This window comes from Mycobacterium sp. E2989 (genome assembly GCF_001667595.1).
Classification (GTDB): domain Bacteria; phylum Actinomycetota; class Actinomycetes; order Mycobacteriales; family Mycobacteriaceae; genus Mycobacterium.
Genome location: NZ_LZJX01000002.1, coordinates 1 through 42,524 on the forward strand (window position 1 = coordinate 1; position 42,524 = coordinate 42,524).

General features: G+C 70.1%; 48 protein-coding genes and 1 pseudogene. 12 read left to right on the forward strand and 37 right to left on the reverse strand.

All coding sequences use genetic code 11. From position 1 onward, the window contains the following. Positions 1-53: 53 nt before the first annotated feature. The 6 genes from A5680_RS00645 to pyrH all read right to left on the reverse strand — a co-directional run bounded on the left by A5680_RS00645 (position 54) and on the right by pyrH (position 5,008). Positions 54-941, reverse strand: a complete 888-nt coding sequence (locus A5680_RS00645; RefSeq protein ID WP_067815082.1) for a cytochrome c biogenesis CcdA family protein — start codon at positions 939-941, stop codon at positions 54-56. Then, complete coding sequence (locus A5680_RS00650) at positions 941-1,447, reverse strand: protein disulfide oxidoreductase (RefSeq protein ID WP_067815085.1); 507 nt, start codon at positions 1,445-1,447, stop codon at positions 941-943. The genes A5680_RS00645 and A5680_RS00650 overlap by 1 nt, the downstream gene beginning before the upstream one ends. Before the next feature lie 56 nt (positions 1,448-1,503). Continuing rightward, the gene (gene rlmN, locus A5680_RS00655; protein WP_055403223.1) at positions 1,504-2,616 is read right to left on the reverse strand and encodes a 23S rRNA (adenine(2503)-C(2))-methyltransferase RlmN; all 1,113 of its coding nucleotides are present in this window, start codon (positions 2,614-2,616) and stop codon (positions 1,504-1,506) included. A gap of 42 nt (positions 2,617-2,658) precedes the next feature. Next, the gene (locus A5680_RS00660; RefSeq protein WP_082970226.1) at positions 2,659-3,582 is read right to left on the reverse strand and encodes a phosphatidate cytidylyltransferase; all 924 of its coding nucleotides are present in this window, start codon (positions 3,580-3,582) and stop codon (positions 2,659-2,661) included. 31 nt (positions 3,583-3,613) lie between these two features. Then, on the reverse strand, positions 3,614-4,171 hold the full coding sequence (frr, locus tag A5680_RS00665; protein WP_055403225.1) for a ribosome recycling factor: 558 nt from the start codon (positions 4,169-4,171) through the stop codon (positions 3,614-3,616). A 66-nt stretch (positions 4,172-4,237) separates the two neighbouring features. Continuing rightward, on the reverse strand, positions 4,238-5,008 hold the full coding sequence (pyrH, locus tag A5680_RS00670) for a UMP kinase (protein ID WP_055403226.1): 771 nt from the start codon (positions 5,006-5,008) through the stop codon (positions 4,238-4,240). Positions 5,009-5,345: 337 nt separating this feature from the next. Between pyrH and A5680_RS00675 the strand changes: the two genes are divergently transcribed. Both A5680_RS00675 and A5680_RS00680 read left to right on the forward strand, forming a co-directional pair. Next, complete coding sequence (locus tag A5680_RS00675; protein WP_055403227.1) at positions 5,346-5,582, forward strand: CsbD family protein; 237 nt, start codon at positions 5,346-5,348, stop codon at positions 5,580-5,582. A gap of 132 nt (positions 5,583-5,714) precedes the next feature. Then, positions 5,715-6,461 (forward strand): response regulator transcription factor, encoded by a 747-nt coding sequence (locus A5680_RS00680; protein ID WP_067815090.1) that lies wholly within the window; start codon positions 5,715-5,717, stop codon positions 6,459-6,461. Between the two features lie 22 nt (positions 6,462-6,483). On the opposite strand, the gene A5680_RS00685 is transcribed toward A5680_RS00680, so the two are convergent. Together A5680_RS00685 and A5680_RS00690 are read right to left on the reverse strand one after the other, a co-directional pair. Further along, positions 6,484-7,419: a lysophospholipid acyltransferase family protein gene (locus A5680_RS00685; protein WP_055403229.1), complete on the reverse strand. Its 936-nt coding sequence runs from the start codon at positions 7,417-7,419 to the stop codon at positions 6,484-6,486. Positions 7,420-7,524: 105 nt separating this feature from the next. Next, positions 7,525-8,085: an MPT63 family protein gene (locus tag A5680_RS00690; RefSeq protein ID WP_055403230.1), complete on the reverse strand. Its 561-nt coding sequence runs from the start codon at positions 8,083-8,085 to the stop codon at positions 7,525-7,527. Between the two features lie 309 nt (positions 8,086-8,394). Between A5680_RS00690 and A5680_RS25955 the strand changes: the two genes are divergently transcribed. Together A5680_RS25955 and A5680_RS00695 are read left to right on the forward strand one after the other, a co-directional pair. Then, the gene (locus A5680_RS25955) at positions 8,395-8,565 is read left to right on the forward strand and encodes a hypothetical protein (protein WP_197281239.1); all 171 of its coding nucleotides are present in this window, start codon (positions 8,395-8,397) and stop codon (positions 8,563-8,565) included. Positions 8,566-8,616: 51 nt separating this feature from the next. Continuing rightward, a complete protein-coding gene (locus tag A5680_RS00695) occupies positions 8,617-9,456 on the forward strand; it encodes an SDR family oxidoreductase (protein ID WP_067815093.1) in 840 nt (279 codons plus the stop codon). A gap of 12 nt (positions 9,457-9,468) precedes the next feature. On the opposite strand, the gene A5680_RS00700 is transcribed toward A5680_RS00695, so the two are convergent. Continuing rightward, positions 9,469-9,792, reverse strand: coding sequence for a DUF2795 domain-containing protein (locus A5680_RS00700; protein WP_067815096.1), 324 nt, complete (start codon positions 9,790-9,792; stop codon positions 9,469-9,471). Positions 9,793-9,846: 54 nt separating this feature from the next. Beyond that, positions 9,847-10,260 (reverse strand): ChaB family protein, encoded by a 414-nt coding sequence (locus A5680_RS00705; RefSeq protein ID WP_067815099.1) that lies wholly within the window; start codon positions 10,258-10,260, stop codon positions 9,847-9,849. Between the two features lie 93 nt (positions 10,261-10,353). On the opposite strand from A5680_RS00705, the gene A5680_RS00710 reads away from it, so the two are divergent. Beyond that, complete coding sequence (locus A5680_RS00710) at positions 10,354-10,776, forward strand: MarR family winged helix-turn-helix transcriptional regulator (protein WP_055403234.1); 423 nt, start codon at positions 10,354-10,356, stop codon at positions 10,774-10,776. Here the strand turns inward: A5680_RS00710 and A5680_RS00715 are convergent, their stop codons facing one another. From A5680_RS00715 to rpsB, 3 genes are read right to left on the reverse strand one after another with little or no spacing between them, the layout of a single operon-like run. After that, a complete protein-coding gene (locus A5680_RS00715; RefSeq protein WP_055403235.1) occupies positions 10,777-12,174 on the reverse strand; it encodes an amidase in 1,398 nt (465 codons plus the stop codon). A 31-nt stretch (positions 12,175-12,205) separates the two neighbouring features. Further along, positions 12,206-13,021 (reverse strand): translation elongation factor Ts, encoded by an 816-nt coding sequence (gene tsf / locus A5680_RS00720; protein ID WP_067815102.1) that lies wholly within the window; start codon positions 13,019-13,021, stop codon positions 12,206-12,208. Positions 13,022-13,033: 12 nt separating this feature from the next. Next, positions 13,034-13,870: a 30S ribosomal protein S2 gene (gene rpsB, locus A5680_RS00725; RefSeq protein WP_055403237.1), complete on the reverse strand. Its 837-nt coding sequence runs from the start codon at positions 13,868-13,870 to the stop codon at positions 13,034-13,036. Between the two features lie 262 nt (positions 13,871-14,132). On the opposite strand from rpsB, the gene A5680_RS00730 reads away from it, so the two are divergent. Next, positions 14,133-14,627, forward strand: a complete 495-nt coding sequence (locus A5680_RS00730) for a M23 family metallopeptidase (protein ID WP_067815105.1) — start codon at positions 14,133-14,135, stop codon at positions 14,625-14,627. 15 nt (positions 14,628-14,642) lie between these two features. On the opposite strand, the gene A5680_RS00735 is transcribed toward A5680_RS00730, so the two are convergent. The 4 genes from A5680_RS00735 to dprA are packed head-to-tail and all read right to left on the reverse strand — an operon-like array spanning position 14,643 to position 18,828. Next, positions 14,643-15,539 carry a tyrosine recombinase XerC gene (locus A5680_RS00735; protein ID WP_067815108.1) on the reverse strand — a complete coding sequence of 299 codons (897 nt, stop codon included), beginning with the start codon at positions 15,537-15,539 and terminating at the stop codon, positions 14,643-14,645. A gap of 33 nt (positions 15,540-15,572) precedes the next feature. Continuing rightward, entirely contained in the window at positions 15,573-16,736 is a 1,164-nt protein-coding gene (locus A5680_RS00740; protein ID WP_067815111.1) for a lactate 2-monooxygenase, read from the reverse strand. A 42-nt stretch (positions 16,737-16,778) separates the two neighbouring features. Continuing rightward, positions 16,779-17,630 (reverse strand): siderophore-interacting protein, encoded by an 852-nt coding sequence (locus A5680_RS00745; RefSeq protein WP_055403241.1) that lies wholly within the window; start codon positions 17,628-17,630, stop codon positions 16,779-16,781. 31 nt (positions 17,631-17,661) lie between these two features. After that, positions 17,662-18,828: a DNA-processing protein DprA gene (dprA, locus tag A5680_RS00750; protein ID WP_156674969.1), complete on the reverse strand. Its 1,167-nt coding sequence runs from the start codon at positions 18,826-18,828 to the stop codon at positions 17,662-17,664. A gap of 113 nt (positions 18,829-18,941) precedes the next feature. Between dprA and A5680_RS00755 the strand changes: the two genes are divergently transcribed. After that, positions 18,942-19,217 carry a DUF4190 domain-containing protein gene (locus A5680_RS00755; protein WP_067815117.1) on the forward strand — a complete coding sequence of 92 codons (276 nt, stop codon included), beginning with the start codon at positions 18,942-18,944 and terminating at the stop codon, positions 19,215-19,217. Positions 19,218-19,231: 14 nt separating this feature from the next. Here A5680_RS00755 and A5680_RS00760 read toward each other — a convergent pair whose 3' ends face one another. From A5680_RS00760 to A5680_RS00775, 4 genes are all read right to left on the reverse strand, one after another. Then, the gene (locus A5680_RS00760; RefSeq protein ID WP_067815119.1) at positions 19,232-20,743 is read right to left on the reverse strand and encodes a YifB family Mg chelatase-like AAA ATPase; all 1,512 of its coding nucleotides are present in this window, start codon (positions 20,741-20,743) and stop codon (positions 19,232-19,234) included. After that, positions 20,743-21,120, reverse strand: a complete 378-nt coding sequence (locus A5680_RS00765; protein WP_055403245.1) for a YraN family protein — start codon at positions 21,118-21,120, stop codon at positions 20,743-20,745. The genes A5680_RS00760 and A5680_RS00765 overlap by 1 nt, the downstream gene beginning before the upstream one ends. 103 nt (positions 21,121-21,223) lie before the next feature. Beyond that, complete coding sequence (gene fdhD, locus A5680_RS00770) at positions 21,224-22,042, reverse strand: formate dehydrogenase accessory sulfurtransferase FdhD (protein ID WP_067815122.1); 819 nt, start codon at positions 22,040-22,042, stop codon at positions 21,224-21,226. Positions 22,043-22,109: 67 nt separating this feature from the next. Further along, complete coding sequence (locus tag A5680_RS00775; protein WP_067815125.1) at positions 22,110-23,090, reverse strand: NAD-dependent epimerase/dehydratase family protein; 981 nt, start codon at positions 23,088-23,090, stop codon at positions 22,110-22,112. A gap of 226 nt (positions 23,091-23,316) precedes the next feature. Between A5680_RS00775 and A5680_RS00780 the strand changes: the two genes are divergently transcribed. After that, positions 23,317-24,084, forward strand: a complete 768-nt coding sequence (locus A5680_RS00780; protein ID WP_067815128.1) for a GAF and ANTAR domain-containing protein — start codon at positions 23,317-23,319, stop codon at positions 24,082-24,084. 6 nt (positions 24,085-24,090) lie between these two features. Here the strand turns inward: A5680_RS00780 and A5680_RS00785 are convergent, their stop codons facing one another. The 4 genes and pseudogenes from A5680_RS00785 to rplS all read right to left on the reverse strand — a co-directional run bounded on the left by A5680_RS00785 (position 24,091) and on the right by rplS (position 26,478). Further along, the gene (locus A5680_RS00785; protein ID WP_007171389.1) at positions 24,091-24,396 is read right to left on the reverse strand and encodes a DUF2469 domain-containing protein; all 306 of its coding nucleotides are present in this window, start codon (positions 24,394-24,396) and stop codon (positions 24,091-24,093) included. A gap of 36 nt (positions 24,397-24,432) precedes the next feature. Beyond that, positions 24,433-25,195 (reverse strand): annotated as a pseudogene (locus A5680_RS00790) (ribonuclease HII); the annotation flags it as partial. Between the two features lie 2 nt (positions 25,196-25,197). After that, complete coding sequence (gene lepB, locus A5680_RS00795; protein WP_067815131.1) at positions 25,198-26,067, reverse strand: signal peptidase I; 870 nt, start codon at positions 26,065-26,067, stop codon at positions 25,198-25,200. A gap of 69 nt (positions 26,068-26,136) precedes the next feature. Then, entirely contained in the window at positions 26,137-26,478 is a 342-nt protein-coding gene (gene rplS, locus A5680_RS00800; protein WP_055403251.1) for a 50S ribosomal protein L19, read from the reverse strand. Between the two features lie 345 nt (positions 26,479-26,823). On the opposite strand from rplS, the gene A5680_RS00805 reads away from it, so the two are divergent. Further along, entirely contained in the window at positions 26,824-27,792 is a 969-nt protein-coding gene (locus A5680_RS00805) for a hypothetical protein (protein ID WP_067815134.1), read from the forward strand. On the opposite strand, the gene trmD is transcribed toward A5680_RS00805, so the two are convergent. The 6 genes from trmD to A5680_RS00835 all read right to left on the reverse strand — a co-directional run bounded on the left by trmD (position 27,789) and on the right by A5680_RS00835 (position 30,706). After that, on the reverse strand, positions 27,789-28,484 hold the full coding sequence (gene trmD / locus A5680_RS00810) for a tRNA (guanosine(37)-N1)-methyltransferase TrmD (RefSeq protein WP_067815138.1): 696 nt from the start codon (positions 28,482-28,484) through the stop codon (positions 27,789-27,791). The two genes, A5680_RS00805 and trmD, sit on opposite strands and share 4 nt — an antisense overlap. Further along, positions 28,481-29,002: a ribosome maturation factor RimM gene (rimM, locus tag A5680_RS00815; protein ID WP_067815142.1), complete on the reverse strand. Its 522-nt coding sequence runs from the start codon at positions 29,000-29,002 to the stop codon at positions 28,481-28,483. The genes trmD and rimM overlap by 4 nt, the downstream gene beginning before the upstream one ends. 16 nt (positions 29,003-29,018) lie before the next feature. Further along, entirely contained in the window at positions 29,019-29,261 is a 243-nt protein-coding gene (locus A5680_RS00820; protein WP_003878715.1) for an RNA-binding protein, read from the reverse strand. 4 nt (positions 29,262-29,265) lie between these two features. Next, complete coding sequence (gene rpsP, locus A5680_RS00825; RefSeq protein WP_055403255.1) at positions 29,266-29,793, reverse strand: 30S ribosomal protein S16; 528 nt, start codon at positions 29,791-29,793, stop codon at positions 29,266-29,268. Positions 29,794-29,957: 164 nt separating this feature from the next. Continuing rightward, positions 29,958-30,239, reverse strand: a complete 282-nt coding sequence (locus tag A5680_RS00830) for a hypothetical protein (protein ID WP_067815145.1) — start codon at positions 30,237-30,239, stop codon at positions 29,958-29,960. Between the two features lie 47 nt (positions 30,240-30,286). Continuing rightward, complete coding sequence (locus A5680_RS00835) at positions 30,287-30,706, reverse strand: nuclear transport factor 2 family protein (RefSeq protein ID WP_067815148.1); 420 nt, start codon at positions 30,704-30,706, stop codon at positions 30,287-30,289. Positions 30,707-30,764: 58 nt separating this feature from the next. Here A5680_RS00835 and A5680_RS00840 point away from each other — a divergent pair, with 58 nt between their 5' ends. Next, positions 30,765-31,637, forward strand: a complete 873-nt coding sequence (locus tag A5680_RS00840; RefSeq protein ID WP_055403258.1) for a D-alanyl-D-alanine carboxypeptidase family protein — start codon at positions 30,765-30,767, stop codon at positions 31,635-31,637. Here A5680_RS00840 and A5680_RS00845 read toward each other — a convergent pair. The 4 genes from A5680_RS00845 to ffh are packed head-to-tail and all read right to left on the reverse strand — an operon-like array spanning position 31,632 to position 36,788. Continuing rightward, positions 31,632-32,234, reverse strand: coding sequence for a TetR/AcrR family transcriptional regulator (locus A5680_RS00845; protein WP_055403259.1), 603 nt, complete (start codon positions 32,232-32,234; stop codon positions 31,632-31,634). The genes A5680_RS00840 and A5680_RS00845 overlap by 6 nt on opposite strands. Before the next feature lies 1 nt (position 32,235). Next, positions 32,236-34,065, reverse strand: a complete 1,830-nt coding sequence (locus A5680_RS00850) for an amidohydrolase family protein (protein WP_067815150.1) — start codon at positions 34,063-34,065, stop codon at positions 32,236-32,238. A 53-nt stretch (positions 34,066-34,118) separates the two neighbouring features. Then, a complete protein-coding gene (locus tag A5680_RS00855; protein ID WP_156674970.1) occupies positions 34,119-35,210 on the reverse strand; it encodes an amidohydrolase family protein in 1,092 nt (363 codons plus the stop codon). A gap of 12 nt (positions 35,211-35,222) precedes the next feature. Next, positions 35,223-36,788, reverse strand: a complete 1,566-nt coding sequence (gene ffh, locus A5680_RS00860) for a signal recognition particle protein (protein WP_055403261.1) — start codon at positions 36,786-36,788, stop codon at positions 35,223-35,225. A 131-nt stretch (positions 36,789-36,919) separates the two neighbouring features. On the opposite strand from ffh, the gene A5680_RS00865 reads away from it, so the two are divergent. Together A5680_RS00865 and A5680_RS00870 are read left to right on the forward strand one after the other, a co-directional pair. After that, the gene (locus tag A5680_RS00865) at positions 36,920-37,717 is read left to right on the forward strand and encodes an alpha/beta hydrolase (protein WP_067815156.1); all 798 of its coding nucleotides are present in this window, start codon (positions 36,920-36,922) and stop codon (positions 37,715-37,717) included. Positions 37,718-37,818: 101 nt separating this feature from the next. Further along, positions 37,819-39,549: a DEAD/DEAH box helicase gene (locus A5680_RS00870; protein ID WP_067815159.1), complete on the forward strand. Its 1,731-nt coding sequence runs from the start codon at positions 37,819-37,821 to the stop codon at positions 39,547-39,549. Position 39,550: 1 nt separating this feature from the next. On the opposite strand, the gene A5680_RS00875 is transcribed toward A5680_RS00870, so the two are convergent. Both A5680_RS00875 and glnB read right to left on the reverse strand, forming a co-directional pair. Further along, positions 39,551-42,004 carry a [protein-PII] uridylyltransferase gene (locus tag A5680_RS00875; protein ID WP_067815162.1) on the reverse strand — a complete coding sequence of 818 codons (2,454 nt, stop codon included), beginning with the start codon at positions 42,002-42,004 and terminating at the stop codon, positions 39,551-39,553. A gap of 45 nt (positions 42,005-42,049) precedes the next feature. After that, a complete protein-coding gene (gene glnB, locus A5680_RS00880) occupies positions 42,050-42,388 on the reverse strand; it encodes a nitrogen regulatory protein P-II (RefSeq protein WP_055404843.1) in 339 nt (112 codons plus the stop codon). Positions 42,389-42,524 lie beyond the last annotated feature (136 nt).

Genomic DNA, 42,524 nt, shown 5'->3' on the forward strand with positions numbered 1-42,524 from the left:
TGCTGGGCGCGAACGCCGACCCGCGGGATGCGGTGATCACCGCGGCCGGGCGCCTACAGGGGACGCTGGCCGGCTGGATCAGGTAGGGCCGCCGCCCCGGCGCGCGTCCGGCGGTACCAGGTGCCGCCGATGACGACGATCGTCAGCGCGCCCGCGGCCAGCGCCCATGGCCACATCCCGTGTTGGTACACCCAGCCGGCCAGCGTCCCCTGTAGGCGCCCGGCCGCGGTGATCACCGCATCCCGCGGGTCGGCGTTCGCGCCCAGCAGCCGCACCTCGTAGGCGCCGTAATAGGCGACGTACAGACCGACCAGCATCAGGACGGCACCACCGATCCGGTCGACGAACGGCAGGACGCGCCGCAGGCGGTCGGCCATCGCCGAGCTCGCGGTCGCCGCGGCGACGGCCAGGACGCCGACGACCAGGGTCAGCCCCCCGACGTAGGCGAGGTAGATCGCCACCGCCGTGACGATCGACCCGCCCCGCAGGCCCGCCGCGGTGACCGCCAGAAACGGGCCGACGGTGCACGACAGCGAGGCGATCGCGTAGCTGACGCCGTAGGAGTACATGGAGCTCAGCTGGACCGTGGGCGCCCAGCGCGGGCCCACCGGCCGCGGGGTGAGCGCCGCCAGCCCGCGGCCCGACAGCAGCCACCCGCCCAGCGCCACAAGCGCGACGCCGACGATGACCGTGGCGTACGGCACGTATCGCTGGACCGCGCCGGCGGCCGATACGGTCAGCGCGCCGAACAGGCCGAACACCGTCAGGAAGCCAAGCGCCATGACCGCGGTGGCCGCCAGGGCCCGCCCGGCCGCCGCCACCCCCGCTCGCGGCCCGCGCACCACCAGCAGGAGGTAGGCGGGCAGCATGGCAAACCCGCACGGGTTCAGGGCCGCCACCAGCCCGGCCGCGAAGGCCAGGCCGACGAGACCCCGATCCATCAGGACCTCAGCGCGGCGACCCGGTCAGACAACTCCTGCTGCGGCATCGCCGAGGTCGGGTTGTTCACGAACGTCGAGCTGCCGTCCGCGCGGTAGAACACGTAGGCGGGCTGCCAGGGGACGTTGTACCGGGCCCAGATCGCGCCGTCGGTGTCGTTGAGGTTGGTGAAGTTCAGGTTGTACTTGGCGACGAAGTTCTGCATCGCCGCGACGTCCGAGTGGGCCGCGACGCCCACGAACGTGACGCCGGGATTGGCCGCGGCCACCTGGCTCACGCCCGGCGCCTCGGCGTTGCAGAACGGGCACCACGGCGTCCAGAACCACAGCACCGCGGGTTTGCCCTGCAGGCTGGCGCCGTTGAACGGCGCACCGCTCAGGGTCGTGCCGGTGAATTGCAGACGGTCGTCGGCGGCGGAGCGCGGCGCGTCGCCGAGCCCGAATATCAAGGCGGCGGCGAAAAGGGCCGCGGCCACAAGCCGGAGCGGGGTCAGGAACCGAACAATCATGGCGTCACCTCGTTTGCTGGTCTATGCCTGTTAGACGTGGTGGACGCCGTCCCGGTTCAGCCTTCGGCGGCCAGCTGTCCGCCTTCGGCGGCCAGCTGTCCGCAGGCGGCACTGATCTCGCGCCCGCGGGTGTCCCGCACCGTGCACGAGACGCCCTGCGCCCGCACCCGCCGCACGAACTCCCGCTCCACCGGCTTGGGGCTGGCGTCCCACGCACTGCCCGGAGTCGGGTTGAGCGGAATCAGGTTCACGTGCACCAGCGGGCCGAGCGCCCGGTGCAGCCGTTTGCCCAGCGCATCGGCCCGCCACGGCTGGTCGTTGACGTCGCGGATCAACGCGTACTCCACCGAAACCCGGCGGCCCGTGACGTCGGCGTAGTAGCGGGCGGCGTCGAGCGCCTCGGCGATCTTCCACCGGTTGTTGACCGGCACGAGGGTGTCGCGCAGTTCGTCGTCGGGCGCGTGCAACGACAGCGCCAGCGTCACCCCGAGCCGTTCGTCGGCGAGTTTGCGGATTGCCGGCGCCAGGCCGACCGTCGAGACGGTGACCGAGCGGGCCGAGATGCCGAAGCCGTGCGGCGGCGGTTCGGTGATGCCCCGCACCGCGGCCAGCACCCGGGCGTAGTTGGCCAGCGGCTCCCCCATGCCCATGAACACGACGTTGGACAGCCGATCGCCGAAGTCGTCGCGCAGGGCGACCGCCGCGGACCGGACCTGCTCCAGGATCTCCGCGGTGGACAGGTTGCGGGTCAGGCCGCCCTGCCCGGTCGCGCAGAACGGGCAGGCCATGCCGCAGCCGGCCTGTGACGAGATGCACACGGTGTTGCGCTGCGGGTAGCGCATCAGCACCGACTCGAACGTCGTCCCATCGGTGCCGCGCCACAACGTCTTTCGGGTTTGTCCGGCGTCGCACGTCACCTCGGCGGCCGACGTCAGCAGGTGCGGGAACATCGCCTCGGCGATCCGGTCCCGCACGGCCGCCGGCAGGTCGGTCATCTCGCGCGGATCGGCGATCAGCCGGCCGTAGTACTGCTGCGCGAGCTGCTTGGCGCGGAAGGCGGGCAGGCCCAGCTCCGCGACGGCGGACGCGCGGCCGGCCGCGTCGAGGTCGGCCAGGTGCCGCGGCGGCCTGCTGGGGCGGGGTTCGGTGAAGACCAGTTGTTGGACCATGACCCGTCCAGTATCGGCCACCTCAGGGGCTGGCCGGAAAACCTAGGAAAGCAGCGTCAGGATGATCCACGCGGCGACCGCCGACGGGAGCACGCCGTCGAGCCGGTCCATCAGGCCGCCGTGGCCGGGCAGCAGCCGGCCCATGTCCTTGATGCCCAGGTCGCGCTTGATCTGCGACTCGACCAGATCGCCCAGCGTGCAGGTGAGGACCAGCACGACACCCAGCAGCGCGCCGATCCAGGGCGGTTTGCCCGCCAGGAGAGTCGCGGTCAGGATCGCCGCGGTGATGCCGAAGAAGAGCGAACCGGCGAACCCCTCCCAGGATTTCTTCGGGCTGATCGCCGGAACCATCGGGTGCTTGCCGAGCAGCACGCCCACCGCGTAGCCGCCCACGTCGGAGGCGACGACGGTGACCATCAGGCAGAAGACCCGGCCCGCGCCGTCCTGCGGGTAGACCAGCAGGACGCCGAACGAGGCGAACAGCGGCACCCAGGCGGCCAGGAACACGGTCGCGGAGGCGTCGCGCAGGTAGTTGGCCGACGGCGACCCGGCGAACGGCTCGGGCCGTTTGCGGTTGTCCTGCATGAACAGCCGCCAGACGTTGCAGACCACCACGGTGGCGCCGAAGCCGCCCAGGGCGCCGGCGGCGTGGTAGGGCCACGTCAGCCAGACGGTGGCCTGACCGCCGATCAGCAGCGGGATCAGCGGGATGACGTAGCCGGCCTCGCGTAGCCGCCGCACCACCTCGTGGGTCGCGACCGGAATGGCGATCGCGACGATGGCCACCCAGAAGCGCGGCGCGAACACCAGCGTCACGATGAGGACGCCGCCGATGCCCGCGCCCACGGCGATGGCGGCGCGCAGGTCGCGTCCCGCCCGGGACGTCTTCTTGGCCGGCGGCGACGTGGTTTCCTCGGCCTCACGCGCCGGCTCGTCGGGCGGGCTGGCTGCGCCGGTGGTTGCCACGGACCTGGGTGAACTCAGCTACTGGGGGCCGCTAGACCTCCAGCAGCTCGCCTTCTTTGTGCTTGACCAGGTCTTCGATCTGGGTGACGTACTGGTGCGTGGTCTTGTCGAGGTCCTTCTCCGCCCGACCGACCTCGTCCTCGCCCGCCTCGCCGTCCTTGCGGATGCGGTGCAGCTCCTCCATTGCCTTGCGGCGGATGTTGCGCACCGAAACCTTGGCGTCCTCGCCCTTGCCCTTGGCCTGCTTGACCAGCTCGCGGCGGCGTTCCTCGGTGAGCTGCGGCACGGCCACCCGGATCAGGGTGCCGTCGTTGGTGGGGTTGACGCCCAGATCGGAGTTGCGGATCGCCGTTTCGATGGCGCCCAGCTGGCTGGCCTCGTAGGGCTTGATGACGACGAGCCGCGCCTCGGGCACGTTGATGCTGGCCAGCTGCGTGATCGGGGTGGTGGCGCCGTAGTAGTCGATGGCGATCCGGGAGAACATGCCCGGGTTGGCGCGGCCGGTCCGAATGGTTGACAAGTCGTCACGGGCCACCGCTACGGCCTTCTCCATTTTCTCTTCAGCGTCGAAGAGAGCCTCGTCAATCATTTGCGCCGCTCCTCCTCATCACTGCGTTCTGCATCGTCGCCAGCGCGCATTTCTTCGCTCTTCCCCTCAGGTGGTGACCAGTGTCCCGATTTTCTCACCGGCGACCGCGCGGGCGATATTGCCATTGGTCAGCAGGTTGAACACCAGGATCGGCATGCCATTGTCCATGCACAGACTGAACGCCGTGGCATCGGCCACTCGCAGCCCCCGGTCGATCACCTCGCGGTGACTGATCGCGGCGATCAGCTCGGCCTGCGGATTCACCCGCGGGTCCGCCGAGAACACCCCGTCCACCGCCTTGGCCATCAAGACCACCTCCGCGCCGATCTCCAGCGCCCGCTGCGCGGCCGTGGTGTCGGTGGAGAAGTACGGCAGCCCCATGCCGGCCCCGAAGATCACCACCCTGCCCTTCTCCAGGTGGCGAACCGCCCGCAGCGGTAGGTAGGGCTCGGCGACCTGCCCCATGGTGATCGCGGTCTGCACGCGCGTGACGATGCCTTCCTTTTCCAGAAAGTCCTGCAGCGCCAGGCTGTTCATCACGGTGCCGAGCATGCCCATGTAGTCCGAACGGGTGCGTTCCATGCCGCGCTGCTGCAGCTGCGCGCCCCGGAAGAAGTTGCCGCCACCGATGACGACCGCGACCTGAACACCGTCGCGGACCACCTCGGCGATCTGGCGGGCCACCCGTGCCACGACGTCGGGATCCAGCCCGACCTGGCCGCCGCCGAACATTTCGCCGCCCAGCTTCAGCAGGACCCTGGAGTACTTGGGCCGCGTGCGCGACTGCCCGGCAACTGATCCATTCTCCGGCGCCGTGGGCTCCCTGGACTCCGTCATCAGGCTCCTCGCATGAGAGTGCCATCCCGGCGTGAGCTCATCCGGAACGGCATTTCACATCCTGCCTCATCGCAGCACAACGCGGTGCCGGTGGGGTGCGTTATGCGCAGAGTTGGCGATGCTGGCGGCTTTTCGCGGCTATCGGCCCAGCTGACACCGGCGGCGGAAGCCCGTCGGACCACGGATGTTTGAGCGACGGCCGACTGGGGGAATCCGCAGCATCGCGGTGGGAATTGTCGGTCTTGAGAAACAAGGGCCGGCCTCGCCGCGGGACCGGACCGGCCGCGTGGCGGTCGGCGGATCGCTCAAAAGTACGCCTACAAGGAGGAACGGATCCATGGCGGACAACAACTCGGGACCTGCTGAAGCCGTCAAGGGCGTCGTCGAGGACGTCAAGGGCAAGGCGAAGGAGGCCGTTGGCGCGGTGGCGGGTCGTGACGACCTCACCCGCGAGGGCCAGGCCCAGCAGGACAAGGCTGAGGCACAGCGCGACGCGGCGAAGAAGGAAGCCGAGGCCGAGGCGGCGCGAGGCGGCGCCGAGGCGGCTGAGCAGCGCCAGAAGGCCAATCAGTAGCTTGCTGGGAGGATGGGCTCGGTCTGTGCACACGGACCGGGCCCATCGACCTTTTTGGGGGGCTTGCATAGTTTCCCGACGAGCGGGTATTCAGCGCTGCGCTGGCAGAACCACAAGTTTCGGAGATGTCGTTTGGACGTGCTGTTGCTGACCGACGCGGACGACTTCGATCGCGTTCTGCCGCACCTGAATTCGTTCGCGCGGACCATGCGGCGCGCACCGCTCACCGATGACGGACACGGGTCGGCCAACTGCGGGGACGTGGCGATAGTCGACGCTCGTGGCGACGCCGCGGCGGCCCAGACCGCGTGCCGTCGCCTGACGACGGACGCACCCGCCACCGCGGTGGTGGCCCTGGTGGCACCGGCCGGCGAGGTGGCCGTCGCCGGGGACTGGACCGTCGACGATGTCGTGCCACCCGGCGCCGACGCGGACGAGCTGCAGGAGCGGCTGGGGCGCGCGATCGCCCACCGGCGCAGCGCCGTGGACGGCAGCCTGAGATACGGGCCCTTGCTGTTGCACCCGACGAGTTTCACCGGGTCGCTTCAGGGCAAGGACCTGGGTCTGACGCTGACCGAGTTCAAGCTGCTGAGTTTCCTGGTGCAGCACGCCGGCCGGCCGTTCACCCGCACCCGCCTGATGCACGAGGCGTGGGGCTATGACTGCAACGGCCGGGTCCGTTCCGTCGACGTCCACGTCCGGCGCCTGCGCGCCAAGCTCGGTGCCGAGCATCAGTCGATGATCGGCACCGTCCGGGGCGTCGGTTACCAGGCGGCGACTCCCCCGCATCCGGAATGGATCGTCAGCGAGGCGGCGACGACGCCCACGGGGGCGACGACTCAGCCCGCGCCCGACCCGGGGTTGACGCCGGCGAGTTGATCGTCTTGTGGCAGTACACCTTTCAGCCGAACAGTGGGAAGGCGCGCTTGCGTGCGAGCGCGTCCATTCCATCCTGAATGGCGTCCTGGACCTCGTTGTACTTGCGGTCGATGTAGGACTCGTCATCCGCGCGCGCCGGATCGTGGTCGAGCTCCACGGGAGGCATGAACCGGGTCCTGATCTTGGCCGGTAGCGGCAGCTGCGGCAGCGCCGCCGGGGCGATCCCCCACGGCAGGGAAACCGCCAAGGGGAACACCTTGAGGCGAAGCAGGCGGTCCAGCTGTAGGGCTTTCGACAGCTTGTCGCCGCGGATCAGCACCGGCATGGCGTCGCCGCCGCCGACCGTGGCGATCGGCACGATCGGCACGCCGGCCCGAATGGCCATCTTCACAAAGCCTTTTCGGCCCGCCAGGTTGGCCTGGTCACGCTCGGTCCACGGGCGCAGCGAGTCCACCTCCCCGCCGGGCCACAGCGCCACGTCCCGCCCTTCGGCCAAGGCGGTGGCGATCGCGTCGGGGGCGGCCGGCAGCACACCCATCGAGCGGAAGTACCGGCCGATCACCGGGATCGCCATCAACGCGTCGTGAGCGGTGCCGTGCAGCGGGCGTTCCTGCCCGAACCGCCGCCACCATTGCAGGCCGACGGTCCATGCATCCCATACGAAGGGAGCGCCGGAGTGGATCCCGATCAGCAGCGCCGGCGGTTCCGGGATGTTCTCCCAGCCGTCGATTTCCATGCGAAACCAATAGTCCACCAGCACATTCCACAGATACTTCTGCCGCTGCAGGGTCTTCTCGTCCTGCCCGCTGAGGTCCCACCTGCCCGCGCGCTCGGCGACCCAGCCGCTCACCCCACCCCGCTGATCGCTGCGCTTCTCCTCCATGGTCGAACGCGCTCGCTCCGCGTTCCGTTGCGCCTGCTTGCGAACGTCGGCCGGCCTGTGATCGGGGTTACTCATGGCTGCCGGGTACCCGATTCGCGCCCACACGATGCAACACCCGGGCCCTTAAAAGCGGACCTCCCCGCGTCGCACGCGACGCGGGGAGCTTTTCCGCAAGCCGGATTAGGTGTGTGTCGGGCTGGGCGGAGCACCGGGCGCGGGGCTCGGGCTAGGGCTCGGGGCCCCCGGCGCAGCGGCGCTCGGCACGTTCGACGTCCACATCAGGATGTCCTGCAGTCCGTCGTTGTAGACGACGCCGTTCGGGGGCGCGCCGGTCACGTCGAAGTACAACGTCCCGGTGGACTCGCTGCCCTGCGGGATAGGTGCGGGGTTGAGGCCGTTCGGCGCCCCCACCTTGTCGATCACGCGGTAGTTCTGGCCGTTGGGGCCGCGCGCGATGAAGTCGTTGACCATCGGGGTCACCAGCCCGCCGTCCGACCGGGCGGTGACGTCAGCCTGGTAGAGCGTTCCCTTGGGCGTGTACCCGGGGATGGCGACGTTGCTGGGCTGCAGGTTGCTCACCGTGTAGTTGGTGACCAGCGGCCCGTCGACGAGTTGCTCGCTGGTGCCGAAACCCTGGATGTTGGGCGGTGCGGCGGACGCCGTCGCCGCGGCGAAAACGCTTGCCACCGCGATACCCCCGGCAGCGGCAGCGGTCTTGACGGCCGTCTTGCTGACCTTCATTGCTCATTCCTTTCGTGTCGAACAATCGCCCCCCGTAAGGGCAATACGCACTAGGCGCCACATATCCATTAGCTGTCCGCTTTAAACATGTGCGTTCGCGTAAATTCGCAATTCCCGGGCCGTTAGCTGCCGGAACGCGGTTATTTTGTTGGACAGCATCTTTCGCATCAGTTATTCACATCCGTATCGCTATTCACGTCGCAGCATCGGCGCGCCGCCGGCCACCGCGGCCCCCGGGACGAGCGATTAGCCCCAGCCCTGGCGGGTAGTCGGAGCCAGGCGAAGGCGACGAGGACGAAAGGGGCCGTCATGGAACGCGGCAGCTCGAAGCACAGTCCGCGCGAGGACGAGGAACTCAAGCACGAATTGGAGGGCACGCTGCGCGGTAACAGGTCGAGCCGCGCCGAAGAATGGCGTGACCCCGAACCGCCGGCCGACGACGATCCCGACGTTCCCACTGCGGGTCCAAGCCAACGGTAAACCGCGCGCGTTTGCCGGCAATATTTCTCGATCACGAATAAGGGGCAACCGATGGGCTTTGCGCCTCAGCAACAAACCGCCCCGGGAGTGCAGGCGAAGATGACGCCGGTTCCCGATTGCGGCGAAAACACTTACCAGGGCTCGGGAAAACTCACGGGCAAGCGGGCGATCATCACCGGCGGGGACAGCGGCATCGGCCGCGCGGTCGCGATCGCGTTCGCGCGCGAGGGTGCCGACGTGCTGATCTCCTATCTCAACGAGGACGACGACGCCCGCGACGTCGCCCGCTACGTGGAGGATGCGGGGCGCAAGTGCGTGCTGGTGCGCGGGGACCTGTCGGATGCGGCGCACTGTCGCGCCGTGGTCGATCGCGCCGTGCAGGAACTCGGCGGCATCGACATCCTGGTCAACAACGCCGCCTACCAGATGATGCACAAGAGCCTCGACGAAATCACCGACGAGGAATGGGATTACACGTTTCGGCTCAACGTCGGCGCTTACTTCTACCTCGCTAAGGCGGCCGTGCCGCACATGGGCGCAGGGTCGTCGATCATCGGCAGTTCGTCGGTCAACTCGGATACGCCCAACCCCACGCTTGCGCCGTACGCGGCGACCAAGGCCGCGATCGCGAACTTCTCGGCCAGCCTGGCTCAGCTGTTGGGCGAAAAGGGAATTCGGGTGAACAGCGTGGCCCCCGGTCCGATATGGACGCCCCTGATCCCCTCGACCATGCCGCCGGACAGCGTCGAATCGTTCGGTGACAACACCCCGCTGGGGCGTGCCGGCCAACCCGCCGAGCTCGCACCCGTCTATGTGCTGCTGGCCTGCGACGACGCCAGCTACATTTCCGGCGCGCGGGTGGCCGTGACCGGAGGGCGGCCAATTCTCTAGCGCGACAGGATATTAGGAGCCGCGGTTCTCGCCGAGTTCCTCGACGATGGGGCTCTGGACTCCGATGTCCTTCGCGCTCTCGGCCAGGCCCGGCTTGGTGTGGGTGCGACGCGCCGCGGCCCTGCCCTGGGTGTCGCGATCGTCGGCGATGGTGACCGACGCGGCCACCTGGGCGGCGTTGTTGTACGTCTCGGGCGGAATGCCCCGCAGCGCGCGGATCGTGTCGTCGTCGCAGCCGTTGCGGCCGGCGGCGTCAAGCAGGTCCTGCTTGCCGGCCGGGAAGTCCACATCGTTGAGGCACTGGCGCAACTGACTTCGGGTGGTGGACGCAACCATGGCAGTCGGGATGCCCGGTGGCCCTTGGTCTAAACGAGTCGCAGGACACGTTTCTCAGCGGCCGCGCACCCTGCGGTTATGCTTCTTGATCGCGTCGACCAGCTCCGCCTTGCTCATCGTCGACCGGCCCCTGATCTCGAGCCGCCGGGCCAGGTCGAGCAGATGCTTCTTGCTGGCGTTCGCGTCCACGCCCTCGGCGGTCTCGCCCGAGGCGCGTGGGCCACCGCTCTTGGCGCGCTCGTCGGACGGGCCCTTCTTCGCCTTGGGCTCCCAATGGTCGCCGACCTTTTCGAAGCTGTGCTTGAGGGCCGAATAGGCCACCCGGTGGGCGCGCTCTTCGCTGCCGTATTCGTCGGCGTCCGCGTCATGCGTCTTGGCGAACGTGCGTTGCGCTTTGGCGTTGGAACGCCGCAAAGTGCTCGGCAATTCGTCTTTCTTCGGCTTGCCGCCTTTCGTCGTCTTGGGCATAAGAACTTGGGTTACCCGTCTGCCGGGCCGGCAATCAGGACTTTGTGCGCCGAAGTTCCCAGTGATCGCGCGAAGTATGTCAATATGGTTGACATGGTTCAGGCCGAAGACGCCCCGCTCGGTTACCTGCTGTACCGGGTGGCGAGTTTGCTGCGACCCGAGGTTTCCGCCGTGTTGGGCCCGCTCGGGCTGACCCTGCCCGAATTCGTCTGCATGCGAATGCTTTCCATAGCTCCGGGCATGTCCAGCGCCGAATTGTCCCGGCAGGCGAGCGTCACGCCGCAGGCGATGAACACGGTGTTGCGCAAGCTGGAAGACATTGGCGCCGTGGAGCGTCCGACATCGGTGTCCAGCGGTCGCGCGCTGCCCGCCACGCTGACCGGCCAGGGCCGCGCGTTGCTGAAGCGGGCGGAGGGCGCGGTGCGCACCGCCGACGCCCGCATCCTGGCCAAGCTGACCGAACCTCAGCAGCGCGAATTCAAGCGGATGCTCGACAAGCTCGGCTCCGACGGCTGATCACGCCGCCTGGATGCGCGCCCAGGGCCGTGCCTGCTCGAGTTCGTAGGCCAGCTCGAGCAGCAGCGCCTCCTGGCCGAGGTCGGCGGAGAGCATCATGCCCACCGGCATGCCGTCTTCTGACTGCTCCAGCGGAACCGAGAGCGCCGGTTCGCCGGTGACGTTCTGCAGCGGCGTGAACGCGACCCAGTCGGTCAGCCGGTCCATCACCTGGCGGTAGTCGGTGGGGGCGAGATACCCGATCCTCGGCGTCTCTTCGGCGAGCGTCGGGGTCAGCACCGCATCGTAGGTGCCGAACAGCCGCGCGGTGCGCCGGCGAATCCGGCGCAGCCGCATGATCGCCGGCGGGAGCCGGTGCAGGTTTCGGGCGGTGTGCCGTTCCAGGCCGAGCGTGAGGCTGTCCAACCGGGTGCGGTCGAAGGTCTTGCCGAACAGGTGCCGCCCGCTGCGCACCTGGGCCAGCGCCAAAAATCCCCAGTACAGGACGAAATCGTCGACGAAGCTGGCCGGCACCGGGGGCTCGTCCAGGTGCTCGACGCGGTGGCCCAACTCCTCGAGCAGCCCGGCCGATTTCAGCGTCAGCTCCCGCACCTGAGGGCTGCATTCGCGCTGGACCGAGCGGGTCACCACCGCGATCCGCAACCGCTGCCTGCCCGGGCCGGTGACGTCGCCGATCGGCGCCAGTTTCGGGTTGCGCCAAATGCGTTCGGCCTCCCGGTAGAACGCCGCGGTGTCGCGCACCGAACGGGTCAGGACACCGTTGGCGACGATGCCCACCGGCATCCGGCGCAGGTGCGGGTCCAGCGGCAGCCGCCCGCGCGACGGCTTCAGGCCCACGAGGCCGTTGCAGGCCGCGGGAATGCGGATCGATCCGCCCCCGTCGTTGGCGTGGGCGATCGGCACCACGCCCGCGGCGACGAAGGCCCCCGAGCCCGATGACGACGCGCCGGCGCTGTAATCGGTGTTCCACGGGTTGCGGACCGGCCCCAGGCGGGGGTGCTCGGCCGACGCGCTGAAACCGAATTCCGACAGCTGCGTCTTGCCGACGGGCGCCAGCCCGGTGGCCAGGAACAGGCGGGTGAACTCGCCGTCGGAGGTGGCGTTCCACGGCGTCCACGCGTCGGTGCCGTGCATCGTCGGCTGGCCGGCGATGTCGACGTTGTCCTTGAGGAACGTCGGCACGCCGTCAAAGAAACCCTGCGCCGGCGCCGCCGTTCGGGCCTGCTGAAAGGCGGCGTAGGCCAGGCCGTTGAGCAACGGGTCGACGGCCTCGGTGCGGGCGATGGCGGCCTCGACCACCTCCGCCCTGCTGACCCAGCCGGCCTGTATCGCGTGGGCGAGGCCGACCGCGTCCAGATCACCGAGGGCGTCGTCGCCGAACGCGTGCACATGTCGCATGGATCGACGCTAACCCGCGAAGGCGCGGGGCTTAGGCCTGGCCCACCTCGAAGCGCACGAACCGCGTGACGCTCACCCCGGCCTCGTCGAGCAGCGCCTTGACCGTCTTCTTGCTGTCGGACACCGACGGCTGCTCCAGCAGCACCGCGTCCTTGAAGAAACCGTTCAGCCGGCCCTCGATGATCTTGGGCAGCGCCTGCTCGGGCTTGCCCTCGGCCTTGGCCGTCTCCTCGGCGATGCGGCGCTCGCTGGCCACCACGTCCTCGGGAACGTCCGCACGCGACAGGTAGCGCGCCTTGAGCGCGGCGATCTGCAGCGCGACGGAATGCGCGGCCTCCGCGTCGGAACCGGTGTATTCCACCAGCACACCGACGGCCGGCGGCAGGTCGGCCGCACGCTTGTGCAGGTAAGCCTCGACGGTGCCGTCGAAGAACGCGACGCGGCGCAGCTCGAGCTTCTCGCCGATCTTCGCCGACAGGTCGGCGATGGCCTGCTCGACCGTCTTGCCACCGGTCGTGGCGGCCTTGAGCGCGTCGACGTCGGTGGCCTTGGAGTCGGCGGCCGCGGCGACGATGTCGTCGGCGAGCGTCTGGAACTCGGCGTTCTTGGCGACGAAGTCGGTCTCGGAGTTCAGCTCGATGAGCGCGCCGCCCTTGGTCGCGACCAGACCCTCGGCCGTGGCGCGCTCGGCGCGCTTGCCGACGTCCTTGGCGCCCTTGATGCGCAACGCCTCGACGGCCTTGTCGAAGTCGCCGTCACTCTCGGCCAGCGCGTTCTTGCAGTCGAGCATGCCGGCGCCGGTGAGCTCCCGAAGCTTCTTGACGTCGGCGGCGGTGAAGTTGGCCAATGGTCAGCCTTCCTATGAAGGGTCTGTTGTCGATTCGGGTGCGCCCGCGTCGGTGGGGGCGCTGGCGGCAGCGGAGGCCAGCAGTTCCTGCTCCCATTCGGGCAGCGGCTCGGCGGCCAGCGAATCCGAAGCCTCGGGTTTGCCGTCGCCGCGGCCGACCCCGGCGCGGGCCTGCAACCCCTCGGCGACCGCGGAGGCGATCACCTTGGTCAGCAGCGCGGCCGAGCGGATCGCGTCGTCGTTGCCCGGGATCGGGTAGTCGACCTCGTCGGGGTCGCAGTTGGTGTCCAGGATCGCGATGACCGGGATACCAAGCTTGCGGGCCTCGCCGACGGCGATGTGCTCCTTGTTGGTGTCGACGACCCAGATGGCCGAGGGCACCTTGGCCATGTCGCGGATACCGCCCAGGCTGCGCTCCAGCTTGTTCTTCTCCCGGGTCAGCATCAGGATTTCCTTCTTGGTGCGACCCTCGAAGCCGCCGGTCTGCTCCATCGCCTCGAGCTCTTTGAGGCGCTGCAACCGCTTGTGCACGGTCGAGAAGTTGGTGAGCATGCCGCCCAGCCAGCGCTGGTTCACGTACGGCATGCCGACGCGGGTCGCCTCGGCGGCGACCGATTCCTGCGCCTGCTTCTTGGTGCCGACGAACAGCACCGACCCCCCGTGGGCGACGGTCTCCTTGACGAACTCGTACGCCTTGTCGATGAAGGTCAGCGTCTGCTGCAGGTCGATGATGTAGATGCCGTTGCGGTCGGTGAAGATGAACCGCTTCATCTTGGGGTTCCAGCGCCGGGTCTGGTGCCCGAAGTGGGTGCCGCTGTCCAGCAGCTGTTTCATGGTCACGACGGCCATGGTGATGCCATTCCTTTGTTTCGGTTGTCGCCCGGCGTCGGGTGAAGCCGGGCCCTGGCGCCTGCTGCGATGCCGAACCCCGTCAGGGGACCGCTCGGCATGCGGTGCGAACTCCTAGTGGTACGGGAGACGCGGTGCAGACGCGCGAAGTCAGCCCGCGAACGAGCTGCGACCAGCAGTTTACACCGACTCAGCAGGTGGTTTTGCACAGCACCGGGCGGGCTGAGTGGTGCGGGGGCCCGCCCGGCGATGAACTGAGCCGATGCGACGGGTTCTCTGGCCGCTGCTGTGTCTGGCGGTGCTCAGCGCGGCGCCGGCAATTGCGGACGGTCCTCGGCTGGATTGGCCGCTGCGGCCTGCCCCGCCCGTCGCCCGCGGATTCGACGCCCCGGCACCGGACTGGAAGCCCGGGCACCGCGGGGTCGACCTGCCCGGCGCGCCTGGTCAGCGCGTGTACGCCGCGGGCGACGCCACCGTGGTGTTCGCCGGGCAGCTGGCCGGCCGGCCGGTGGTGTCGCTGGCGCACCCGGGCGGGTTGCGGACCAGCTACGAGCCGGTCCGGGCGGCGGTGTCGGTGGGTCAGTCGGTGACCGCGGCGACCGTGATCGGCACGCTGGACGCCGGGCACGCGGGCTGCCCGGCCGCGGCCTGCCTGCACTGGGGCGCGATGTGGGGTCCGGCGTCCGGCGCCCACTACGTCGATCCGGTGGGCCTGGTGAAGTCGACGCCGATCCGGCTCAAGCCGTTGCGGGGCTGAGGTCGCCGCCCGCGCTCAAGCCCGCGGGTGCGCCTGATCGTGCACCGCCCGCAGCCGGGAGACGGCGACATGGGTGTAGAGCTGCGTGGTCGCCAGGCTGGAATGGCCTAGCAACTCCTGGACCACCCGCAGGTCGGCCCCGCCTTCGAGCAGGTGCGTCGCCGCGCTGTGCCGCAGGCCGTGCGGCCCCATGTCGGGTGCGCCGTCCACCGCCGCGACGGTCTGGTGGACGACGGTGCGGGCCTGGCGCACGTCGAGCCGCCGGCCCCGCGCGCCCAGCAGCAGGGCCCGCCCCGAGGTGGCCGTCGCCAGGGCGGGCCGGCCCTCGTCCAGCCAGGCGCGCAGCGCCTCGGCGGCCGGCGTCCCGAACGGCACCGTGCGCTGCTTGTTGCCCTTGCCCAGCACCCGGACCAGCCGGTGGTGGGCGTCCACGTCGTCGATGTCCAGGCCGCACAGCTCGCTCACCCGGATCCCGGTGGCGTACAACATCTCGACGATCAGCCGGTCCCGCAACGCCATCGGATCCCCTTGTTGGGCACCAGATTTCGCGGCGGCCATCGCATCGAGCGCCTGGTCTTGGCGCAGCACCGCCGGCAGGGTGCGGTGCGCCTTCGGCACCTGCAGCCGGGCCGCGGGATCGCCCGTCAGCAGGCCGCGCCGCACCGCCCACGCGGTGAAGGCCTTGACCGCCGAGGTGCGACGGGCCAGCGTCGTGCGGGCCGCGCCGGCCGTGGCCGCGGCCGACAACCACGACCGCAACAGAAGCAGGCTCAGCCCGTCGAACCCGGCGCCGCGGTCCTCGAGGAAAGCGAACAGCGAGCGCAGGTCGCCGAGGTAGGCCCGGCGCGTGTGCGCCGACCGGCCGCATTGCAGCTCCAGGTACTGGTCGAACTCCTCGAGGACGGCCTCCACAGCTGAAACGTTGGCAGGCGCCGCCAATTTCGCTCAGTCGACGCGCCGCAGCGTGTCCGGGGTGAGATCTTTCAGCTCGGGATATCCGTCGACGGCCATGATCAGGTCGGCTTCGGCCAGCATCATCCGCAGCACGTGCACGATGCCGTCGACCCCGCCGAGCGCCAGCCCGTACGCGTAGGGCCGGCCGATGCCCACCGCGGTCGCGCCCAGCGCGAGCGCCTTGATGATGTCGGCTCCGCTGCGCACGCCGGAGTCGAACAACACCGGAAGGCCGTCGGCCGCCTCGACCACGCCCGGCAGGCAGTCGAGCGCGGGCAGGCCGCCGTTGGCCTGCCGGCCGCCGTGGTTGGAGCAGTAGATGCCGTCGACGCCGCCGTCCCTGGCGCGCCGGGCGTCGTCGGGGTGGCAGATGCCTTTGACGAGCAGCGGCAGATCGGTGAGCGAACGCAGCCAGGGCAGGTCGTTCCACGTGAGCGCGTTGCCGAAGAGCTGCACCCAGCGCAGCACGGCGCCCTGCGGGTCCTCCTCGGGCGGGCGTGACAGGCCCGCGCGGAAGACCGGGTCGCTGGTGTAGTTGGCCAGGCAGTGCCCGCGCAGCTGGGGAAAGTTGGAGGTGCTCAGGTCGCGGGGGCGCCAGCCCGTCACCCAGGTGTCGAGGGTGACGACGATGCCCTTGAATCCGGCCGCTTCGGCGCGCTGCACCAGGCTGGCGGCCATCTCGCGGTCGTTGGGCGTGTACAGCTGGAAGAAACCCGGGGTGTCGCCCAGGGCGGCGGCGACGTCTTCCATCGGGTCGACGGTCAGCGTGGAGGCGACCATCGGGACGCCGGTGGCCGCGGCCGCCCGCGCGGTGGCCAGGTCGCCGTGGCCGTCTTGGGCGCAGATGCCGATGACGCCGATGGGCGCCATGAACACCGGAGCCGGCAGCGTCAGGCCGAACAGCTCGACGGACAGGTCGCGTTCGGCGGCGCCGACGAACATGCGCGGGATCAGCCCCCACCGGTCGAAGGCCTCGCAATTGGCCCGCTGGGTGCGCTCGTTGCCGGCGCCACCCGCCACGTAGGACCAGACCGACGGCGGCAGCGCCGTTGCGGCCTTGGCCTCCAGCTCCGCGAAGGCCATCGGGAACTGGGGCACCACTCCGCCCAGCCCGCGCAGGTAGATCTCGTTCTGGTAGTCCCCGAAATGCGCCATGGAAGTAGAGGATGCCAGCCTGCGGTCGGGCCGACGAACCCGCTACGAGGTCCCGGCCTCCGCCTCGGCCAGTTCCTTCTTCCATTGCCGGAAGGTCTCTTCGGTGCGCCCGCGGCGCCAGTAACCGGAGATGGACGACGCCCACCTCGCGTCCACGCCGCGCTCCTTGCGGATGTAGGGCCGCAGGTTGTGCATCACGCTTTGCGCCTCGCCGTGGATGAAGACGTGCACCTGCCCGGGCAGCCACGGCGTGGTGGTGACGGCCTCGATCAGCGGGGCGTGGTCACCGGCGCGGTCCTCGGGGACCAGGTCGGCTCGCCCGCCGCGATACACCCAGTGCACCTCGACGCCCTCCGGCGCGGTCAACCCGATCTCGTCTTCCTGGCCCGCCACCTCGATGAACGCCTTGCCAACCGCGTTGGCGGGCAACGCTTCCAAAGCCGCGGCAATGGCGGGCAGCGCCGATTCGTCACCGGCGAGCAGGTGCCAATCGGCGGCCGGGTCGGGGGTGTAGGCCCCGCCGGGGCCCATCAGGAAGATCCGCTGGCCGGGCTCGGCCGACGCGGCCCATTGGCCGGCGATGCCGTGCTCGCCGTGCACGACGATGTTCAGGGTGATCTCGCGGGCCGCCGGGTCGACGTGGCGGACCGTCATGGTCCGCACCGACGGCCGCTTCTCGGGGGGCAGGCCGGCGAAGCTGTCCAGGGTCAACGGCTGGGGCAAGGCCTCGACGTCGACGTCGTCGGCGACGAACGCCAACTTGACGTAGGAGTCGGTGAACTTGCTGGGCACGAAGGCGTCGAAGTCCTTGCTGCCCAGCACGACCGCGACCATGTGCGGTGTGAGTTCCTTGGTATCGACAACCTCGAAGCGTTGCAGAGGTCGACCCGCCACTTGTCCTCCTGTTCCCTGCGACCCCCGTCGACTATACGAGTCGCGCCGTCGCCGCAGCTTGGCCGCCGGTGGCCCGGACAAGTCGCCACCTGCCCTCCTGGCGGCGCACCAACCCCGCCAACTCGAGAATCGCCAGCGGCCCGAGCACCCGCTCGGGCGCCAGCCCCGAGGCGACCGCGAGCTGCTCGACCGTGGCGGCGCCGCGGCCCGGCAGCGCCTCGTAGACCCGGCGCTCGGCGTCGCCGAGCCCGTCGAGCGCCGTCGCCGGGCGCGGTTCCTCGGCCGCCAGTTCGCCGATGCGGCCGATGAGCTCGACGATGTGGTCGGCCCGGGTGACCAGTTCGGCGCCGTCACGCAGCAGCGCGTGGCATCCGGCCGACGCCGATGAGGTCACGGGCCCGGGCACGGCGGCCACCACCCTGCCCAGCGCGCGCGCCCAGGCGGCGGTGTTGGCCGCGCCGCTGCGCAGGCCCGCTTCCACCACCACCGCGGCCCCGGCCACGGCGGCCACCAGGCGATTGCGGGTCAGGAATCGGTGCCGCGCCGGCCGCACACCGGGCGGATACTCGGTGAAGACCAGCCCGTGTTGGCCGATGCGATGCAGCAGGGCCGAGTGGCCACTGGGATACGGAATGTCGAGCCCGCCGGCGAGAACGGCCACGGTGATTCCGTCGGCGGCCAGCGCCGCCCGGTGCGCGGCGCCGTCGATGCCGTAGGCGCCGCCGGAGACGACGGCCACGTCGCGTTGCACCAGCCCGACCGCCAGGTCGTCGGCCACCCGCTCGCCGTAAGCCGTCGCGGCCCGGGTTCCCACCACCGCGGCCGCGCGGTGCACGGCCTCGTCGAGCCGGACCGGGCCCTGCGCCCACAACACCAGCGGCGCCCCACCGCGGCCGCGCGCCGGGCCGTTGGCGAACGCGGCGAACGCGAGCACCGGCCACTCGTCGTCGCCGGGCGTGATCAACCGCCCCCCGCGCCCGGCGATCAGGTCCAGATCGGCTGCTGCGCAGTCGATTTCGCGTCTGGCCTCGGTGTGCCGCGCCAGGTCGTCGTCCACGTGCCCGCGGCGGACGCGGTCGGCCGCCTCCACCGGGCCCACGCGTCGCACCAGGGTGGCGAGCTCGGCGCAGGGCGGCTCCGCCACCCGGGACAGGTACGCCCAGGCGCGCAGCGCAGGGTCGTCGACCGCCGTCAGCATCGCCATGCTCCAGGTCCCAAGAATCCACCAAGAATCCGTTGAGCCCCATACGCGAATGTGTTGTCGTGGCCCCCCATTCGCCATCGCGCAGCCGGCGACGAAAGGAGCGAACGATGATCATCTGCCCGCCGACGCGGCTCGCCGCGCCCGCCCGGCCGGTGAACCCGTGGGCGATCACCGCGTTCGCCCTGAGCCTGATCAGCTGGTGCGGCCTGCCGATCCCGATCCTGAGCGGCGTCCTCGCGTGCGTCGCGCTGCGCGACCTGGAACGGCGCGGCGAGGCCGGCCGCGCGATGGCGCAGTTCGCGCGGGCCTTCGCCATCCTGGTGACCGTCGCGATCGCGGTCCGGGGCGGCCACAACGACTGGCTGACGAAGGCGTACTGGTGACCGGCGGCCGGCGCTCATCGGTGGGCTCCCGGCTGCCGAAAGCTGAGCGCGGCCGCGACCTCCTCGGGCCCGGGCGCCACCCCGCCCGCCAGGTCGGCCAAAGTCCACGCGACCCGCAGGGTGCGGTCCAGGCCCCGGATGCTGAGCAGGCCACGATCCAGCGCCTGTTGCAGCGGGGTCATCGCGGCGGTGCCGGGACGGAACTTGCGGCGCAGCAACGCCCCGCTGACCTCAGCGTTGGTGCGAAACCCGTGCGGTAGCCACCGCTCGGCCGCGGCCGCGCGGGCCTGCGCCACCCGATGGCGGACCTGCGCCGTCGACTCGGCTGGGCCACCCGAGAACGCGCCCGCGCGCACCCCGTGCATTTCCACCCGCAGGTCCACCCGGTCCATCAGGGGCCCGGACAGCTTGCCCAGGTAGCGGCGCTTGACCGCCGCCGCACACATGCAGTCCTGCGGGTCGGCGGGCGCGCACGGGCACAGATTGGCGGCCATCACCAGCTGGAACCGGGCCGGATAACACGCCACCCCGTCGCGCCGGGCGAGGCGAATCTCCCCGTCCTCCAACGGCGTTCGCAACGCTTCCAGCACGTGGACGCTGATCTCGGCGCACTCGTCGAGGAAGAGCACCCCGCGGTGCGCTCGGCTGACCGCGCCCGGGCGCGCCATGCCCGAACCGCCGCCGACGAGCGCGGCCACGCTGGAGGTGTGATGCGGCGCCACGAAAGGCGGCGTGGTGATCAACGGCGTGTCCCCCGACAGCAGCCCGGCCACCGAATGGATGGCGGTGACCTCCAGCGACTCGCTCTCCGACAGTGGCGGCAGCAGGCCCGGAAGCCGTTGCGCGAGCATGGTTTTGCCGATGCCCGGCGGCCCGGTGAGCATGAGGTGGTGCGACCCGGCCGCGGCCACTTCCACCGCGAACCGCGCCTGGGTCTGACCGACCACGTCGGCCAGATCCGCCGAGGGCTCCGGCTCCGTGGCCCTCGTGGTGATCCTGTCGTCCAAGGCGGCGGACCCGCCGAGCCACCGCTGCAGTTGCCGCAGCGTGCGCACCCCCCAGACGTCGATGCCGTCGACCAGGCTGGCCTCGGCCAGGTTCTCCGCGGGGACGACGACGGCCGGCCAGCCGTCGCGCTTGGCCGCCAGCACCGCGGGCAGCACGCCGCGCACCGGGCGCACCCGACCGTCCAGCGACAGCTCGCCCAGCAGCACCGTCTTCTCCAGGCGGTCCCACGGGGTTTTCCGTTGCGCCGACAGGACGGCGGCGGCCAGGGCGATGTCGTAGACCGACCCCATCTTGGGCAGCGTCGCCGGGGACAGCGCGAGCGTGAGCCGCGACATGGGCCAGTCGTTGCCGCAGTTGCTCACCGCCGCCCGCACCCGGTCGCGGGACTCCTGCAGCGCCGCGTCGGGCAGACCCACCAGATGCACGCCCGGCAGCCCGTTGCTGATGTCGGCTTCGATCTCCACGATCTGTCCGTCCACCCCGCGCACGGCGACCGAGAACGCCCGACCCAGCGCCATCAGCCGATCCCCTGCAGGTGCGTGATCTCGGGGGTGCGCCGCCGCCCGACCCGCACCCGGATCACGTCGATGCGCAGCGCCGCCCAGCGCGTGTCCTGGCCGGCCAGCCACAGCGCGGCCAAGCGGCGCAGCCGGCGAACCTTGCGCTCGGTGACCGCGCACGCCAGCCCGCCATAGCCGTCACCGGTGCGGGTCTTCACCTCGACGAACACCGCCGTGCGGGCGGTCTCGTCACACGCGATGATGTCGAGTTCGCCGTAGCGGCAGCGCCAATTGCGGTGCAGAATGCGCAGTCCCATCCGGGTCAGGTGGTCGACGGCGAGCGCCTCGCCCATCGCCCCCAGCTGCGCCCGGGTCATGGGTGTTTCGGTGGTCATGCGGCCACGGTGCGCGATTGGTCCGACAAGGCGGGCCTTGGTGACTCGCGCCACGACCGGTCATCCCCAGTGCCGCGTCCATGCACAACGCGGCCGAAGGCGATCAGCCGATGCGATCCGCCCTGGTGTAGACGTTCATCGAGTCCTCCCGCAGGAACGCCACCAGGGTGATCCCCGACTCCTCGGCCAGCGAGACCGCCAGGGACGACGGCGCGGACACGGCGGCCAGCACCGGAATCCCGGCCAGCACCGCTTTCTGCGTCAACTCGAAGGAGGCCCGCCCACTGACCAGCAACACCGAACCCGCCAGCGGCACCCGCCGATGTTCCAGCGCCCAGCCGATGACCTTGTCGACCGCGTTGTGCCTGCCGACGTCCTCGCGGACCGCCCACATCGTGCCGTCGACGCCGAACAGCGCCGCGGCGTGCAGCCCGCCGGTGCTGTCGAAAACCTTTTGGGCCGAACGCAATTGGGTGGGCATCGCCTCCAGCGTGCTCGCCGCGACGGTCGCGGCGTCGGCCCCCGGCGCGAAGCGGCCGATCAGCCGGACCGCGTCGAGTGACGCCTTGCCGCAGACCCCGCAGGACGAGGTGGTGTAGAAGTTGCGCGTCACGTCGAGCGCCGGCGGCGCCACCCCGTCGGCCAGCGTCACGTCGAGCACGTTATAGGTGTTCGTGCCGTCGACGGCACCGCCGCAATAACGGATGGTCTGCACGTCGTCGCGGCCCCCGATCACCCCCTCGGTGAGCAGAAAGCCCTGCGCCAGTTCGAAATCCGCACCAGGGGTGCGCATGGTGACGGTGACCGCCGCGCCATTGACCCGAATCTCCAGCGGCTCCTCGACGACGAGGGTCTCCGGCCGGGTGGTCGCTTTCCCGGCGGTGAGATGCTTCACCCGCCGGCGCGCAGTTACGTGCCGCACTAGCCGATTTCACCGTCGCCCGGCAGCCGGAGCCTCACGCAGCCAACGTACCGCGGTTGTCGGGCCGTCACACCGCCGACGCCAGCGCGGTCAGGGTCTCGGCCGAGGAGTGCACCGGCCTCCAGCCGAGCTGGGTGCGCGCTTTGGTGGTGTCCATGACCATCGACGTGCGCGCGGTGTGCAGCCACTCCAGCATGGACGGGACGAGCGGGACCCGGGACAGCGCGGCAGAAGCGGCCGCGGCCGCAACCGCCGGGACCCGCACCGGGCGGCCCCCCAAAGCGCGCACCACGTCGGCCACCGTCACGACGCCGTCCCCGGCGATGTTGTAGGCCCCGGGCGGCGCCGGCGCGGTGGCCGTCAGCGCGATCGCGCTCGCGACGTCGTCGTGGTGCACCAGCTGCAACGGGAAACCCGGATCCGGGACGACCGGCTTGAGAATGGGCAGCGCCTTGACCAGGGCGCGCACCGGGCCGGGCAGCTGGTTCCACGGCATCGCGTCGGCCAGCACGGTGGCGTTGGGCCCGGCCACGATGCAGGGCCGCAACACGAACACCTCGAGCGGCGAGTCCCTGGTGATCTCACCGAGCGCCGCCTCACAGGCCGCCTTCTGCGCCGAGTAGTAGTGCTCCGCGGACCCTCGCGCCGGGACGTCCTCGGTCAGGGGGCTGGGGTTGTCGCCGTGGTAGCCGTACGCGGCCACCGACGACGTGTACACCAGGCGCCGCGTCCGCTCACTGGCGACCGTCGCCTCGAACACGTTGCGGGTGCCCTCGAGGTTGATGCGGGCGCTCTCCTCCCGCGATCCCATGATGATGAAGGCCAGATGGATCACCACGTCGGCCTGTGCCACCAGGGCGTCGACGGCCTCACGGTCCAGGATGTCGCCCTGCTGGTAGGTGGTTTTCAGCCAGCCCCGCGACGCCGGGTCGAACGGACGGCGCGCCATCCCGATGATGGCGTCGACGGACGGCTCTCGCTCCAGCGCCGTCACCGCTGAGATGCCGATCTCTCCGGTGGGCCCGGTCACCGCGACGGTAATTCCCATCCCAAGGCTTTTTCCCGCCCGGGTCCCGACGAAACCACGGGTGGGCAACGTCACCGGGCTGCGGGCACGAACTGGTGACGTTTCCCGCGCCCGCGAGCGGATAGCCAAGACGCGTGGAATTCGTCGCAATCGCGCCGAACAGCGTGTGAGGCCCGGGTCGAAAGCCGATAATCTACGGCGATCGAACGAGGGGTCGGCTGGTCACGGCGCAGGAAAGAGGCACAGCATGGGGGATGAATCCACGGTCGCGGGCGGCCCGACGCCCGGCGGAGAGAAGGCCGACCCCGGCACGGTTTTCGCCGCCTTGGCCGAGATCATCTACCAGGGCTCGGACGCCGGTCAGATGTACGCGGCCATCTGCGTCGCGGCCACCCTGGTGGTCCGCGGGTGCGACCACGCCAGCCTGCTGGTGCGCGACGGCGACCGCTACATCACGGTCGGCGCGAGCGACCGACTGGCCCAGCAGATCGACGAGCTGGAGCGACGGTCCGGCGACGGCCCGTGCATCGACGCGATCGAGGAGGAAACCCCGCAGATCGACCCGGACCTGACCACGCCGTCGCTCTGGCCGGGACTGGCGAAGGTCCTGGTGGCGGAAACCCCGGTGCGCGGCGCGATGGGCTTTCGGCTGCTGGTCGACAAACGCAAGGGCGCCGCGCTCAACCTGTTCAGCGACACCCCCAACATGTTCGATGCCGAAGCGGCCGGGCGGGCGGCGGTGCTGGCCGCGTTCGCCAGCGTCGCCATCAACGCGGTCGCCAAGGGCGAGGACGCCACCAGCCTGCGCCGGGGGCTGCTCAGCAACCGCGAGATCGGCAAGGCGGTCGGCATGTTGATGCTGCTCCACGACATGACCGAGGAGCAGGCGTTCGACCTGCTGCGACGGCATTCCCAGGCGCTCAACATCAAGCTGGCCGACGTCGCGCGGGAGGTCATCGACAGACGCGGCGAACTTCCGACGGCGGAGGACACGCAGCCGCCCGAGGGTGGCTAGCGCCGGCTATTCGGGCAGGCGCAGCTCGGGCTTTTCCACCTCTTCGATGTTGACGTCCTTGAACGTCACGACCCGCACCTGCTTGACGAAGCGCGCCGGCCGGTACATGTCCCACACCCAGGCGTCGGACAGGCGCAGCTCGAAGTACACCTCGCCGTCGGCGTTGCGCGGCACCATCTCCACGCTGTTGGCCAGGTAGAACCGCCGCTCGGTTTCCACGACGTAGCTGAACTGACCGACGATGTCCTTGTATTCGCGGTACAGCGAGAGCTCCATCTCGGTTTCGTACTTTTCGAGATCCTCGGCACTCATCTGTTCAGACGTCCTTCTCGGAGAAACACTTCCGGGCGTTCCGCCCGGGGAATCCTGGTCCCATCTTTCCTCACCGACATCCGCCGCGCGCGGGCGGAGGGTCCCCTTTGCATTCGGCCACCACGCGGCTGCCCGATCCCCCTGACCCTATGGCCACGCGCCGGACGTTGATGAACGAATGGCGGTGTTCGGGGCAGGGGCCGAGCTGCGTAAGCGCCGTGCTGTGCGCCGGTGTGCTGTAGCCCTTGTGCTCGGCGAAGCCGTATCCCGGGTGGTCGGCGTCCATGGCGACCATCAGCCGGTCGCGGCTGACCTTCGCCAGCACGCTCGCCGCGGCGATGCAGGCCGCCACCGCGTCGCCGCCGATGACCGGCAGCGACGGCACCGCCAGCCCGGGCACCCGGAACCCGTCGCTGAGCACGTAACCGGGCCGCAGCGGCAGGCCCGCGACGGCGCGGCGCATACCTTCGATGTTGGCGACGTGCACGCCCCGGCGGTCCACCTCGGCCGGCGGTATGAACACCACGTGGTAGGCCAGCGCGTAACGACGGATCAGCGGGAACAGTCTCTCCCGGGCGCTCTCTGTGAGCTTCTTCGAATCATCAAGGGCGGCAAGGCTTTCCAGCCGCCCCGGCCCGAGCACGCAGGCGGCCACCACCAGCGGGCCCGCGCACGCGCCGCGGCCGACTTCGTCCACGCCGGCCACCGGTCCCAGCCCGCTGCGGTACAGCGCCGACTCCAGCGTGCGCAGTCCCGACGACTTGCGGATCACCGTCCGCGGCGGCCACGTCGTGGCCATGGCTACTGATGCTGTTGCGGGTTCACCGACGACACGCCACCCCATCGCCCGGGCGGCCACACGATGAACCTCGCCTTGCCGATCACGTTCGACACCGGCACGGTGCCCGATGTGGGGTCGCCCGTGCACAACACGCCCTTGAGGGCCTCGGCCGGGACGCTGGTGCAGTGGGCACGCGAGTCCGCCGAGTGAGTGCGGTTGTCGCCCATCACCCACAGCCGGCCCTGCGGCACGGTGACCGGGCCGAACTCGCTGCCCAGGCAGGGGTACACCGACGGGTCGGCCATCATCGTGGCCGGATCCAGGTAGGGCTCCTTGAGCGGCTTGCCGTTGACTGTCAGCCCGGTGTCGGCCCGGCACTGCACCGTCTGTCCGCCCACCGCGATGACCCGCTTGACCAAGTCGTTCTCGTCGGGCGGCACAAAGCCGATGAACGACAGGGCGTCCTGCGCCCAGCGCAGCGCGGTGTTGTTGGACCGGATCGACTTGTAGCCGAGGTTCCACGACGGCGGCCCCTTGAAGACGATGACGTCGCCGGGGCCGGGCGCGTGAAAGCGATAGGTGATCTTGTCGACCATGATCCGGTCGCCGACGCAGCCGGAGCACCCGTGCAGCGTGGGCTCCATCGACTCCGACGGGATCAGGTAGGGCCGCGCCACGAACGTCAGCATGACGTAGTAGAGCGCCACGGCGATCACGGCCAGCAGCGCGATTTCGCGCAGTGACGACCGCTTGGCGCGCTCCGGCGCGTCCGGCCGTCCCGGTTCGGGAACCGTTGCCGTCCCGCCCTCGGGCGGGTCCGGGATGCGGGTGGAGACCTTCGGCTCTGACTGGGCGGACGGGGGCTCAGGAGAGTCCGTGGGATCGGTCACGAGATCAGAGTAGCCAGCGCAGATTGTGGCGCGGTAAACCGACCGGGACTGCCGCCCGGCCGTGCCAGCTCAGCGCTTTTCCTTGATCTTGGCCTTCTTGCCGCGCAGCTCTCGGAGGTAGTACAGCTTCGCGCGGCGGACGTCGCCACGGGTCACCACCTCGATGTGATCGATGTTCGGCGAGTGCACCGGGAAGGTGCGCTCGACGCCGACGCCGTAGCTCTCCTTGCGCACGGTGAAGGTCTCGCGGACCCCGCCGCCCTGCCGGCGGATCACCACGCCCTTGAACACCTGGATGCGCTCCTTGGCGCCCTCGATGACCTTGACGTGCACGTTGATGGTGTCGCCCGGGCCAAAAACCGGGATGTCGTCGCGCAGCGACGCTTGGTCGACGAAGTCCAGGCGGTTCATCGTAGAAGACACTTCCTTGCGGTCGCGGCCTGCGGCAACAGCCCCTCGGGGCGGTCGCCAAGCCGATGGTTTGGGGCAACTTGGGCGTATCTCGCAGCAGGGGAAGAAGCGGCCCGGCCGGCCGGCAACCGCTGGAGACAACTGGTCAATTGTGCCAGATAGGGCGGTTGCCATGAAAATCACAGCTTCCGAGGCGGTTCGCAGCGAGCCGAAATCGCTGGTGAATGGTACATATGACTGGGGTCAGAACGCCCTACCGGGCCCTGCGTGACCGGCCGGGCAGGTGGCGCGACGAGCCCAGCGCCTGTGCACTCGGGCGCCCCGGAGCCACGTCGGAGGAGAGGAATGCGCGTTCGGCCGCTGATGCTGTTCACCGCCACTGCGGCGGTGGCGTTGGTGGTGGCCGCCGGGTGCGAGGCAAAGGTGCAGGCCAAGGCCTACAACTTCCCGGTGTACGTCACCGGAGACCGCGGTCTGCGCCAACCCACCCCGCAGGCGGCCCAGCTGATGCTCGAAGCGGTCAAGCCGCCGCAGCCGGAACCGCAACTGGCGATCCCGGGCCCCGTCGGCCTGCAGGCGCGGGTGCAGCAGGCGACCGACGAGGCCGCCGCCGCCGGGGCCGCGCTGTCGGTCGCGATCCTCGACCGCAAAACCCACCAGCTGGTCTCCACGGGCAACGGCCAGGTCATCGGCACCGCGTCGGTGGCCAAGCTGTTCATCGCCGACGACCTGCTGCTGCACGAATCCCAGGGCAAGGCCGCGCTGAGCGCGGACGACCGGCAGGCGTTGGACGTCATGCTGCAGTCATCCGACGACGGTGCGGCCGAACGGTTCTGGGGCCAGGGTGGCGAGAACGCCATCATCACGGCGGTCGCGGGCCGCTACGGGCTCGGATCGACCACCCCGCCCAGCGACGGGCGCTGGTGGAACACCATGAGCTCGATGACCGACCTGATCCGCTACTACGACATGCTGCTCGACGGATCGGGCGGGTTGCCCGCCGACAAGGCGAAGGTCATCGTCGACGACCTGGCACGGTCGACCCCGAACGGGCTCGACGGCTACCCGCAGCGCTTCGGCATCCCGGACGGTCTGTACGCCGAGCCGGTGGCGGTCAAGCAGGGCTGGATGTGCTGCATCGGCAGCGACTGGATGCACCTGTCGACGGGCGTGATCGGCGCCGACCGCCGTTACATCATGGTGGTGCAGTCCCTGCAGCCCTCGGACGACGCCACCGCCCGCGACACCATCACCCGGGCGGTGAAGACGATATTCCCCGAAGGCCGGACCGACCCGCTGCGCCGCGGGCTCTAGTCGCGGGGGTCCAGCAGCTCCGGGCGCCGTTCGCGGGTGCGCCGCAGCGAAACCTCCCGCCGCCACGCGGCGACGCGCGCGTGGTCACCGGACAGCAGCACCTCGGGCACGTCGAGCCCGCGCCAGCTCGGCGGCCGGGTATAGCTGGGCCCCTCGAGCAGCCGGTCCAGGGCCGGCGAGTGCGAATCCTGTTGATGCGACGCCGGATTGCCGAGCACACCCTCGAGCAGGCGCACCACGGCTTCGATCATCACCACCGCCGCCGACTCCCCACCGGGCAGGACGTAGTCACCGATCGAAACCTCTTCGACCCGCATCCGCCGGGCGGCGTCCTCGATGACCCGCTGGTCGATCCCCTCGTAGCGACCGCAGGCGAACACCAGGTGGGCTTCGGCGCTCCACCGCTGGGCATCGGCCTGCGTGAACAATCGGCCCGCAGGCGTCGGGACCACCAAAACCGTTGCATCCGAACAGATCTCGTCCAGCGCCTCGCCCCATACCGGCGCCTTCATCACCATCCCGGGACCACCGCCGTAGGGGGCGTCGTCGACCGAGCGGTGCACGTCGTGCGTCCAGCCGCGCAGGTCGTGCACCCGCAGGTCGACCAGGCCCGAACCAATCGCCTTGCCGGGCAACGATTGCCGCAGCGGATCCAGGAAGGCCGGGAAGATGGTGACGACGTCGATCCTCATGCGAGATCCAGCAGGCCCTCGGGCGGATCGATCTCCACGACCCGGTCGTCGAGCGACACCGACGTGACGATCGTGCCGACGAACGGCACCAACACCTCCCCGCCGTCGCCCCGGCGCACCGCCAGCAGCTCACCGCCGGCGGTGTGCAGCACCTCGGCGACCACCCCGACGTCCCGGCCCGCCACGGTCCGCACGTGCAGCCCTTCGAGCTGGTGGTCGTAGTAGGTGTCCGGCTCGTCGATCGCGGGCAGGTCTGCGGAATCGACGACGAACACCGTGCCGCGCAGCGCGTCGGCGGAGTCGCGGTCTCTCACCCCGGCCAGCCGCACCAGCAACCGCCCGCCGTGTTCGCGCGCGCTCTCGACGACGAAGTCGCGTTCCCCGCCACCGCGAGATGCCTTGCCGCGCAGAGTGTTACCGGGCGCGAATCGGGCGGCGGGATCGTCGGTGCGAATCTCGACGACGACCTCGCCGCCGATCCCGTGCGCCTTCGCGACGCGCCCGACGGTCAACTCCAACGGAGTTCCATCAGCGCTACTGGTCGGTGTCCACCACGTCGACGCGGATGCCGCGGCCACCGATGCCGGCGACCAGCGTGCGCAGCGCGGTCGCGGTGCGTCCGCCACGGCCGATCACCTTGCCCAGGTCGTCGGGATGGACGTGGACCTCGACAGTGCGGCCTCGGCGGCTGGTCACCATGTCCACCCGGACGTCGTCGGGATTGTCGACGATCCCCCGGACCAGGTGCTCCACCGCGTCAACGACGACCGTGCTCACGTCGTCAGCTTTCGGTGCTCGGCGCGGCCTGCTCGCCGCCCTCGGCGGCGGGCTCTGCGGGGGTCTCAGCCGGGGTCTCAGCGGCGGGCTCGGCGGGGGCCTCGGCGGCGGCCTCAGGCTCGGCGGCCTTCGCGGCCTTCTTGGCCGGCGCCTTCTTCTTCGGCTTCGCGGCCTCGGTGGTGGGACCACCCTCGGCCTCGGCCAGCGCGGCGTTGAACAGGTCGAGCTTGCTGGGCTTGGGCGGGGCGACCTTCAACCGGCCCTCGGCGCCGGGCAGGCCCTTGAACTTCTGCCAGTCGCCGGTGATCTTCAGCAGCTTGAGCACGGGCTCGGTGGGCTGAGCGCCCACGGACAGCCAGTACTGGGCGCGCTCGGAGTTGATCTCGATGAGGCTCGGGTCTTCCTTCGGGTGGTAGCGCCCGATGACCTCGATGGAACGACCGTCGCGGCGCGTGCGCGCGTCGGCGACGGCGATGCGGTACTGGGGATTGCGGATCTTGCCAAGCCGGGTGAGCTTGATCTTCACAGCCATGGTTAAGCGAACTCTCCTGTGTGCGTCACGCTGCAATTCAGCGATCGGGGCGGGATGCCCGGATCCGGTTTTGCCTCGAGTGTGATGACCGGGACGCGATCGTGATCGCGCCGCGGACAGCCGCCCATTGTGCCAGACTGCCGTGTCCAAGCAGAAATTTGCGCTCAGTCGTCGATGTGCGTGGGTGGGTTGCTGAATTCGGAACCCCATGGATGCAGGTCAGGACCCATCATGTCGCAGCGAGTGGCGCCGCGGGAACCCGACCCACCATAGGCGGAGTAGAACACCACGCAGCGTTGCCAGGTGCCGTCCGGAGAAACCGGTCCGTCGCACCTACTGACGGACAACCCGCCGTACAGGCAGCCGGCGCCGGCGGGTGGCGCCATGGCGATCAAGCCACCGGCCGTCAAGGCGGCAGCCAGTCCCCCGACGATGCTGCGCCTCATGGTGCCTCCCCATAGCGAAATGGCTGAGCCGGCTTGATCTTGCCGTGTCACATGACCTTCTGGAAGACCTTGGCCTCCACCCGGCGCGTCATCCGCCAGCCCTCGGCCGTGCGCAGGAACTCGTCGTCGTACCAGAGCCCGCAGAACAGCACCTGCCCCTTGTCGCCGCCGAGCACCATCGGGTTGAAGCAGATCACCCGCGACGAGGCCGTGTCGCCGTCGATTCGCACCGAGAAGTTGCCCAGCATGTGCGCGTACACCGGGAAGTTCGGCAGCACCTCCGACAGCCACTTCTTGATCTCCGGATAGTGGCCCTCGATGCCCCCGAGCGCGGTGTAGTCGATGTACGCGTCCGGGGTGAACACCTTGTCGAGGTCGTCGAATCGGCGCTGGTCAATGGCGGTCGAATAGTCCACCAGCAGCTGCTGGATCTCTAGGCGGTCGGAAATCTCGGCCAGGCTCAACATGGGAGGGACAGTACTGAAAATCCGCACCCGGGTGGCCCGGAAGTTAGACTTTCGGCCCATGCGCAAGCTCATGGCCGCCGCCGCGGCCCTGTTCACGGTCGGTGCGGGTGCCACCGCCCCCACGTCGTGGGCCGACGCCATGCAGCCCGTCGGCTCGGTGCCGATCCCGGACGGGCCGGCCCAGACCTGGATCGTGGCCGACCTGGACAGCGGTCAGGTGCTGGCCGGCCGCGACCAGAACGTGGCCCACCCGCCGGCGAGCACCATCAAGGTGCTGCTGGCGCTGGTGACGCTGGACCAGGTCAGCCTGGACTCCACCGTGGTCGCCGACACCGCCGACACCCAGGTGGAGTGCAACTGCGTCGGCGTCAAACCGGGCCACGTCTACACCGCGCGCCAACTGCTCGACGGCCTGCTGCTGGTCTCGGGCAACGACGCCGCCAACACGCTGGCGCACATGCTGGGCGGCCCGGAGGCGACGGTCGCCAAGATGAACGCCAAGGCAGCGTCGCTGGGCGCCACGAGCACCCACGCCTCGACGCCGTCCGGCCTGGACGGGCCCGGCGGGTCGGGCTCCTCGACGGCCCACGACCTGGCCGTCATCTTCCGCGCCGCGATGGCCAATCCGGTGTTCGCGCAGATCACCGCCGAGCCGTCGGCGATGTTCCCCGGCGACCACGGCGATGCACCGATCACCAATCAGGACGAGCTGTTGCAGCGCTACCCCGGCGCGATCGGCGGCAAGACCGGCTTCACCGACGCCGCCCGCAAGACCTTCGTGGGGGCGGCCGCCCGCGGCGGCCGGCGGCTGGTCATCGCCATGATGTACGGCCTGGTGAAGACCGGTGGCCCGAGCTACTGGGACCAGGCGGCGACGCTGTTCGACTGGGGCTTCGCGCTCAACCCGCAGTCCAGCATCGGCTCGCTATAGGCCCGCGCCCGGGGCGGCCGCGGACAGCAGCGTCATCAGCATCGGAATCCGTTGCTCGGCGATCTGCGGCTGCGGCAGCACCCCCTCCACCACCGCCGCGCCGTCGAACACGTTGGTCAGCACCGCCACGAGCACCGGGAACGTGTCCTGGGGGAAATTCTCGGCGCCCGGCAGCGCGCGCGCGGCCTCGTGGATTTTCGTGGAGTACTGCCGCAGCTCGTGCTGCAAGGTGTCCCTGAGCTTTTCGTCGGTGCGCGCCGCGACCAGCAGTTCGTAGAGCACGGCGTTGGTGGGGGCGGCGGTGACGTCGCGCAGGATCGCCAGGGCGGCTTCGAGCGCCGGGCGGTCCGGCGGTATTTCGGCGACCCGCTTGGTGAACGTCTCGAGCTGGCGGCGCAACACCTCGGACGCCGTGGCCGCCATGAAGTCGCCCATGGTCTCGAAGTGCCGGAACAGGGCGCCCACCGACACCCCCGCGCGTTTGGTGATCACGGCCGCCGACGCCCGCGCGTATCCGACCTCGATGATGGTCTCGATGCACGCGTCGAGGAGCCGGCCGACGGTCTCCTCCCGACGCTGCTGCTGGGTTCTGGCCATGTCACACCCCGATTTTCAGGGCGCCCTGGCCCCGGTGCCGCTGGCCCGCGCGCAGGTAGCGGCCCGATTTCACGGTTTGGCCGTAGCCGTCGCGGAATTGGCCCGCCCGGAAGACGACCGCGCCGCCGACACCGGTCGCGACGACGGCGTCGTCGTTGCGGTTGACCATGCGCCGCAGGCCCCCGTAGAAGGGCACCTCTTCCTCGTAGTAGCCCTCGACCGCCTCGTTGAGCCCGCTCGGGTCGATCACCACGAAGTCCGCGCGGTCGCCCTGGCGCAGCGTGCCGGCGTCGACCCCGAACCACTCCCCGAGCTCACCGGTCAGGCGGTGCACCGCCTGCTCGATGGGCATGAACGGCGCGCCGGCCCGGTGGGCGTCGCGGACCCGCTTGAGCAGCTTCACGGGGAAGTTGTAGAAGGCCATGTTGCGCAGGTGCGCGCCGGCGTCCGAGAAGCCCATGTGCACGCTGCCTTCCTTGGCGAGCGCGTCCAGCAATTTGGGCCGATGGTTGGCGACGGTGGTCGTCCACCGGACGTTGCGCTCGCCGTTCTCGACGAGCACGTCGAGGAAGGCGTCGAGCGGGTGCAGCTTGCGCTCATCGGCGATGGCGCCAAAGCTCTTGCCGATCAACGATTTATCGGGGCATTCGACGATCACCGCGTCATGGAAGTCGCGGTGCCACAACGACGGGCCGAGCTTGACGCGGTCGAACTCGCGCCGGAACTGGCGGCGGTATTCCTCGTCGGCCAGTAACTCGTTGCGCTCCAACTGATCCCGCAGGTGCAGGGCCGCCGTCCCGGCGCCGAACTCCTCGAAGACCGGCAGGTCGATTCCGTCGGAGTACAGCTCGAACGGCACCGGCAGATGCTGGAACCGCACGCTCGAGCCCAGCAGTTTGTTCAGCAGCCGGGTCCCCGGACCGAAGACGTACACCGACAGCGGCATCGACTTGGCGTCGGCCGAAACCAGCATGCTCATGCGAACGCCCTTGCCCCGGTTGAGGATTCGGCTGCTCGCCAGAAAGAACAGGATCCCGGTCGACGGCTTGGCCACGTTGGGCGCGCTCTGCAGAATGCGGCCGCGCTTGCGCAGCACCTTGATCAGCCTGCGCCGTTCGCGCCAGGTCGCGAAGGTGGACGGCAGCGCCCGCGACCGAAAGCGCTCGCCGTCGAGCTTGTCGATGGGCGCGTCCATCCCCGACATGCCGAGCACGCCGGCGTCGAGCGCCTCCTCGAGCAGCGCCGCCATCTTCTCCACCTCGGCGTCGGTGGGCTTGACGGCGGCGTCGGTGGCCCGATCGAGCCCCAGCACCGCGGTCCGCAGGTCCGAATGGCCCAGCAGCGAGCCGATGTTCGGCCCGAGCGGCAGGGCGTCGATCGCCTTGATGTAGTCCGCCGCGGTGGACCACGTCTTGTTCTGCAGTGCGCCGTAGACGAATTCGCGCGGCACGGCTTCGACACGGCTGAACAGGTCGGCGGCGTCCTCGGAACTGGCGTAGACGGTCGACAGCGAGCAGTTCCCCAGCAACACGGTGGTGACCCCGTGGCGCACGGACTCCCGCAGGCCCGGGTCCAGCAACACCTCGGCGTCGTAATGCGTGTGCACGTCGATGAAGCCGGGAACCACCCACTTGCCGGCCGCGTCGATCACCTCGGGGCAACCCGCCTCGTCCAGCGGCGCGTCCGACACCGTGGCCACGACGCCGTCGCGGATACCCAGCGTGCGGGTGAGCGGCGCGGCGCCGGTCCCGTCGAACCACAGCCCGTCACGAATGATCACGTCGTAAGCCACTTTTTCCTCCAGGTCGTCGTGGTGGAACGACCGTAACATAGATAGCAAGCACTCGCAATCTTTTCGACCAAGGGCGTGTCGCCCTCCCCCGTCTACGCCTGCGGGCGGAACACCTGGCCGCGCAATATCACCAGGTCAGGGCGGCGCAGCACGGCCGGGCCGGACCGCGGGTCGTCGGCGAAGCACAGCAGGTCGGCCGACGCGCCATGGTCCAACACCGGCCGCCGCAGCCAGCGGCGGGCGTCCCAGCACGCCGCGCCCAGCGCCTCGGTCGGGCCCATCCCGATGCGCTTGAGCGCCTCGACCTCGTCGGCGATGCGTCCGGGCGCGACCATGGTGCCGGCGTCGCTGCCGGCGTAGATCGGCACGCCCGCCTCGCGGGCCGCGGCGATCCGGTCCAGGCCGCGGGCGTGCAGGTCGCGCATGTGGGCGGCGTAGACCGGGTACTTCGCGGCGGCCGCTTCGGCGATGCCGGGGAAGTTCTCCACGATGTTGACGAGCGTGGGGACCAGGACGGTGCCGTGCTCGAGCATCAGCGCGATGGCCTCGTCGGTGAGGCCGGTGCCGTGCTCGATGCAGTCGATGCCGGCCTTGATCAGGCCGGGCAGCGCGTCCTCGCTGAAAACGTGCGCGGTCACCCGGGCGCCATGGGCGTGCGCGGTCTCGATCGCGGCCTTGAGCACGTCGTCGGACCACAGCGGGGCGAGATCGCCGACGCTGCGGTCGATCCAGTCCCCGACCAGCTTGATCCAGCCGTCCCCGCGCTCGGCCTCCTCGGCGACCGCCTGCGGCAGCTGCCATTCGTCTTCCAATTCGCGCGAGAAGCCCGCCGCATAGCGCTTGGGCCGGGCCAGGTGCTTGCCGGCGCGGATGATGCGCGGCAGATCGTCGTGCTCGTCGAGGCTGCGGGTGTCGGTGGGTGAGCCGCAGTCCCGCAACAGCAGCGCACCGACGTCGCGTTCGATTTCGGCCTGGGCGATCGCGTCGTCGATCGGGATCTCGCCGTGCTCGCCGAGGCCGACGTGGCAGTGGGCGTCGACCAGGCCGGGCACGATCCAGCCTTGAAACCCAGACGAGCCAAAGACGGTGTCGGCCCCCGCGACGGGCTCGGTGCTGATGCGGCCGTCGACAATCCACAGCTCGGTTGGGGTCTCGTCGGGCAGCCCCACACCTCGCACGTGCATACGCACGGCGGGTTAGTTTCGTCCCGGATTGCCTGGAAACTTGAGCTTGGACAAATCGAAATCCGCCAGGCCGGGCGGCAGCTCGTCGAGACCCTTGGGCATCTGCGACAGGTCGGGGAAGCCGGCCGGCATGTTCGGCATGCCGGCGCCGAGCGGGTTGCGGTTCTTGGGCGGCGTCGGGCCGCGCCCGCCCTTCTTGCCCTTCTTGCCCTTGCCGCCCTTGGCCTTTCGGGTCGCCGACTTGCGGCCCATGCCGGGAATGCCCATGCCGCCGAGCATCGACGACATCATCTTGCGGGCCTCGAAGAAGCGGTCGACCAGCTGGTTGACGTCGGACACCGAGACGCCCGACCCGTTGGCGATGCGCAGCCGCCGCGAGGCGTTGATGATCTTCGGGTCGGCCCGCTCCTGCGGCGTCATGCCGCGGATGATGGCCTGCAGCCGGTCGAGTTGCTTGTCGTCGACCTGGGCCAGCGCGTCTTTCATCTGGCCGGCGCCGGGCAGCATGCCCAGCAGGTTGCCGATCGGGCCCATCTTGCGGATGGCCAGCATCTGCTCCAGGAAGTCCTCCAGCGTCAGCTCGCCGGTGCCGATCTTGGCGGCGGCGGCCTCGGCCTGCTCGGCGTCGAAGACCTGCTCGGCCTGCTCGATCAGGCTGAGCACGTCGCCCATGCCCAAGATGCGGCTGGCCATCCGGTCGGGGTGGAAGACGTCGAAGTCCTCCAGCTTCTCGCCGGTGGAGGCGAAAAGGATTGGCACGCCGGTCACCTCGCGGACCGACAACGCGGCGCCACCGCGGGCGTCACCGTCGAGCTTGGTCAGCACGACGCCGGTGAAGCCGACGCCCTCGCGGAAGGCCTCGGCGGTGGTCACGGCGTCCTGACCGATCATCGCGTCGAGGACGAAGATCACTTCGTCGGGGTTGACGGCGTCGCGGATGGCGGCGGCCTGGCTCATCAGCTCCTCGTCGATGCCCAGCCGGCCGGCGGTGTCGACGATGACGACGTCGTGGTGCTTGGCGCGCGCCTCGGCCAGGCCCGCCGCCGCCACGGCGACCGGGTCGCCGGGACCGGATTCGGGGGACTCACCGGGATGCGGCGCGAACACCGGGACGCCGGCGCGCTCGCCGACGACCTGCAGCTGGTTCACCGCGGCGGGCCGCTGCAGGTCGCACGCGACCAGCAGCGGGGTGTGGCCCTGCCCCCGTAGCCAGGCGGCCAGCTTGCCGGCCAGCGAGGTCTTACCGGAACCCTGCAGGCCGGCGAGCATCACGACGGTCGGCGGTGTCTTGGCGAAGGCCAGCTGGCGGGTCTCGCCGCCCAGGATGCCGATCAGCTCTTCGTTGACGATCTTGACGACCTGTTGCGCCGGGTTGAGGGCCCCGGAGACCTCCGCGCCCCTGGCGCGGTCCTTGATCCGGGTGACGAACGCGCGCACCACGGGCAGCGACACGTCGGCTTCCAGCAGCGCCAGCCGGATCTCGCGAGTGGTGGCCTCGATGTCGGCGTCGGTCAGTCGACCCTTGCCACGTAGTCCCTGAAGGGCACCGGTCAACCGGTCGGACAGCGATTCAAACACCCCGCCAGCCTAGTGGCACGGTGAGCGCGGCGGCCCGTCGACCGCGACACTGAAACCACGCACACGACACGCCGCAGAACGTGTGCGTGGTTTCAGTCTCGAGGAAGCGGCGCGCGGGCTTGAATGGCCTCATGCTCGAGGTGATCGACAAGGGAGCCTGCAGCCCGGACCATCCGGTGCCGCTGCTGTTCGTGCACGGCGGGTGGCACGCCGCGTGGTGCTGGGACGACGGTTTCCTGGACTACTTCGCCGACGCCGGCTATCGCGCGGTCGCGATGAGCTTGCGCGGGCACGGCGCCAGCCCGACGGACACGCCGCTGCACAAGGTTTCGATCGAGGACTACCTCGACGACGTCCGCACGGTCGCCGACGACCTGGGCGGCTCCCCGGTGCTCATCGGCCATTCCCTCGGCGGCTACACGATCCAGCGCTACCTCGAGGACCGCACCGCCCCGGCCGCCGTGCTGGTGGGCTCGCTGCCGCCGTCGGGTGTGCTCGGGGCCTCGCTGCGCGTCTGGCGGCGCCGTCCGTGGATGACCGTGCACTCGTTCAACGACCCCACCTTGGTCAGATTCCTGCGCACGCAGAAGCTGGCGCGCGGGTATTTGTTCTGCGCGGACACGCCCGAGCACATCGTCGAATCCTGTTGGCAGCGCGCCGGCCCGGAGAGCATCCGCGCGGCGATGACCGACCCGATGTTCCGCCGGGTCAAGACGCAGCGGGTGACGACGCCGATGCTGGTGCTCGGCGCCACCCACGACGGCTTCGTCAGCGTCGGCGCGGTGCGCGCCACGGCGCGCGCGTACGCGACCGAGGCGGAATTCTTCGACATGGGGCACAACATGATGCTCGAGCCGGGCTGGGCCGACGTCGCCCGACGCATCGACGCGTGGCTGGTGGCGCGCGACCTGGCGAGCCGGGTGGGATAACCCGCTCGAGTCGTTGCTGCGCCGAAAAGCGTTGGCGTGCTAGATTTCACAGCCACCGCTCAATCACGCCGGCCTCGTCGAAAACTGCACCATGGGGGGAAATGTCCGTGCAACCGGTCGCTCGCACGGATGCCGGCGTCGACGACAGCGGCCGGGCGCTGCGCGGGTGGCAGCGCCGGGCGTTGGTGAAATACCTGGCCGCCCGGCCGCGCGATTTCCTGGCCGTCGCGACCCCGGGGTCCGGCAAGACGACGTTCGCGCTGCGGGTGGCCGCCGAGCTGCTGAGCCAGCGCGCCGTCGAGCAGATCACGGTCGTGGTGCCCACCGAGCACCTGAAGGTGCAGTGGGCGCAGGCCGCGGCGCGGCACGGCATCGCCCTGGACCCGAAGTTCTCCAACTCCAACGCCCACACGTCGGGCGAGTACCACGGCGTCATGGTCACCTACGCTCAGGTCGCCGCGCACCCGACGCTGCACCGGGTGCGCACCGAACAGCGCAGGACGCTGGTCGTCTTCGACGAGATCCATCACGGCGGGGACGCCAAGACCTGGGGTGACGCGATCCGCGAGGCCTTCGGCGACGCCACGCGCCGGCTCGCCCTGACGGGCACGCCGTTTCGCAGCGACGACAGCCCGATCCCGTTCGTCGCCTACGAATCGGGCGCCGACGGGGTCCGGCGGTCGCGGGCCGACCACACCTACGGCTACGCCGAGGCCCTCGCCGACGGGGTGGTCCGGCCGGTGGTGTTCCTGGCCTACTCCGGGGAGGCGCGCTGGCGCGACAGCGCCGGCGAGGAGCACGCCGCGCGGCTCGGCGAGCCGCTGACCGCCGAGCACACGGCGCGGGCCTGGCGGACGGCGCTCGACCCGGCCGGGGAATGGATGCCGGCGGTGATCGCGGCCGCCGACCAGCGGCTGCGCCAGAAGCGCGCGCACGTGCCCGACGCGGGCGGCATGATCATCGCCTCCGACCGCACCGCCGCCCGCGCCTACGCCGCCCTGCTGACCAGGCTGACCTCGGAGGCGCCGACGGTGGTGCTGTCCGACGATCCCGGATCGTCGGCTCGCATCAGCGAATTCGCCGCCGGCAGCAGCCGCTGGCTGGTGGCCGTGCGGATGGTCTCCGAGGGCGTCGACGTGCCCCGGCTCTCGGTCGGCATCTACGCCACCAGCGCCTCGACTCCCCTGTTCTTCGCGCAGGCCATCGGCCGGTTCGTGCGCTCGCGCCGGCCCGGCGAGACCGCGAGCATCTTCCTGCCGTCGGTGCCCAACCTGCTGCAGCTGGCCAGCGAGCTGGAGGCGCAACGCAACCACGTGCTCGGGGAGCCGCACCGCCCGGACGACGATCCCCTCGACGGCGATCCCGCCACCAGGACGCAGACGGAGAAAACCGAAGCCGACAACGGCTTCACCTCGTTGGGCGCCGACGCCGAGCTGGATCAGGTCATCTTCGACGGCTCGTCCTTCGGCACCGCGGCCCCGGCCGGCAGCGACGAGGAGGCCGACTACCTCGGTATCCCGGGCCTGCTGGACGCCGAGCAGATGCGGGCGCTGCTGCACCGCCGCCAGGACGAACAGCTCCAGCGACGGGCCGCGCAGGGGGTGCCGGCCGCGGTCTCCGCGCCGCCGTCGATGCACGGCCAGCTGCGCGAGCTGCGCCGCGAGCTCAACACGCTGGTGTCGGCCACGCACCACCGCATCGGAAAGCCGCACGGCTGGATCCACAGCGAGCTTCGCCGCCGTTGCGGGGGCCCGCCGATCGCCGCCGCGAGCCGCGAGCAGATCCAGGCCCGCATCGAGGCCCTGCGGCGGCTCAACGCCGAGCACTCCTGAACTAGTCGCCGACCGGCTCCTGCAGCACCTCGACCGCGGGGCCGCCCAGCACGCCCAGCAGGTTCTGCTCGATCGCCGCCCGCGCCTCCTGTTCGGCGTTCGCATCCACCGTCACGCAGAAGACGTCGGCCGCCGTCGACCCGAAGGTGTTCACCTTGGCCCAGGCGATATCGGCGCCGGCGCGTTCCAGCGCGCTGGTCAGCAACGCGAGCAGCCCCATGCGGTCCATGGCGCGCACCTCGAACAGCAACTGGCCGGCCGTCGCGGTGTCGAGCCAGAGGATGCGCGGCGGGGCGGTCGACCGGGTGACGGGGACACCGGCCTGAATCTCGCCGGCCCGCGTGGTGGCGGCGCTGACGGCGTCGCTGTCGCGCCTCTCCAGCGTCCCGAGGACATCGAGGTCGCCGGCCAGCGCGCCGTTGAATTGCTGGCGCAGCAAGCCCGATTCGGGCGGCGAGCCGAACACCGGCGACACGACGAACTCGACGATCGCCACGCCCTCGTGAATGTTGGCCAGCGCCGAGTGAATTCGCAACGAGTTCAGCGCCAGCACCGCGGCGGCCTTGGACACCAGCCCACGCTGGTCCGGCGCGAGCATCACCGCGGTCAAGCGCTCGCGGTCACCGGGTGTGATCTCCACATGCACGCCGCGCCCGGCCGCCAGCGAAAGATGATGCGGTGCAACCGGTTCGGCTTCCGGCAGCGGTTCGCCAGCCATCACCAACCGGCAACGACGGACCAGATCCTCGATCAGCGACGCCTTCCAGTCGCTCCACACCCCGGGCCCGGTGGCCTTCGAATCCGCCTCGGCCAGCGCGTGCAGCAGCTCGAGCAGCTGCGGGTCCCCGTTCAGGGCAGCGGCCACCGACTCGATGGTCTTGGGGTCGTTGAGGTCGCTTCGGGTGGCGGTGATCGGCAGCAGTAGATGGTGGCGGACCATGCCTGCGAGCGTCTCGGTGTCCTGGGCCGACAAGCCGAGCCGCTCGCCGATCGGGATCGCCAGATCCGCGCCGAGCACGCAGTGATCGGTGCCGCGGCCCTTGCCGATGTCGTGCAGCAGGGCGCCCAGCGCAAGCAGGTCGGATCGCGCCACGCGGGTGGTGAGCGGGGCGGCGTTGACGGCGGTTTCGACGATGTGGCGGTCGACGGTCCACTTGTGCGAGACGTCACGCGGGGGCAGGTCGCGCACCGCGTCCCATTCGGGGAAGAGGCGGCCCCACAACCCGGTTCGGTCCAGCGACTCGATCGTGTTCACCGTCGTCGGTCCCGCCAGGAGCACGACCAGTAGGTCGTCCAGCGCCTCCCGCGGCCACGGCGACGGCAAATCGCCGGCGCTGTCGGCCAGCCGTTTGAGCGTGCCGGCGCCGATGGGCAGGCCGGTGTCCGCCGACGCGGCCGCGACGCGCAGCACCAGCCCGGGGTCGGTCTGGTGCTGCGCGTCGCGGGCGAGCACCACCTCGCCGTCGTACTCGACCACGCCCTCGTCCAGCGGTCGCCGCCGCGGGCGCCGCACCAAAGCGGTGAAGCCGCGTCGCGGCAGCGCGTTCTGCGCGGTCCGCAGCCCGGTCTCGGCGTGGTAGGCGATGGTGCGGCTGGCGCTGGACAGCATGCGCGACAACGCAAATCGGTCCCCGATGCCCAGCGCGGCGCTCACCTCGTCGGCGAATTGCGCCAGCAGTTGGTCGCGGCCGCGGCCCGATACCCGGTGCAATTCGGTGCGGACGTCGAGCAGCGCCAGGTATGCGGCGTCCAGCGAGCCCCCCGGCGCGTCCGGGTGGCCCATGCCGTGGCGGTCGATGAGCTGCGCGATGCCGAGCGCGTCGAGCAGTTGGACGTCGCGCAGCCCGCCGCGGCCGGACTTCAGGTCCGGCTCGGCCCGCTGCGCGATCCGCCAACACCGTTGCCAGCGTTCGTAAGTCATCGCGACGAGCTCGTCCATCCTGGACCGGATCGCGCTGCGCCACTGGCGCCGCGCCCCGTCGATCAGCTCCGCCGACAGCTGCGCGTCGCCGGCGATGTGGCGCGCGTCCAGCATGCCCAGCGCGGCCACCAGGTCGCTGTTGGCGACGCCCAGGGCGCCCGGCACCGTGCGCACGCTGTGGTCGAGCCGAACGTTGGCGTCCCACAGCGGATACCACAGCCCGTCGGCGACCTGGCGCAGCACATCATCAGACTTGTTGTCGTGCAACAACATCAGGTCGAGATCGGAATACGGCAGCAGCTCGCGGCGGCCCAAGCCGCCGACCCCGACGACCGCGAAGCCGCTGCCGTCGGTGATGCCGATCTCGCCGGCCTTGGCGACCAACCAGGATTCGTGGAGCTCCAGCCAGGCCTTCCGCAGTTCCGCCGCACCCAGCTCACGCCCCTCGGACAGCAGTAGGCGCCGGGAGGCAGCCAAATCGCTTGCCCCGCCGGCGCTTCCTGTTCCTGCTCCCGATGACTGTGGGTTTGTCATACCTTCCCGGCCCGTCCGGCCCGGTTCAGCGACGTCCCGCCACGGTCAGAGGGCATCGGTCCCGCGTTCACCCGTGCGCACCCGCACGATGGTTTCCACGGGGCTGACCCAGACCTTGCCGTCACCGATCTTGCCGGTGCGCGCCGCCCGGACGATGCTGTCCACGACCTTGTCCACGATGGAATCGTCGACCACCACCTCGATGCGCACCTTCGGCACGAAATCCACCGAGTATTCGGCACCCCGGTAAACCTCGGTGTGGCCCTTCTGACGTCCATATCCCTGGACTTCGCTGACCGTCATCCCCAGGATGCCCGCGTCCTCGAGGCTGGTCTTCACGTCATCGAGGGTGAACGGCTTCACGATTGCGGTGACTAGCTTCATGCCTGCTCTGCCTCCACTTTGTCGCCCACTCGATCCTCCTCCAGACCGTTGCGGTCATCCACCGGAATCCGCGCGGCCGGGAGAACGGACCCTTGCCCACCGATCGTTCCGAAATCGTAACCGCTCTCCGCGTGCT

Bases quoted from the DNA above. Each gene is read 5' to 3' on its own strand.
- A5680_RS00645 (WP_067815082.1), bottom strand. From the start codon at position 941: ATGGATCGGGGTCTCGTCGGCCTGGCCTTCGCGGCCGGGCTGGTGGCG.
- A5680_RS00650 (WP_067815085.1), bottom strand. From the start codon at position 1,447: ATGATTGTTCGGTTCCTGACCCCGCTCCGGCTTGTGGCCGCGGCCCTT.
- rlmN (WP_055403223.1), bottom strand. From the start codon at position 2,616: ATGGTCCAACAACTGGTCTTCACCGAACCCCGCCCCAGCAGGCCGCCG.
- frr (WP_055403225.1), bottom strand. From the start codon at position 4,171: ATGATTGACGAGGCTCTCTTCGACGCTGAAGAGAAAATGGAGAAGGCC.
- pyrH (WP_055403226.1), bottom strand. From the start codon at position 5,008: ATGACGGAGTCCAGGGAGCCCACGGCGCCGGAGAATGGATCAGTTGCC.
- A5680_RS00675 (WP_055403227.1), top strand. From the start codon at position 5,346: ATGGCGGACAACAACTCGGGACCTGCTGAAGCCGTCAAGGGCGTCGTC.
- A5680_RS00685 (WP_055403229.1), bottom strand. From the start codon at position 7,419: ATGAGTAACCCCGATCACAGGCCGGCCGACGTTCGCAAGCAGGCGCAA.
- A5680_RS00690 (WP_055403230.1), bottom strand. From the start codon at position 8,085: ATGAAGGTCAGCAAGACGGCCGTCAAGACCGCTGCCGCTGCCGGGGGT.
- A5680_RS25955 (WP_197281239.1), top strand. From the start codon at position 8,395: ATGGAACGCGGCAGCTCGAAGCACAGTCCGCGCGAGGACGAGGAACTC.
- A5680_RS00695 (WP_067815093.1), top strand. From the start codon at position 8,617: ATGGGCTTTGCGCCTCAGCAACAAACCGCCCCGGGAGTGCAGGCGAAG.
- A5680_RS00700 (WP_067815096.1), bottom strand. From the start codon at position 9,792: ATGGTTGCGTCCACCACCCGAAGTCAGTTGCGCCAGTGCCTCAACGAT.
- A5680_RS00705 (WP_067815099.1), bottom strand. From the start codon at position 10,260: ATGCCCAAGACGACGAAAGGCGGCAAGCCGAAGAAAGACGAATTGCCG.
- A5680_RS00710 (WP_055403234.1), top strand. From the start codon at position 10,354: ATGGTTCAGGCCGAAGACGCCCCGCTCGGTTACCTGCTGTACCGGGTG.
- A5680_RS00715 (WP_055403235.1), bottom strand. From the start codon at position 12,174: ATGCGACATGTGCACGCGTTCGGCGACGACGCCCTCGGTGATCTGGAC.
- rpsB (WP_055403237.1), bottom strand. From the start codon at position 13,870: ATGGCCGTCGTGACCATGAAACAGCTGCTGGACAGCGGCACCCACTTC.
- A5680_RS00730 (WP_067815105.1), top strand. From the start codon at position 14,133: ATGCGACGGGTTCTCTGGCCGCTGCTGTGTCTGGCGGTGCTCAGCGCG.
- A5680_RS00740 (WP_067815111.1), bottom strand. From the start codon at position 16,736: ATGGCGCATTTCGGGGACTACCAGAACGAGATCTACCTGCGCGGGCTG.
- dprA (WP_156674969.1), bottom strand. From the start codon at position 18,828: ATGCTGACGGCGGTCGACGACCCTGCGCTGCGCGCCTGGGCGTACCTG.
- A5680_RS00755 (WP_067815117.1), top strand. From the start codon at position 18,942: ATGATCATCTGCCCGCCGACGCGGCTCGCCGCGCCCGCCCGGCCGGTG.
- A5680_RS00760 (WP_067815119.1), bottom strand. From the start codon at position 20,743: ATGGCGCTGGGTCGGGCGTTCTCGGTCGCCGTGCGCGGGGTGGACGGA.
- A5680_RS00765 (WP_055403245.1), bottom strand. From the start codon at position 21,120: ATGACCACCGAAACACCCATGACCCGGGCGCAGCTGGGGGCGATGGGC.
- A5680_RS00775 (WP_067815125.1), bottom strand. From the start codon at position 23,090: ATGGGAATTACCGTCGCGGTGACCGGGCCCACCGGAGAGATCGGCATC.
- A5680_RS00780 (WP_067815128.1), top strand. From the start codon at position 23,317: ATGGGGGATGAATCCACGGTCGCGGGCGGCCCGACGCCCGGCGGAGAG.
- A5680_RS00785 (WP_007171389.1), bottom strand. From the start codon at position 24,396: ATGAGTGCCGAGGATCTCGAAAAGTACGAAACCGAGATGGAGCTCTCG.
- rplS (WP_055403251.1), bottom strand. From the start codon at position 26,478: ATGAACCGCCTGGACTTCGTCGACCAAGCGTCGCTGCGCGACGACATC.
- A5680_RS00805 (WP_067815134.1), top strand. From the start codon at position 26,824: ATGCGCGTTCGGCCGCTGATGCTGTTCACCGCCACTGCGGCGGTGGCG.
- trmD (WP_067815138.1), bottom strand. From the start codon at position 28,484: ATGAGGATCGACGTCGTCACCATCTTCCCGGCCTTCCTGGATCCGCTG.
- rpsP (WP_055403255.1), bottom strand. From the start codon at position 29,793: ATGGCTGTGAAGATCAAGCTCACCCGGCTTGGCAAGATCCGCAATCCC.
- A5680_RS00830 (WP_067815145.1), bottom strand. From the start codon at position 30,239: ATGAGGCGCAGCATCGTCGGGGGACTGGCTGCCGCCTTGACGGCCGGT.
- A5680_RS00835 (WP_067815148.1), bottom strand. From the start codon at position 30,706: ATGTTGAGCCTGGCCGAGATTTCCGACCGCCTAGAGATCCAGCAGCTG.
- A5680_RS00840 (WP_055403258.1), top strand. From the start codon at position 30,765: ATGCGCAAGCTCATGGCCGCCGCCGCGGCCCTGTTCACGGTCGGTGCG.
- A5680_RS00845 (WP_055403259.1), bottom strand. From the start codon at position 32,234: ATGGCCAGAACCCAGCAGCAGCGTCGGGAGGAGACCGTCGGCCGGCTC.
- A5680_RS00850 (WP_067815150.1), bottom strand. From the start codon at position 34,065: ATGTTACGGTCGTTCCACCACGACGACCTGGAGGAAAAAGTGGCTTAC.
- A5680_RS00855 (WP_156674970.1), bottom strand. From the start codon at position 35,210: ATGCACGTGCGAGGTGTGGGGCTGCCCGACGAGACCCCAACCGAGCTG.
- A5680_RS00865 (WP_067815156.1), top strand. From the start codon at position 36,920: ATGCTCGAGGTGATCGACAAGGGAGCCTGCAGCCCGGACCATCCGGTG.
- A5680_RS00870 (WP_067815159.1), top strand. From the start codon at position 37,819: ATGTCCGTGCAACCGGTCGCTCGCACGGATGCCGGCGTCGACGACAGC.
- A5680_RS00875 (WP_067815162.1), bottom strand. From the start codon at position 42,004: ATGACAAACCCACAGTCATCGGGAGCAGGAACAGGAAGCGCCGGCGGG.
- glnB (WP_055404843.1), bottom strand. From the start codon at position 42,388: ATGAAGCTAGTCACCGCAATCGTGAAGCCGTTCACCCTCGATGACGTG.